Genomic DNA, 56,713 nt, shown 5'->3' with positions numbered 1-56,713 from the left:
GAAATTCAACCTGAGGTTTGGTGCGGATTCGTGTTATCCTGCGGCCATTCAAAGCCAAGGGATTATCCAGATGCGTATTGCAGCCTATAACGTCGAGAACCTGTTCGACCGCGCCCGTGTGTTCAACGACGACAGTGGCAGCCACCAGCAGGTTCTGGATGCCCATGCCGAGATCAACACGCTTTTCGAAAAGCCGGTCTATTCGGAGGCCGACAAGGCGCGGATGCTGGATCTGCTGAGCATGCTGGGGATGCTGAATGACAACGAGGGGCCCTTTGTGCGCCTGCGCAAGATCCGCGGCCAGCTGATCCGGCGTCCGCGCGACCGCAGCAAGCCGCGCGAGATCGTGGCGGCGGGGCGCGAGGACTGGATCGGCTGGGTGGAGCTGAAGACCGAAACCGTGGATGCCACCGCGATCCTGCTGACCGCCCGGGTGATCTTTGATGCCGGGGCGGATGTGCTGGCGATGATCGAGGCAGAGAGCCGCCCGGTGCTGAAGACCTTTCAGGAGATCATGGCCAGGAAGCTGAACCTGCCGGAGACCTATGCCCATGTGATGCTGATCGACGGCAATGACCAGCGCGGCATTGACGTGGGGCTTGCCACCCGCGCGGGTTTTCCGATCGGGCGGGTGCGCAGCCATGCGGATGACCGCAGGCCGGACGGCAATGCGATTTTCAGCCGCGATTGCCCGGAATACGAGGTCACGACCCCGTCGGGGGCGGTGATCATGGTGCTGGCCAACCATTTCAAGAGCAAGTTCGGCGGCAATGATCCCACCTCGCGGGCCAGGCGGCTGGGGCAGGCGCAGGCGGTGGCGGGTTATTACCGGCGGCTGCGCGACGAGGGGTTTGAACATATCGTGGTGCTGGGGGATCTGAACGACACGCCCGACAGCGCGGAGCTGGCGCCGCTACTGACCAGTGATCTGCGCGATGTGTCGGAACATCCGAATTTCACGGATTTCGAGTTCAATGCGAACAACGGGCAGCGCGGAATCGGGACCTATGCCCTGGGCAACGACGATGACAAGATCGACTATCTGCTGTTGTCGCCCGCACTGTTTGACCGGGTGACCGGCGGGGGAATTTTCCGCAAGGGCGCATGGCCCGGGTCGCGCCCGCCGCGCTGGGAGGTCTATGCGGAGCTGACGGCGCGGCATCACGCGGCGTCGGACCATCATCTGATCTGGGCCGACATCGACATTTGAGCCGCGGCGCCGAATTATTGGAATAATTCGGACCGGAGTTTTGCAAAACTCCGGCACCCCGAGGTGTCAGCGCGCGCAGGGGCGGCGGGATTGGATATTTGGGGCCAAAAAGAGCAGGGGCTCAGCGTTCCTTGACATAGGGTTCGCCCCCGGCGCGCGGCGGGATCGCCTTGCCCACGAAACCGGCGAGGATGACAACCGTCATGACATAGGGCAGCCCGCCCAGCAGGGGGCCGGGCACCTTGAGGCCGATCACCGCCTGGATCACGTCGGGGCGGGTTTCCAGCGCGCCGAAGAGCCCGAAGAGCAGGGTTGCCCAGAGCGCGTACCAGGGCCGCCATTTGGCAAAGATCAGCGCGGCCAGGGCGATGAAACCGCGGCCTGCGGACATGTCCTTGACGAAGCCCGCCTGCAGCGCGGTGCTGAGGTAGGCGCCCGCAATGCCGCAGAGCACGCCGCAGATCATCACGGCGGCATAGCGCAGCCCGACAACCGAGACACCGGCGGTATCGACGGCGGCAGGGTTTTCCCCCACCGCGCGCAGGCGCAACCCGAAGCGGGTGCGGAACAGCACCCACCAGGTCAGCGGCACGGCGAGGAAGGCGATATAGACCAGCACCGAATGGCCCGAGACCAGATCGGCATAAAGCGGGCCGATCACCGGCACATCGGCCAGGGCCTCGGCCCCGGGCAGGGTGATCCCCTCGAAGCGGGCATTGCCGGCCAGCGGCGGTGTGCGTCCGCCCTGGCGGAACCAGTCCTGGGCGATCAGCACTGTCATGCCGGCGGCCAGGGCATTGATCGCGACGCCGGAAATCAGCTGGTTGCCGCGAAAGGTGATGGAGGCGACCCCGTGGATGCCCGCCAGCACCAGCGAGGCCGCGATGCCGCCCATCAGGCCGATCCAGGCCGATCCGGTCAGCGAGGCGACGGCGGCGGTGAAGAAGGCGGCGGCCAGCATCTTGCCTTCCAGCCCGATGTCGAAGATGCCCGCGCGTTCGCTGAACAGGCCCGCAAGGCAGGCCAGCAGCAGCGGCGTGGCAAAGCGCACGGTGGAATCGAGCAGTTGGATGAGGGTGGTGTAATCCATTATTTCGCAGGCTCCGCCGGTTTGCGTTCGGGGCCGGGCGCGCGGCGCAGGCGGGCGGCGAGGAACATGCGTTCAAGCGGCATCCGCACCATATTGTCCAGCGCCCCGGTGAACAGGATCACCAGCGCCTGGATCACCACGATCAATTCGCGCGGGATGCTGGTCCAGAGCGCCAGTTCGGCACCGCCCTGGTAGAGAAAGCCAAAGAGGATCGCGGCGATCACCACGCCCACCGGGTGGCTGCGCCCCATCAGCGCCACGGCGATGCCGATGAAACCTGCCCCCTCGGTTGAGTTCAGCAGCAGTTTCTCGCTTTCGCCCATGACGGTGTTCACCCCCATCAGCCCGGCCAGCCCGCCCGAAATCAGCATGGTGATCACGGTAATGCGCACCGGGTTGATGCCCGCGTATTTCGCCGCCGATTCCGAATGGCCGAAGGCGCGGATCTCATAGCCCAGCCTGGTGCGCCACATCAGCACCCAGACTGCCACGGCACTGGCCAGGGCGATCAGGAAGGTGACGTTCACGCTGTCGTCCTTGGAGGCCTTGATGCCCATGCCGGTCAGCACGGAATTCAGCGTCGGCAGGTCAAGATGGTCGGCAAAGCGCGCGCTGGAAGGGTCGGCCTGGCCCACGGGCTTGAGGAATTCGTTCAGCAGATAGATCAGCAGGGCGGAGGCGATGAAGTTGAACATGATCGTGGTGATCACGATATGGCTGCCGCGTCTGGCCTGCAGGTAGGCCGGGATGAAGGCCCATGCGGCCCCAAAGACCGCAGCCCCCAGCGCGGCGGCAATCAGACCGATGGTCCAGTGCGGCCAGGGGATGAACAGCAGCGCCAGCGCCACGCCAAGACCGCCCAGCATCGCCTGACCCTCCCCGCCGATGTTGAACAGCCGCGCATGGAAGGCCACGGCAACCGCAAGCCCGGTAAAGATGAAATTCGTCGCGTAATAAAGCGTATAGCCCCAGCCGCGCACCGATCCGACGGCCCCTTCGACCATCAGCCTGGTCGCCGCCACCGGGTCTTCTCCGATGGCCAGGATCACCAGCGCCGAGATGATCGCCGCCAGCAGGAGCGAGATCAGCGGGACAAGGACCACTTCGGCCCATTTTGGCATCACGTCCATGTCAGTTTCCCTTTTCCGCAGCGTGGACATGGGCGAGATTGGCTTCGATCTCTTCCACGGAATGCGCGTGTTCTGTGTCGGTGATGCCGGCCATCAGCAGGCCCAGTTCCGCCTCATTGGTCTGGTCGGGCAGGCGTTCGCCCATGATGCGGCCGTCGAACATCACCGCGATGCGGTCGGACAGGGCCAGGATTTCCTCAAGCTCGACCGAGACCAGCAGGATCGCCTTGCCCTGATCGCGCAGGGCGACGACCTGTTGGTGGATGAATTCGATCGCGCCGATGTCCACGCCGCGCGTGGGCTGGCCGATCAGCAGCAGGTCGGGGTTCCGCTCGATCTCGCGGGCGAGCACGACCTTTTGCTGGTTGCCGCCGGAGAAATTCTTGGCCGCCAGCCGCGGGTTCGGGGGGCGCACGTCGAAACGTTCCATTTTTTCGGCGGTATCGGCGCGGATCGCGGCGTTGTTCATCAGGATGCCGCTGCGGTAGGCGGGATCGTCGTGATAGCCGAAGGCGGTGTTTTCCCAGGCCTGGAAATCCATGATCAGCCCTTCGCGTTGGCGGTCTTCGGGCACATGGGCGATGCCGTTCCTGCGCCGGGTCTTGCCATCGGACTGGCGGCCCGTCAGGTCCAGCGGCTGGCCGTTCAGCATGACCTTGCCCTGACCGGTCTGCATGCCGCCCAGCACTTCGAGCAGTTCCGACTGCCCGTTGCCCGCGACGCCCGCGATGCCGACGATCTCTCCGGCGCGGACTTGCAGGTCGATGCCGCGCAGGCGTTCCACCTTGTGTTCGTCGATGACCCGCAGGCCCTGCACATCCAGCACGACATCGCCCGGTGTGGCGGGGGTTTTATCCACCCGCAACAGGACCTTGCGGCCCACCATCAGTTCGGCGAGTTCAGCGGGGGAGGTCTCCGCGGTCTTGACCGTGGCGGTCATTTCGCCGCGCCGCATGACGCTGACGGTATCGGTGATCTCCATGATCTCGCGCAGCTTGTGGGTGATCAGGATGATCGTCTTGCCCTCTTCGCGCAGCCGGGCGAGGATGCGGAACAGCTGATCCGCCTCTGCCGGGGTCAGCACGCCGGTGGGTTCGTCCAGGATCAGGATATCGGCCTGCCGGTAGAGCGCCTTGAGGATTTCCACCCGCTGCTGCATGCCGACGCCGATGTCTTCGATGCGGGCGTCCGGGTCCACGTTCAGCCCGTAATCCGCGGCCAGTTCCACCAGCGCGCGGCGCGCCTTGGCCAGCGAGGGTTTGAGCATGCGCCCGTCTTCGGCCCCCAGAATGATGTTTTCGAGGACGGTAAAATTTTCAACCAGTTTGAAGTGCTGGAACACCATGCCGATGCCGCTGGCGATGGCCGCCTGGCTGTCGGTGATATTGGCCTTGCGGCCGGAGATGAAGATTTCGCCCCTGTCAGCCTTGTAGAAGCCGTAGAGGATCGACATCAGCGTGGATTTGCCCGCGCCGTTTTCGCCGATGATGCCGTGGATCGTGCCGGGCATCACGCGGATGGAAATGTCCTTGTTTGCCTGGACCGGGCCGAAAGCCTTGGAAATGCCCTTCAGCTCGATGGCCGGGGCAGCCGTCTCCGGCTGCCCCGTGTTCTTGTCCGCTTCCATGCGCTTAGAAGTCCAGCGCCGGGCAGGTGTCGTCGGACATGTAGTCGTGGACCTGAAGCGAGCCATCCGCAATTTGTGCCGCTGCTGCGTCCACGGCGGTCTGCATCTCTTCGGTCACCAGGTCGGCGTTGTTTTCGTCCATCGCATAGCCGATCCCGCCATTGGCAACGCCCATGACGTTAAAGCCCTTTTCCATGCCGGGGCCGTCGGTGAAGGCCTGGTAGACCGCGTTGTCGACGCGCTTGAGCATGGAGGTCAGGACCTTGCCGGGGTGCAGGTGGTTCTGGTTGCTGTCCACACCGATGGAGAGGATCCCCTCATCGGCGGCGGTCTGCAGAACGCCCACACCGGTGCCGCCGGCCGCGGCATAGACAACGTCGGCACCCTGGGAGATCTGCGCCTTGGTCAGTTCGGAGCCTTTCACCGGGTCGTTCCAGGCGGCGGGTGTGGTGCCGGTCATGTTGGCGACGACTGTTGCATCCGGATTGGCCGCCTTGACGCCCTGTGCATAGCCGCAGGCGAACTTGCGGATCAGCGGGATGTCCATGCCGCCGATGAAGCCGACGGTGTTCGATTCGGAGGCCATGGCCGCCATCATGCCGACCAGATAGGACCCTTCGTGTTCGTTGAACACGACGGAGCGGACGTTGGGCTGATCCACCACCATGTCGATGATCGCGAAATCGGTTTCGGGATAATCGGGCGCGACCTGGCTGAGCACGTCACCAAAGGCAAAGCCGGTCATCACGATGGGATTGTTGCCCGCTTCGGCGAAACGGCGCAGGGCTTGTTCGCGCTGCGCTTCGGATTGCAGTTCGATTTCGCGGAAGGTGCCGCCGGTTTCCTCGGCCCAACGCTGCGCACCGCCAAAAGCGGCTTCGTTGAAGCTTTTGTCGAATTTGCCGCCAAGGTCAAAGATCAGTGCGGGTTCGGCCAGTGCGGCACCGGCGCAAAGCGCGGTGGCGGCGACGGCACCCATGAATTTGGTCATAAGGGTCATATCAGTCTCCCAGTTTTTCATGTTGGGGCGGGGCGCCTGTGGCACCCTGCCCAAGATCAGATGATCAGGATCAATTTAGGGCGCAGGCAGGGGGGAGGGTCAACAGCTTTCTGTGACCATGGGGGCTTAATCGCGAGGCTTACCGTACGGAAGGTAGCGCTGCATGATCAGGGCGTCGGCATTCGGGCCGGGGGTGCGGCGGTAATAGCCCGGGCGCGTGCTGATCACCGCAAAGCCGTGGCGCTGATAGAGCGCGCGGGCCGGGGTGTTGTCGGCGGCAACCTCAAGAAAGGCAGTGGCGGCGCGGGTTTCAAGCCGGGCGAGCCAGCTTTGCATCAGGCTGTCCCCGATGCCCTGGCGCTGGTGTGCGGGGTCCACCGCCAGGGTCAGCAATTCGGCCTCGTCCAGGATCAGCCGGGTCAGGGCAAAACCATGCGGATGGGGCAGCAGGGTGACATGCGGGCTGTCCAGAAGGCTGGCCATTTCGGCGGCGGACCAGGGGCGCTCATGGGTAAAGGCCGCCGCGTGCAATTCTGCCAGCCGTGCCGGGGTCATGGCAGGATGGTCGGCGGGGCGTCGCGGGCCGGGGCGGCATCGGCAGGCCGCAGGTAGAGCGGGGCGGGCCGTTGCGTGGTGGTGGCATGGCGGAGGGCCGCAAGATGGGCGATGGCCTCGGCCACCGGGTGGATCGGGGGCTGGCCGCCCGCGCCGATCAGCGGGCCGTCGAATGCGGGCAATGCGGTGCTGTCGAACAGCGCCGGGGTCTGAGAAAGTGACGGGTTTTCAAAGATTTGAAGATAGACCTGCCCGCGCCGTGCATCGACGGCGCAGGCGCTGGGGCCACTTGTGCCATGGCGCAGGGCGTCAAAGTTCGACACGCCGACCGCCGGAATGCCCAGACCCAGCGCAAGGCCCCGCGCGGCGGAAACGCCGATCCGGATGCCGGTGAAATTGCCCGGCCCGATGCCCACGCCGATGGCGTCCAGATCGCTGTAGCCATAGCCTGCGCTTTCCAGCACCCCGGCGCAGAGGTCCATCAGGCGCTCTGCCTGGCCCTTGGCCATGTCTTCATGCACCGAGGCGAGGATCCGGTCACCCGACAGCAAAGCGGCCGCGCAATGCGCGGCCGATGTGTCGAATGCCAGTACCAAAGGCCCTGCGCCGTGGTTGTCAGGCAACCGGACGCACCTCTGTCACTTCGGGGATGTAATGGCGCAGCAGGTTCTCGATCCCCATCTTGAGGGTCAGGGTGGAGGAGGGGCAGCCCGCGCAGGCGCCTTGCATGTGCAGATAGACCACGCCCCGGTCGAAGCCGTGGAAGGTGATGTCGCCGCCGTCCTGCGCCACGGCAGGGCGCACGCGGCTGTCCAGCAACTCTTTGATCTGGCCGACGATTTCGCCGTCTTCGCCGGTGTGATCCGCATGGCCGGAGGTGGCCTTGTGATCCTCGGCCATGACGCTTTCACCGGATTGGTAATGTTCCATGATCGCGCCGAGCAGGGCGGGTTTCACATGATCCCATTCCACCGCGTCCGCCTTTGTCACCGTCACGAAGTCGGTGCCGAAAAAGACGCCGGTCACCCCGTCGACCGCAAAAAGCCGTGTTGCCAGCGGCGAGGTCTGCGCCGTATCCGCTGTCGGGAAATCGGCTGTGCCCATCTCAAGCACGGACTGGCCCGGCAGGAATTTCAGCGTCGCGGGGTTCGGCGTGGATTCGGTCTGGATAAACATGGTTTTCCCTATCTCTGGTTATCATAGATATGCGGGTTGAGGGCCGCCAAGTCAAGATGTCTGGAATGATTCTAAATCGGGCGCAGCGCCCCGGCGGGCTGCGCGATCAGGGGGCGGGCGGTGCCGAAATAGTGTTTTGAGTTCCCTCCGAACAGGCGTATTTCCATGCCCATCGGGACATGAGTCGCGGGCACGCCCGCACTGCACTGTCCCTTTTCATGGAGAAGGAAATGGACATTATTCTGGGCCTGAGCGCGGCAAGCGTGACGGTCTTGATGTTTTGCTGGGCCTACAGCGCGCATCGGCGTGCGCAACCGGCCCGCTGGACCCGTCTGCCGGGGCTCAGCATGTTGACCTGTGTGGTGCTGACCATGCTTGGCCCGCTCAGCCTGGGCCTGTTTGTCAGGGCAGTGCTTGCGCCGGGCAGGGCCGTGGAGAGCTTCAGCCTCGAAGCGGCGCTTGTCGCCTTGGCGCTGATGGTGCTGGCGGCGTTGATCGGGCCTGTGATGTTGCGCAGCGCAAGACGCCCCGCAGCACCAAGGGGCCAGAACCTCAATCGGGCCCCTGCCGCCACCAAGGCGCGTTCGGCGGCCTGATCGCGAAAAGGGGCGGCTCAGCTGATCGCTTCCAGCCGCTCCTTGCTCATGTCGCCGGGGACGATGGTGACCGGCACCGGCAGTGACCCCGCCGAGCGCGACATCTGGGTCACCAGCGGTCCGGGCCCCTTTTTCTTGTCCGCAGAGGCCCCGAGGACCAGGACGCCGATGTCGGAATCCTCGGCGATATGGGCGATGATCTCATCCGTCGGCTCGCCCTCGCGGATGACCAGATCAGGGTCCACGCCCTGCTTGTCGCGCATCCATTTGGCAAAGACCTCGAAATGGACCTCGATCCGCTCGCGGGCTTCCTGACGCATGATGTCACCCACGCCGATCCAATGGTTGAACTCGTCCGGCGGAATCACCGCCAGAACGGTCACACCGCCACCTGTGCGCGCGGCGCGCAACGCCGCGAAACGCATCGCGTTAAGGCATTCGGTGCTGTCGTCCAGCACCACGAGGAACTTGCGCATCTGGGTCTCCCTTACAGGCGCGATCATGACCCCTGGGACAGAACAGGGCAATCGCAAACTGTGGCATGTCGGATCGGGTCGTGCCTGTCGGCCTAGGCCTGCGACGCGGCCCAATCCCAATACAGGGCCCGCGCGCGCCGGGTGACCGGGTTGGCGTTGGGGCCGATTTCATAGGTGGTGTCATCAAAGGCGCTGACCGGCGTGACCTTCATCATGTTGCCCGAGAGGAACACCTCGTCGGCGGCATGGAAATCCTCGAACGACAGCACGGTTTCATGCACTTTCAGGCCATCGGCCCTGAGGTTGGAGATGTGCCGCGCGCGGGTGATCCCGGCCAGGAAGGTGCCGTTGGGGATGGGGGTGAAGACCTCGCCGTCCCTGACCATGAAGATATTGGCGGTCGCGGTCTCCGCGACATTGCCCATCGCATCCGCGACCAGCGCGTTGCCAAAGCCTTTTGAGCGCGCCTCGTTCAGCATCCGGGCATTGTTGGGGTAAAGACAGCCCGCCTTGGCGTTGACCACATTGTCCTCCAGCACGGGGCGGCGGAACCGGGTGCGGGTGAGGGTTGTGGCCGCTTCCGGCGGGGCCATCGGAATTTCCTCAAGCGAGATGGCAAAGCCGGTGGCACCGGCGCGCGGCACGACGCCCAGGTCGTCGCCTTCCAGCGCCCAGTACATCGGCCGGATATAGACCGACTGGTCCCTGCCATAGCTTTCCAGGCCTTCGCGGATCAGCGCGACCATCGTGTCGGGTTCCACCGTCGGGGTGATCATCAGCGCGGCGGCAGAGCGGTTGACGCGGGCGCAGTGCTTGTCGAGGTCGGGCGACATCCCGTCGAACAGCCGCGCGCCGTCGAATACGGTGGTGCCCAGCCAGGCGCCATGGTCCGCCGCGTTCATGATCATGCGGTCGCCGTCATGCCACTGGCCGTTGAAATAGGTCTTGATGTTGGTGCCGGTGGCCATGCTGTCTTCCTAGGGTTTCGGGGTGCTTCGGTAGATGCCTTCGGGCAGGTTCAGCGCGGCGGTGAGGTCGCGCAGCTGCTCGGGCGAAAGCGTGATTTTCGAGATCCGGTCGGTGCGCGGGTCCCATTGTTCGAATGTGATCTCGGAATCGAAGGCCTGTACGGTCACATCCTCGCGCAGGGGGGCGCTGCCTTCGTCGACCAGGGTGATCACACTGGCGTCGAATTCGTGTTCAATCGTAAACATGAGGCGAAACTGGTCCTTTCGGAGGCCCATTGCAAGAGGTCGCGTTAAAGTGGTGTGATCGGGGTGGCTCCTGTCGCGGGCTGTGCTAAAACGGGAGCGACCGAAAAGCCCAGAGGACCACCCCCCGATGATCAAGAAGACAGCCCTTGTTCTGGCCGCCGTTGCCATGCTGTCGGCCTGCGACGTGGTGCCGGTCGAGCCTGTTCCGGCGCCTTCCGGCACCGGCGCTGCCAGCGCGCCGCGGATCAGCAGCAGCCAGGCCGCGCGCAGCTTTGTCCAGGTGATCAAGACGGTGGAGCCGGTGGCGGAGCGTGAATGCCGGGCGCGCACCAGCGGCGTGAACTGCGATTTCAACATCGCGGTGGATGACCGGCCGGATCAGCCCGCCAACGCCTATCAGACGCTGGACAAACAGGGCCGCCCGGTGATCTTTTTCACCCTCGGCCTGATCGCGGATGCCCGCAATGCCGATGAGCTGGCCTTTGTCCTGGGGCATGAGGCGGCGCATCACATTGCGGGGCATATCAACCGCCAGCAGCAGAACGCGGTGGCGGGGGCGGTGATCTTTGCCGGGCTGGCGACGCTGAGCGGCGGCAGTGCCGAGGCGGTGCAGAACGCGCAGCGGCTGGGGGCCGAGGTGGGCGCGCGCCGCTATTCCAAGGATTTCGAGCTGGAGGCGGATGCGCTGGGCACGATCATCACCGCGCGGGCGGGCTATGATCCCTTGCGGGGGGCCGAGTTCTTTACCCGTATTCCCGATCCGGGTGACAAGTTCCTGGGCACGCATCCGCCGAACGCTGCGCGCATCGAGGTTGTGCGGCGGACCGTCGCGGGACTTTGACCGTCGGGCCGGGCATGACCCGAAAGCTGGGGATCATCGTGACGGACCGGGGGTCGAAATACGCGGTCTCCGGCGCGGCGGTGCGGGACCGCGCCGGGGTCGATGCCGTTCTGAAAGAGCTGAAGCGGGACAAGGCCTATGCCAAGGCGACGCATAACACCTGGGGTGTGCTGCTGTCGGAGGCAGGCCCGCTCAAGGGTGACGATGGCGAGGCGGGGGCCGGCATGGTGATCCTGCGGATGCTGGAACGGGCGGGGCTGGAGGACCATCTGATCATCGTGACCCGCTGGTATGGCGGCAAGCATCTGGGCGGAGACCGGTTTCGCCACGTCCAGACCTGTGTGTCAGCCTATCTGGAGGGCGATGGCCACGGCGGCAAAGAAACAGGTTGAGGCGCTGAGCACGAAACTGTGCCAGATCGCGTTCTGAAAGCGGAATGCCGGTTTGGCAAAGACCCAGGCCCCCACCGAATAGATGATGCCGCCCACGCTGACGAGGAACAGCGCCGCCGGGGGCAGCACCTGCCACATGGGCCAGAACAGCAGCACCGCCAGCCAGCCCATCAGGAGGTAGAGCGCCAGTGATCCGCGCCCGTCGGTGCCCCAGAACCACAGTTTTGCCACCGCGCCCACAAGCGCCAGCGCCCAGACGATGCCCAGCACCGCATAGGCAAAGCCGCTGCCGATCAGCGCGACGAAGGGCGTATAGGTGCCGGCGATCTTGAAATAGATCGCCGCATGGTCGATCCGGTTCAGCAGCGGGCGGGTCCGGTCGATGGGCGACAGGTGGTAGATGGCCGATGCCGCAAAGGCAAAGATCATGCAGCCCGCGTAAAGGGCGGCTGCGGTGGTCAGCCGCTGCGAACCCGCAGCCTCAACCAGCAGCAGGACAGAGGCGGGAATGGCCAGCACGAGGCCCGCGACATGCACCGCGCCGTCCGCCCAAGTTTCAGATCTGGAATATGGATAAGCCATGAGCGAAGGCTAGCATGCCGTCGTAAACTTTCCATGATGACCTGTCGTCAGCTTTGCTGACGCGGAGGGTGATATCAGCTTCGCTGACGCGGGGGGTGATTTCAGCCTGGCCGACGCCGAAGGCGTCAGCGCATATGCCGGTATCGGGCCTTGCCCTAGCGCGGCTTGTTGCTGTCGATCCAGCGCGACATCAGCGTCTTGTCCCGGAAACACTCCGGCGGGACGCTGCCGCGTTTCAGCCGTGCGATGCGTTCGGCAAAGGCGACCTGCTTGGAAGACGGGTAATTGGCGAACCTGCCCGCAGGTGGCGCAGCCTTATGCGCCTCGATCCAGCTTGAGAGTGCCGTGCGGTCGCGTTCGATCCCCTTGGGCAGGGCGACGCCGGATTTTGAGGACAGGATGCGCGCATAGCTCATCTGCTTTTCAGTGGCGGGCAGCGGCTGATCCAGCGGCAGGTCGGGCTGCGCCCTTTGGCTGTCGAAGAGATCGGCGGTGGCTGTGTGTAGGGACATTTCATGTACCTCGCGGGATGTATTGTTCAACATGTAGAACATAGGGGGAACATTTGCAAGTGTTCCTTTCTGCGATCCCCCATCTTGAGGCTAGATGTAGGTGCAAGGTCAGGGTTTTCAACTAGATGTGCGCCATTTCCCGCCGATGCGCAGGTGGCTGTTCCGCTCCGCCGGAGGGGCGCATTTCTATCTGTGGTAGAAAGAATCCTTGACCGGTGGCGGACACCTGATATGCAGGAGATGCACGTATTAAGTGCATTTTTTAAACAAACTACATTTTTAAAAGGAAATTGACATGACGACGTATCATGAGTTTGACCACGACCAGATCAATGCGGCCATTGAATCGGCCCGCGCACATTTCAGTGAAAACAACCTTGCCGAAATGTCCGCGACATCGGACATCACCGGCAACACCCACATGCAGTTGTCGGGTGGCTGTATCAAGGTGACGGTCGAGAACGGCAAGGTCTGCCTCAGCCTGCCGCTTGGCATCGGCAAGATCTGCCTGCCGATTCCCAGTGTGATCCCGAACGGCACGGCAGCCCAGGCCTGCCTGCACATCTGCACGACCTTCGGCATTCCCACCGGGGTCGAAGTCAACGTTTCCGTTGCCGGCGTGACGGTGGTCAAGCAATCCTTCGGGAAGTGCTGAGACCGCCGCACCGGCCTAGACAGCGGTGACAGAAGTCAGCTGCCGGCCCCGGGTGATCGGGGTCGGCATTTGTTTGTGACAGGCATCTTCTGTGTGACGGGTATCAGGCGGGAACGACCCGCCCCCAAAGATCGTATTCGCCCGCTTCCTCGACCTCGACGGTGACGATATCGCCCACGGACAGCTCGGAAAAATCCTCGTCGATGAAGAGGTTGCCGTCGATCTCGGGCGCATCGGCCCTGGTGCGGCAGGTGGCGGCGTCTTCGTCGATCTCGTCCACGATGACCTCCAGCCTGCGGCCCACCTTGGCGGCCAGCTTCGCCTCGGAAATCGCCTGCGCCTTTTCCATGAAACGGTCCCAGCGGTCCTGTTTGACCTCAGGTGCCACATGGTCCGGCAGGTCGTTGGACCGCGCGCCCGCGACATTCTCGTATTGAAAACAGCCGACGCGGTCGAGCTGCGCCTCGTCCAGCCAGTCCAGCAGGGTCTGGAACTCCGCTTCCGTCTCGCCGGGGTAGCCGACGATGAAGGTGGAGCGCAGGGTGATGTCCGGGCATTGCGCGCGCCAGGCGGCGATTTCGTCCAGGGTTTTCGCCGCAGCGGCGGGGCGGGCCATGCGTTTGAGCACATCCGGATGCGCGTGCTGGAACGGGATGTCGAGATAGGGCAGCACCAGCCCGCCCGATTCCGATACCACATCCATCAGCGGTATCAGGTTGCGCACATGCGGATAGGGATAGACGTAGTGCAGCCGTACCCAGGCCCCAAGCGACCCCAGATCACGCGCCAGATCGGTGATATGGGCGCGATGCCCCCGGTCTTCGGCATGTTTGATGTCAACGCCATAGGCGGAGGTATCCTGGCTGATCACCAGCAGTTCCTTCACGCCGTTTGCGACCAGTTTCTCGGCCTCGCGCAGCACCGCATGGGCCGGACGCGATTGCAGCCGCCCGCGCATGTCGGGGATGATGCAGAACTTGCACTTGTGGTTACAGCCCTCTGAAATCTTGAGATAGCTGTAGTGGCGCGGGGTCAGGGAGACCTGTTGCGCCGGCAGCAGGTCGACAAAGGGATCGGGCGAGGGCGGCACGGCGGCATGGACCGCATCCAGCACCTGTTCATATTGGTGCGGGCCTGTCACCGCGAGGATGCGGGGGTGGTGTTCGCGGATGTAATCCGGCTCTGCCCCCAGGCAGCCGGTGACGATCACGCGCCCGTTCTCTGCCAGCGCCTCGCCGATGGCCTCAAGGCTTTCCGCCTTGGCCGAATCGAGGAAGCCGCAGGTGTTCACGATCACCGCATCGGCCCCGGCATAATCGGGCGAAACGCCATAGCCTTCGGCGCGCAGGCGGGTCAGGATGCGTTCGGAATCCACCAGTGCCTTGGGACAGCCGAGGCTGACCATGCCGATGGACGGCTGGCCGGGGCGGCTGGGGTCGCTGATCCGGGCGCGCGGGGCCAGATCGGGGCGAAGATCAGGTGGGTTTGTGCTCATGATCTGCGCTATAGAGGATGCAAAGGGGCTGGGAAAGCCTCATGGTTTGAGGAGTGCGGTTATGAAATGGATTGTTCGGATCATCGGCGCATTGGTGCTGATCGTGGTTCTGGTGGTGGTGGGGCTGCTGATGCTGCCAGCCGACCGGATCGCGGGGATTGCGGCGGATCAGCTGCGCAAGGTGACGGGGCGCGATGTGACCATCAGCGGCGGGGTGTCGATGACCTTCTGGCCGGTGCTGGGGGTCAGGGCTGGCGAACTTGAGGTCGGCAATGCCGACTGGGCCAAGGAAGGTGCGATGCTGAGCACCACGAACGCGGCCATCGGCGTGGATGCCATGGCGCTGCTGCGGGGCGAGATCAGGATCACCAACATCGAGGCGGAAAGCCCCACCATCCGGCTGGAAAGCCGCAAGGACGGGCGGGCCAGCTGGCAGTTTACCGATGCCAGCGGGGATGCGCAGATCGAAACCGCAACCTCGCCGGAGCGCGCGGCGCGGCCGGTGACCATCGAAAAGCTGAACATCACCGATGCGACGCTGATCTATGATGCCGAAGGGGCGGACCTGGTGTCTTACTCCGGGGTGGATCTTTCGCTGGACTGGCCCGAGGCCAGCGGCCCGGCAGACCTGCGCGCGGTGCTGCGCCCGGCGGCGGCGCCAGTGACGGTGACGGCACGGATCGGCGCGTTCTCGCAATTCCTGGCCGGAGAGGTGCAGCCGGTGAAGGCGACACTGACCGCACAGGCGGGCAAGGCCAGCCTTGACGGGCGCGCGGCGTTGAACGGGGCGGTGGCGGGCAAGGTCACGCTTGAGACAGGCGATACCCAAGCCTTCCTGGCCGCCCTGGGTCAGCCGGGTATGGCGCTGCCGCAGGGGTTGGGCCAGCGCCTGAATGTCACGACAGCGCTGACGCTGACGCCGGAACGGCAGTTGTCCCTGCGTGAACTGGTCGCGGATCTGGGGGGCAACACCCTGCGCGGTGCGGCGGATGTGGGGCTGAACGGCACACCGCAGGTGAATGCGCAACTGACGGCCGGGGCGCTGGACCTCTCGGGGCTGACCGGCGGTACGGAGGGCGCCGGGTCCGGTGGTTCTGGTGACAGCGGCGCGGGCTGGTCGAAAGCACCGATTGATGCCTCCGGCCTTGCCGCCTTCAACGGGGCGATTGCGCTGAGTGCAGAGAGCATCAACCTGGGCGCGCTGAAGCTCGGGGCCTCGCGGACCCTGCTGACCAATGACCGCTCGCGCATGGTCTTCGAGATGCGCGAAGTGGCGGCCTATGGCGGGCGTCTGACCGGGCAATTCGTGGCCAACAACCGCTCCGGCCTGTCGGTGGGCGGCGCGGTGCAGGCGCTGGGCGTACAGATGAACCCGCTGCTGAGCGATCTGGCCGGGCTGACCCGGTTCAGCGGGCAGGGCGATGCCGAGGTGTCTTTCCTGGGTGTCGGGCAGAACGTGGATGCGATCATGCGGTCGCTGTCGGGCAAGGGCGCGGTCAAGGTCGGGCGCGGCACCATCGAGGGGATCGACCTGGATGCGCTGCTGGGGTCTTTCGACGTGAAGGGCGGCACCACGGTGTTCGATTCGCTGGGGGCGAAATTTACCATGGACGGGGGCGTGCTGCGCAATGACGACCTGTTGCTGCTCTTGCCGAATTTCAACGCGACCGGGGCGGGGCAGGTGAACCTTGGTGCGCAGACGCTGGATTATACCGTGACCCCCAAGGCGCTGCGGGTGAACGGCGACAGGGGTCTGGCGGTGCCGGTGCGCATCAGTGGCCCTTGGGCGGACCCGTCGATCCGGCCCGACCTGAAAGCGGCGGTCGATCTGAACTTTGCCGAGGAGAAGGCGAAGATCGAGGATCAGGTGAAGCAGAAGCTGGCGAAGGAACTGGACCTGAGCCCGCAGGGGGGCCAATCCATCGAGGATGCGGTGAAGGACAAGGTCGAGGACAAGCTGAAGAAGCGGCTGCTGAAGATCCTGGAATAGCGGTTTCAGGGTCCGGGGCCGGTTAACCCTTTGGCAAGCATGTCTTGGCAGGTTCTGGGCATGTCCTTCATGCCGCCGCATATGACGCCTGATCGCTGGCTGGGCCAGCTGTTCGCCTCCAGGGCGGCGCAGCGGGGCGGGGTCGTGCGCCGGTCGGCGCGGGATGTGGTGCGGATCGTCGGCTGTACACGTTTCGAGGAAGAAATACGCAGGCGCGGCTTTCGTGCGGTGCGCAACGGGAAAGACTATGTCGTCTTCTGCAATCGTGAGCCTCTGCATCTGATCGAGTGAGGCATTTCCCTGCAGGGAAATGGCCAAGACTTTTGCAAAAGTCTTGGGGTTCCGCCCGCCGCGCCGCTGCGCTACATCTGCTGCGCGCAGACGCAGGAGCATCCCATGGCAAACGACCTATTCAACAGCTTCATGAACGGCCCCGACGAAAAGGGCCGTTTCGGCGATTTCGGGGGGCGTTTCGTTTCTGAAACCCTGATGCCGCTGATCCTGGAGCTGGAAGAGCAATATGAGAACGCCAAGACCGATGAGAGCTTCTGGGCCGAGATGGATTTCCTTTGGAAACATTATGTAGGCCGCCCGAGCCCGCTCTATTTCGCCGAGCGGCTGACCGAGGAGCTGGGCGGCGCCAAGGTCTATATGAAGCGCGACGAGCTGAACCATACCGGCGCGCACAAGATCAACAATGTGCTGGGCCAGATCATCCTGGCCCGCCGCATGGGCAAGAAGCGCATCATCGCGGAAACCGGCGCGGGCCAGCACGGGGTGGCCACCGCCACCGTCTGCGCCAAGTTCGGGCTGCAATGTGTGGTCTACATGGGCGCCCATGACGTGGAGCGGCAGGCCCCCAACGTGTTCCGCATGAAGCTGCTGGGCGCCGAAGTGGTGCCGGTGACCTCGGGTCGCGGCACGCTGAAGGATGCGATGAACGACGCGCTGCGCGACTGGGTGACCAATGTGCGCGATACCTTCTATTGCATCGGCACCGTGGCCGGGCCGCACCCCTATCCGGCGATGGTGCGCGATTTCCAGGCCATCATCGGCAAGGAGGTGCGCGGCCAGATGGAAGAGGCCGAGGGCCGTCTGCCGGATACGCTGGTTGCCGCGATCGGCGGCGGGTCCAATGCGATGGGGCTGTTCTATCCCTTCCTTGACGACAAGGGGGTGAACATCATCGGGGTCGAGGCCGGCGGCAAGGGCGTGAACGAGAAGATGGAACATTGCGCCTCGCTGACCGGCGGCCGTCCCGGCGTGCTGCATGGCAACCGGACCTATCTGCTGCAGGATGAGGACGGTCAGATCCTGGAAGGATTCTCGATCTCTGCCGGGCTGGATTATCCCGGCATCGGGCCGGAACATGCCTGGCTGCATGAAATCGGACGGGCCACATATGTCGCGATCACCGACCGCGAGGCGCTGGCGGCCTTCCAGAAGTGCTGTGAGCTGGAGGGGATCATCCCGGCGCTGGAACCGAGCCATGCGCTGGCCCATGTGATGAAGATCGCGCCGGAGCTGCCGAAGGATCACATCATCTGCATGAACATGTGCGGGCGGGGCGACAAGGACATCTTTACCGTGGCCAAGGCGCTTGGCTTCGAGATGGGGGAATTCGCGTAGACGCGAATGCGAGAGCTCTGCTCTCGCGCACTCGGGATATTTTGGGCCAAAAAGAGACTATCTGGTCAGTTCGAGGATGTCGAAGTCACTTTCCACCGCGGGGGCGGGGAACATCAGCCTTGCGCGGCTGGGGCTGACGCGTTCGAAGACCGCGACATTGGTCTGCACGCGCCCGTCTGAGGTGAAATCGGCGGGCAGGTCGGCGTAATCGGCGGGGTCTTCGTCAGCGGTATAGCCGACGCCTGCATAGATCGCCCGCCCCTCGCGGAAGGTGATCGTGCCGCGGGTGCGTTGCGAGCCTGTCAGTTTCTCGAAACCGAAGCTGCCGTCCGGGCGGAGGGTGAAGCGGCATTTGAAATCGGTATAGACCAGCAGTGGCGACAGCCCGCCCAGTTTCATGGTCCGGCAGGACCAGTCGCCTGCCAGGGTTTCATCGAAGGCCACTTGCGCCGTTCCCGACAATGCCTTGGTCAGGGCCGCCACATCCTCCGGCGCGCTGCCGGAGAGCGCCCGCAACAGGGCGCTTCCGGCCGAGGCATCGAAGCGGTCGAGCCGCGCGGCATCGCCGGGCCGCAGATCGCCTTGTGCCAAGGCCGCGCCGCTGCAGACCAGCAGCGCCAGAAGAGCGGCGAGACGCCTCATGATTGTCTGACCCTGAACATGTCGAGGTGGCGCCGGATCGGCGGGAAGAAGAACAGCACCAGCCCGACGTTGAAATAGAGCCAGATCATCCCCGGCAGCCAGAGCAGGGCAATCACCAGCCCGACGGCACCCGATATCCTTGTGGCGGTGGCGGCGGGCAGGAAGCGGAGCAGGACAAGCTGGAACAGCTTGCCGCCGTCGAGCGGATGCACCGGCAGCAGGTTGAACAGGGCCAGGAACAGGTTCATCACCGCCAGCCAGTAGATCGCCCAGGCGGCCACCCCATAGGCGAAATAGGGCGCGATGAGCGCGGCCACCGCCCAGATCACCAGGTTGACGATGGGCCCCATCGCCACGATCAGCTCCTGTTCGCGGAAACTGGCAGAGCGGGATTGTTCGCAGAACCCGCCGCCGCCGTGGATCATGATGCGCCGCACCGGCACGCCCTGCACCCGGCAGCCCCAGGCGTGGCCCAGTTCGTGCAGCAGGATCGAGCCGATCAGCATCCCGACAAAGATCAGGTCATAAAGGATCGCGCCGGCGCTGAAGGAAACGAAGATCAGCGGCAGGATGATGATGGTGCCGCCGATCTGTACCGGGATGCCCCAGGGGCCGTTGAATTGCCAGATGGGCTTGTCATTGCCGAACATCGGCGGTCTCCTCAGTCAGTCTCGGTGGCATGGGCGCGCAACACCTCCAGCGGCACGATATCCAGCGCGCGGCGGTGGGTTGCGGCAAGGTGGACCTGCGGCGCGCAGCCTTCGTCGGCGGCCTGCATGAAGCGGCCCGCGCAGAGGCACCAGGGGTCACCGGGTTTGAGCCCGGCAAAGCCGTATTCGGGGCGGGGCGTGCTCAGGTCATTTCCGACGTATTTGGAATAGGCGAGAAATTCGGCGGTCATCACGGCACAGACCGTGTGGCTGCCCTGATCGGCGGCACAGGTGTTGCACCGGCCGTCGCGGAAAAAGCCGGTCACCGGGTCGGTGCCGCAAATGGCCAGGGGGCCGCCCGTCACGTTGATGCTGTCTTCTGGTTCCATCTGGCTTCACGTCTCCTGGGCGATGGCGCGGAACATGTCCACATTCTGCTGGTTTGCCCCCGGTTCGCGGAACTGGCGGTCTGCGGCGGTGGTGACGATGACAACCTGCCGCGCGGTGTCGATGTAGATATATTGCCCGTAGACGCCGCGGGCCATGTATTCGCCGGGGGCTGATCCGCCGGGTATCCACCATTGATAGCCATAGCCCGCCCCGCCCGGCGCGCTGGCCCTGGTCGAGGCGTCGACCCAGTCGGCGGGCACCACCTGTCGGCCCTGCCATGTGCCGCGCTGGGCGAACATCTGGCCAAAGCGGGCATAATCCCTTGTGGTGATGTTCAGCCCGCCCAGCACAAAGGCGGTGCCGACACCGTCACTCACGTAATAGGGGGCGTATTCCAGCCCCAGCGGCTGGATGATCTTTTCGCTGAGCAGGTCGGCCACCGTGCGGTTGGTCGCGCCGCGCACCACCATCCCCACCACATGGGTGTCGATGGAGACATATTGCCAGGTCTCTCCGGGCGGGGCGAATGTTTCGGTCAGACCGGCGGCGAAGTCATCCATCCTGCCGCCCAGGGCCAGCACCCGGCCCATGCGGTTGATGTCCGAATTGAAATCCAGATAATCCTCGTCAAAGGTCACGCCGCTGGCCATGTTCAGCACCTGCCGCAGCGTGGCCCCGTCATAGGCCCCGCCGGCCAGCCGTGGGGCGTATTTGGTGACCGGATCGTCGATGGAGTCAATCGCGCCCTCCGCCAGCAAGACCCCGACCAGCGCGGAAAGATAGCTTTTGGCCACCGACCAGCTGATCCGGCGGTCTTCTGCGCCGGTTCCCTTGTAATAGCTTTCATGCACGATCTGGCCGTCCTTGAGCACCAGCAGCGAGGTCAGGCTGCGTTCCTCTGTCCAGGCATCGGCGCCTTCGGGAAGCGCCTTGTCAGGGCCATAGGGCAGCGGGCTGGTCGGGCCATTCCCCCGCGGCACTTCCACAGTCAGGAAGGCCTGATCCATATGGCTGAAGTTGTTGACGATCTTTTCCTCGGAAAACAGGGAGTTGACGGCCATCAGCCGGGTAATCTCCTCGCGTTTCCAGAGGCCGACCGCGAGGATCACAACGCCCAGCAGCAAAAGGCCGCGGAAGGTCCATTTCAGAAATCTGCGCATGGGGTGGTTCCCTCTGTTTGCGGCTATCCAATCACAGGGCCGCGTGCGGCACCAGCGTCAGGCGCAATTTCAACCATGGGTCCATTTGATCCAGCGGCCATGGAAATCGGCGCGCCCCAGGTCCAGGGTGATGTCACCGGGCCAGAGCCGCAGGGACAGGGCCGCGCCGATCTTGCCGGTGGTGTCGCCGTCGCTTTCCATCGACAGCCAGGCCAGCGGGCGGTTGGCCGTGGCCTTGGCACCTGCGGCCTCGATCATCGCGCGGCCCCGGTCGCGGACGGGTTTCGGGAAATACTGCCAGGCGACGGTATGCTGGATCAGGTGCAGCCGGCCCTGCGGGGCGCTTGGCAGGCGTCGGGCCAGCCAGTCGATCGCGTCGCCCCTGGCCACCGGGGTCGTTGCCACGGAAGCCGCCGCACGCGTCAGCACCAGACGTTCGGGCTGGTCGGCCCAGAGATAGGCCGTCAGGCGCAAAAGATCTTCGCTGCGGCCGGGATCCAGCGGGTTCAGATCAACGCCGGCGCGGGATGCGACAAGGGGCCGGGCCGCGGGGGGCAGCGGCCCCGTCCATTCCGGCGTGAGGGTCAGCACCGGGGTCTGCGCGCCAAAGCGTGTGCCGTCGATTTCAAGGGCGAAGTGATCCCACATCAGGTTCAGACCGCCGCTGGCCCCCAGCTCGCTGAGGTGGATGGGCAGGTCGAAATGCTGCAGCGCCACATGCGCGCCTGCAATCAGGGCGGCGGAACGGCGGACCTCGTTGGTTTGCGGTGCGCTTTTGGTCCAGTCGAGCAGGAAGGTCTCATGTCTGGACAGGGCCGCCAGCACGGCGTCGCGCAGTGCCGCATCACTGGTGGCATGGGGCGGATAGAGTGCTGCCAGATCGGGGGCGGCGCGGTTCAGCACCAGCGCGTGCAACCCGCCCGCGATGCGCAGGGGCAGCGAATGGCCTGCCGGTCCGATGTCGCCCTCAAACGCCGCGAACTTGCGGCCCAATGCGCTGTCCGCAGGCCAGTCTGCCGCCAGGAGGGTCAGCAGTTTCCCCATGAAGGGCGAGCCCATGCGGCTGCAGGTGTCGGCTTGATATTCAAAGGCTTCCTGCAAGTTCATCGAAAGCGTTCCATCAGTTTTTGCAGCGGCGATTTCTGCGCTGTCTGCGGTTCGTCTGCCGGGGCGGATTCAGGTGCAGGCTCAGGCGCAGGTTTGGTGCCCTGCGGCCCCTTGCTGCCGGTGCCGGAGCGCGCGGGGCTGACCCGCATCGCTACCGTGTTCAGGAACTTTGCCGTGTCCCATGCCGCCAGCTCCGCAGCGCCATCGCTGATGCCGCGCAGGACATCGTCGAGCCACTCCTCATCCGCCTTGGGAAAATCGCGCAGGACATAGCCCGGCACGGCGTCCTTGTGGCCCGGATGGCCCACCCCCAGCCGGACGCGGTGGTACGCCGGCCCGATATGCTGGTGCAGCGAGCGCAGCCCGTTGTGGCCCGCGTGACCGCCGCCGGACTTGCATTTGACCTTGCCGGGGGCGAGGTCGATTTCATCGTGCAGAACAATGATATCCTGCGGTTCGATCTTGTAGAACTTGGCCGCTGCCTGCACCGACTGGCCGGAGTTGTTCATGAAAGTCTCGGGCTTGAGCAGCACGGCGCGCAGGCTGCCGAACCGGCCTTCGCTGATGGCGCCCTGATGCTTGCCCTTCCAGGCGGGAAACCCGTGGTCGGCGGCGATCCGGTCCAGCGCCATGAAGCCGATGTTGTGACGGTTCCGGGCGTATTTGGCACCGGGGTTGCCGAGGCCGACGATAAGTTTCATGCGTGTCTCCTGCGTGGTTCCGGTGCAGCTTATCAAAGGCAGGTTGGAAGTGGAACGCGCAACGGCAACCGGCAGGCCTGCGCCCGGGGCTGCGCCGACGGGGCGGCAGATGTGTGGGGACAATCGCTGGCAAAAGGGTGAAGACCCCGGCCTGGATCAGCTGGTGATGATGACCTGATCCGCCGTCATGCCGGTGGTCCCTTCAAGCCGGATCACGGCGATGCCGGGCACCGACCCGCCGCTGCGTGGCGTGAAGGTGATCCGCACGTCGGTATGGCTGCCATCGGGCGCTTCGATCAGTTCGACCGCATCCACCGCGTTGCCGGTCTGGAAGGTGCCGACCTGAAGCACATCTTCTGCCGGGTCGAAATCGGTCATGCGCAGGTAGAAATCATCGGCCTCTCCGCCACCGGCATTCCAGACGCGGGCGTCGATGGTATCGGCCCCGGCGCCACCGGTGATGACTGCCGCGCCGTCGCTGTCGCGGAACTGGTTCCACAGGGTAAAGTGGTCGTCGCCGTCACCGCCAAAGGCCGTGCCGCCCGACGCCACCTGCAATGTGTCGTTGCCGGCATCGCCATGGCCGGTTGTGCCATTGTTCACGTTCAGAAAATCGTCGCCCGCGCCGCCAAAGGCCTCTGACCCGATGCCGCTGACGTAAAGGCGGTCATCGCCGGCTTCGCCCCGCAGCAGGTTTGGTCCTTCGCCGTAGCCATTCAGCTGGTCGTTGCCGTCGCCGCCGTTGGCCGTGCCGCCGACAATTGTGAGAGAATCGTCACCCGCGCCGCCCTCGACCGTGGCAGAATTGGCCTGAACCATATCGTTGCCTTCCCCGCCATGAATAATGGCATCGTCGCCCCGTGCTTCGATGGTGTCATCGCCCAGCCCGCCGATCAGGGTCACATCGTCATTGTCTGTTTCAAGAATGTCGTCGCCATCCGCGCCATCGACGGTGATGCCATCGGCATCGGCAGAGAGCCAGTCGGTTTCTTCCGTCCCGGTTGTATCTTCAAACACCGGCAGTTCCGGCACGCCTTCGCGGGTGACCACGTAATCCTGCGGCAGGAAAGTGACCAGTTCGTCGCCGTCGGTATTGGCCTCAAGGTAGTATCCGGCAACAGGCGCATTGGCCGTGATCTCTCCGATGCGGTCGGAGGGGTCTTCGCTGACATGAGGGACCCCGAGCAGATCGACCACACCCAGCAGTTCGAGGCCGTTTTCTTCTTCGAAATCCGCAAGTTCGTACCCGCTCGGCGGTCCGCCGTAACTGTCCCCCCCGGGGATGTTGAATTGGGTTTCCCAGCTTGCCGATGACCAGTCGACCCCCTCCGGCACGAGGTAGAACCGCGCCTCGTCGACCTGCAGATAATCGTCGGGGTTCCCGGTATCTTCGGTGTCGGTGTAGTAGATGACGGCCAGCGAGCCGGTCTCATCCTCGCCCAGTTCGATCTGGACGCCCTGTTCGGTGGCGTCGAAGGTTGCGCCGGTGTCGGGTGGCGTTTCCGGTTCTTCAGGGTCGACGGGCGTGTCCGGATCATCGGGATCGACCGGGGTTTCCGGTTCTTCGGGGGTGTCGATGGGCGTGTCGTCGTCGTCCGAACTCAACGTGGCGGTGAGCAGCAAACCGGACAGCAAGGCCAGCAAGGCGATTGAACCCATGGTGTGCTCCCTATCGAAACGCGCGAATCATCAAGGATTATAGTAACATAGACTTCGTTAAAATGGACAGACACCCCTTTGTCGGCTGTCTGGCCGGACCTCGGGCGCCGGAAGCCGGGTGGCGTTTCGTGGCCAGGATTTTTCTTATTCTGCGCCCATTGCCGCCAGATTTGCACGGCAGGATGCGCCTGCGCGGAAAGCTCCGACAGGCGGGACCGCGGAAGCAACAGGGCAGTTGATCTGATGAAGCATGATATCGTCACGGCAGGCACGGCGCAGGGGGCTGACCTGCGGGTCGAAGTTGTCGACACCCAGCCGGGGTTCGCGGCCCTGAAAGAGGCCTGGCAGGCGCTGGAGCAGCGCGACCCGGAAGGCACGGTATTTCTGTCCTGGGACTGGCTGCGCGAGGCCTTTGCCGATCAGCTGTATCGCTGGAGCGTTCTGGTGGTCCGCGACGGCGGCGGCGCTGTGGTCTGTCTTGTGCCGCTGAAATACCGGGTGCATTGGAGCGGCAGCCGGCAGGAGTTCCAGACCCAGTTGCAGGCGGGGGGCCGTCTGCTGTGGAGCGAATATACCGGATTTCTCTGCGCACCCGAATGTGCGCAGGCGGGGCTGGAGGCCGCGGCACGCCATCTGGCCGCGATGCCCTGGATCTCGCTGTCGATGCGCTATGTCGCCCAGCAGGAGCGCTGCCGCATCTTTACCGATGCGCTGGAGGCGGCGGGGATCGCTGTGCGCTATCTGCCCTATATGATCAACCGGGGCGAGACGGATAATCTGAAATGCCCGCAGGTGGCGCTGCCGGCTGATTTTGACACCTATCTTGGCACAAGGGTCAGCCGGAACAAGCGCCAGCAATACAACCGCTTCCGCCGTAAACACCTGGAGACGGAGACCTACCGGATCACCCATGCCACCGAAGAGACGCTGGAGGCGGATCTGGATTGTCTGATGGGCTTCTGGGCCGACACATGGGGCGAAAAGAAGGGCCGCCAGACCGCCGGGATCGTGGCGCAATATCGCAGGATGCTGACAGCCGCCGCGCGCACTGGCAACCTGTTCCTGCCGCTGCTGTGGCAGGGGGACAGGCCGCTGGGCGGGCTGGGTCATGTGGTGGACCCGCGCCGGGGCATGGTGCATTTCATCCTGGTGGGCCGGGATCAATCGGCAGAGGAGCCTTTTGTCGGGGCGGCGCTGCATTATCATTCCATCGCCTGGGCGATTGAACAGGGGTTCGGCTGCTATGATTTCAGCCATGGCAACGAGGCCTACAAATACAGCTATGGGGCGGAGGACATCGAGGTGCTGTTCTTTGAGGCGCGCCGCCGGGAGCCGGGTGACGACAATGTGTTCGATTCACTCTGCCTGGGGGCCGCCTTGACGCGGTTGCAGGGGTTCATCGAAGAGGGCGATACCGGTCGTGCGGCCCGCGCCTGTGCCCAGTTGGCGCGGATCATGTCCTGAATCGCGGCGGGCCGGTAGGCCGAGATTCAACTGTCGGGTCGGCGATCTGCACGAAATGGGGCAACCTGTCGTCTCGTTGATGCGATGCCTTTTGCCAGAAGCACCCCGGCCCGGCCTGCGCCTCAGGTCACATTTTTTTCATCCGTATTGGGGAGTTTCCGCATCCCCTCAAACGCAAACGGGGCCGCCCATGGGCGACCCCGTTGTCCGTTCCGCTGAGGAATGGATCAATCTTCGCTGGCTTCGGCGTCACCCATTTCGGATGTCGGCACTTCGTCTGCTGCCACATCCTCTGCCTCGTCGTCATCCTGCGATGCAAGACCGGAGGGCGCGGAGACCTGAGCGATCACGAAGTCGCGGTCGATCACGGGCTTGGCGCCTTCGGGCAGCTTGACGTTTGCGATTGTCGCGCTGTCGCCGATTTCCAGGCCCGACACATCCACGGTGATGCTTTCGGGAATGTCGGCAGCTGTCACGACCAGTTCCACCTCGGGGCGCACCAATGTCAGCACGCCGCCCTTCTTGAGACCGGGAGACACGTCTTCACCCGCAACCTGAACGTTGATGAACAGGTTGATCTTGGTGGTGCGCTTGAGACGCATGAAGTCGACATGTGTCGGCAGGTCCTTGACCACGTGGCGCTGCACGTCGCGGCAGATGACGCGCACGTCGTCGTGGCCTTCCACCTTCATGTTGAACAGGGTCGCCTTGAAGCGGCCCTTGCGCAGCATGGTCAGCAGTTTGTTGAACGGGATGTTGATCGGCAGCGGGTCTGCGTCGCCACCAAAAACAATCCCCGGTACCATGCCATCACGGCGTGCCTGACGAGCGGCGCCCTTGCCTGTCCCCGTCCGTACCTGGGCTTCAAGATCTGGAATCTCTCCGGCCATTTTAATCTCCAATATGTTACGGGACGCCTCCAAGGCTGTCGTCCCCAAGAAACGGGACCCCTGAAGGGGGACACCCGCATGAAGCCGCGCGTATAGACGCGAAAAGCGCGTATGAAAAGGGCAAATTCGCATCCGGGGCCTTGGCAAGGCGGCGGGTGCATGGCAGGGGCGGGCATGGGTTTGAAACAGGATCTTTATCTGTCGCGCAGGCCGCTGGCCGGGTTTGTCGCCATTGGCGTGGCATGGGCCACCTATTTTGCGCAGATGCCCGTGATCAAGGCGCATGTCGGGGCCAGTGACGGCGCCTATGGTATGGCGATTCTGCTGGCGTCGTCGGGTGCGGTCGTTGCCATGTGGCTGGCACCGCTGTTCCAGCGGGCGTTCAGCCGGGTCGCTGTGCCGCTGGGCATCGTGATCCTTGCGCTGGGCATGCTGCTGTCGGGCATATCGACGACACTGATGCTGTTGGTGGTCGGCATTGCGCTGGCCTCCATCGGGTCGGGGATCGTGGACGTGCTGATCAATGCCCGTGTCTCGGAGATCGAGGCGCGGCAGGGGCGCAGCCTGATGAACCTCAACCATGCGCTCTACAGCTTTGCCTATGCCGGGGCGGCGCTGGCCACCGGCGCGCTGCGCGAGGCGCGCATCGCCACGGGGGCGGTGTTTCTGCTGCTGTTCGCCGTGCTGCTGATCCTGGCCTATGCCGCCCGCGACCGGGTGGCCGAGGCGGAAGAGACCGCGCTGCCCGATTTGCCCGGTCAGATCCCCTATGGCGTTGTCCTGCTGGTGGGTCTGGTGGTGCTGACGGCTTTTCTGGCCGAGGCCGCGTCGGAGGGCTGGTCGGCCCTGCATCTGGAGCGGACATTGGGCGGCACCGCGGGCGAGGGGGCGCTGGGCCCCGCCGCGCTGGGGCTGACCATGGGGATCGGCAGGCTCTTTGGCCACGGCCTGTCGCGGTTCATCCGCGACACCCGGCTGATGCTGCTGGCAACGCTGCTTTCGGCCGCCGGGATCGGGCTGGCCGGGCTGGCGCCAAGCGTGCCGGTCGCGCTGTTGGGTTTTGCCATCGGGGGCCTGGGCATTTCCGTGGTGGCCCCGCTGGCACTGGGGCTGCTGGGCCGCCTGGTGCCACCCGACATGCGGCTGGCCGCGATCAGCCGCGCCTCGGTCCTGGGGTATGGCGCGTTTTTCTTTGGTCCGCCGCTGATGGGGCTGGTGGCCGAAGGCTTCGGCCTGCGCGCGGCCTTTGTGGTGGTGGCGGGGATCCTGTGCCTGACGGCCCTGGCCGTGCTGCCCGCGCTGGCGCGGCGCAGCATGACGCAAACAATTGCTAGCCCTGCGGCGTGATCAGATGCCCCTGTTCGGCCAGGATGCGGTCGTAAAGCGCGAATTCGGGCGCGCGGGCGGCGCGCAGCAGGGCCAGTGTTTCCGCGCTTAGCCCGGTATCCGCGCCGGGGGAGACGTTCTTTGGCTTCAGCGTCACGTCGGTTTTCAGCCTGTCGGCCATGAACTGCCGGAAACCGGACTGGTTTTCATAGGCAAAGACATGTTTTGCCATCACCCTGCCGTCACCATCGGTCAGGAAATTGAACTGGCTGCCGATCTGGGCGCGCGGCGGGGGGGCGTCGCTGATCACTTCGCGCACGTAGGTGTCAAAGCTGATGCCCCGCGTGCTGAGATCCGTGCCCGTCAGCCGGTCAGCCCCGCGATAGCGGAACCAGCTTGCAATCTGGTCGGTGGGGTTGCGCATGATGGCCACGGCGTCGGGGCGCACGCCAAAGGTGTCTTCCAGAAACGGCGCGATCTTGCGGGAAAAGCGCAGGGCGGTGACATGTTTGCGGTTCTTGCCGAAGATGATCTCGGCGCGGGGCCGCAGGGCCATTTCCACAGCGGTGGTTCCGGTCTTGGGCGTGGCCAGAAAGGCAAGGCGGTGGCGCAGGAAGATCAGCATGGGCCAGACTTAGCAGGTGGCCCTCACTCTTGCCAGAGGCCGCCGAAATCCCGGGGGATCAGCAGGTTGTGGCGGCCAAGGTCGGTTACTTTCGTCTCACCGCAGAGCGCCATGGTGATGTCCAGCTCGCGGTGGATGACCTCAAGCGCTGTTGTCACACCTTTCTGGCCCATCGCGCCCAGCCCATAGATGAACGCCCGCCCGATGAAGGTGCCCTTGGCCCCCATCGCCAGCGCCTTGAGCACGTCCTGACCCGACCGGATGCCGGAATCGAGGTGGACTTCGACCTGATCGCCCACCGCGTCCAGGATCGCGGGCAGCATGGCGATGGAACTGAGCGCCCCGTCAAGCTGGCGGCCGCCGTGGTTCGACACCACAATGGCATCCGCCCCGACCTTGAGCGCCATTTTCGCGTCTTCTGCATCCAGGATGCCCTTGAGGATCACCTTGCCGCCCCATTGCTCCTTGAGCCGCGCGATCTTGTTCCAGTCCAGCGTCTGGTCGAATTGTTCGGCGGTCCAGGTGCCAAGGCTGGAAGCATCCGATATGCCCTTCACATGGCCCACGATATTGCCGAATTCGCGCCGCTTGGCACGCAGCATCTCGATGCCCCAGGCCCATTTGGTGGCCAGGTTGGCAATTGTTCTTGGCGTCAGTTTGGGCGGGGCGGACAGGCCGTTCTTGAGGTCCTTGTGGCGCTGGCCGAGGATCTGCAGGTCAAGGGTGATCACCAGGGCGGAGCAATTTGCGTCTTTCGCCCGCTGGATCAGGCGGCTGACGTAATCCGTGTCGCGCATGGTATAAAGCTGGAACCAGAAGGGCGCGCCGGTTGCCTCGGCCACATCCTCGATCGAGTTGATCGACATGGTGGACAGGGTGAAAGGCACCCCGAAATCACGCGCCGCCGTCGCCGCCTTGATCTCGCCATCCGCGTGCTGCATGCCGGTCAGCCCGACCGGGGCCAGGGCCACGGGCATCGACACCTCCTGTCCGATCATCTGGCTGGCGGTGCTGCGCCCGGACATGTCCACCGCGACGCGCTGGCGCAGGCGCAGCTTGTCGAAATCTGAGGTGTTCTCGCGGAAGGTCTGCTCGGTCCAGCTGCCCGATTCGCAGTAGTCGTAGAACATCCGGGGCACCCGGCGTTCGTAGATCCGTTTGAGATCCTGGATGTTGGTGATGACGGCCATGCGCAAACTCCAATATTGGTCTGCTTTCTTTACCAATCCGGCGATTTGAGATCAATCGAAAGCTTTGGGGCGATTGGTGCACTATCGACCAAATGGAGGGACCGCATGAATCTGTCGCGCCGCAAGGCCATAACCCTGATCGGAGGCGGCACCGTTCTGGAGAGCCTGATGGCCCTGGGCGTGCCGAGCCGCGAGGCACAGGCGGATCCCGCCAGCACAGGCTTCAGACAGGGGCTGGATATCTATCGCAGGATGCGCTGCAGCCGGTGCTGGTACGCCTGCGCGAGGTCATGGTCGCCGCGCGGGACTGACGTCAGAACCGGTGATTTACCGTCATATGCCGCGCCCGTGGCTTCTGTCGTGCAGGGATATTTATCTGCCAAAAAGAAAGGAACGGGGTGTCCGCCAAATCGGGCCATCAGGCGCTGTGGGCACCGTCGGAGAGGGTTTTCACAAAGGCCAGGACATCTGCCGTGCTGTCGCCCCGGGCGATGCGTGATACGATGGCTGAGCCGACCACGACCCCATCCGCAACCCCGGCGATGGCGCGGGATTTCTCCGGCGTGTTGACGCCGAAGCCCACGATGACCGGCAGGCCGCTGGCCTTCTGGATGCGGGTGACCTCGGGGCCGACGTCGGTTGCCTCAGCCTCTGCCGAGCCGGTGATGCCGGTGATCGAGACATAATAGACAAAGCCCGAGGTGTTCCGGGCAACGCGGGGCAGGCGCTTGTCATCTGTTGTCGGCGTGGCCAGGCGGATGAAGTTCAGACCTGCGGCCTGGGCGGGCAGGCACAGCTCTTCGTCCTCTTCGGGAGGCAGGTCGACGACGATCAGCCCGTCGATGCCTGCGGTCCTGGCGGCCTCCAGGAAGGCTGCGACGCCCATGGAATAAATCGGGTTGTAATACCCCATCAGCACGATTGGCGTGGTGTCATCCGCTTCGCGGAAGGCCGCTGCCATCTGCAGGGTCCGGCGCAGGGTCATGCCGCCATCCAGCGCGCGCTGACCGGCAAGCTGGATCGTCGGCCCGTCGGCCATCGGGTCGGTGAAGGGCAGGCCCAGTTCGATCACATCCACCCCCGCGGCAGGCAACCCGCGCATCACCTCAAGGGATTTGTCGTAATCCGGATCGCCCGCCATGATGTAGGAGACAAAGGCCTTGCGGCCTTGAGATTTGAGCGCGGCGAATTTGGCGTCGATGCGGGTCATGGGCGGGCCTTTCGGAATGCTGGTACCGCTGCATGCCCAAACTTGCGGCAAAACGCAATCGGCAGCTTGGCAGACAGGGGGATTTCATCGGCATGACAGGGGCTCTGTCCCGCCTCAGGTGCCATATCTGGCCAGGGATCACCCCGGTGCCCTGAGGGGCGGCACCACTTCAACTGTCGGAAAACGCCCCTATATGGATGTCATGAATTACCTGCTTGCCATCCTTTTGCCGCCGCTTTCGATCTTTCTGACGGGGCATCCGATCCTGGGGATCGTGATCTTTCTGATCTGGATTCCCGCGCTGCTGTTCAGCGGCGGGCTGACCCATCCGATGTTCATCCTGCTGGCCTGGTTCCTGATCTTCTCCTCGCGCGAACGCGCGGCCCGTGCGCAGGACTTGCGCGCGCGTCGCTGACCCCCTAGGAGGGCTCAAACGCAAGAGCAAGGGGCCGCATCATGGGTTTCAAAATGGGTATCGTGGGTCTGCCGAATGTGGGCAAATCGACGCTGTTTAACGCGCTGACCCGCACGGCGGCGGCGCAGGCGGCGAACTTTCCCTTCTGCACGATCGAGCCCAATGTGGGCGAGGTTGCAGTGCCCGACGCGCGGCTGGACCAGCTGGCGGCGATTGCCAATTCCAAGTCGATCATCCCCACGCGCATGACATTTGTCGACATCGCGGGCCTGGTGAAAGGCGCGTCCAAGGGTGAAGGTCTGGGCAACCAGTTTCTCGCCAACATCCGCGAGACCGATGCCATCGCCCATGTGCTGCGCTGTTTCGAGGATGGTGACGTGACCCATGTCGAGGGGCGCGTGGACCCGGTGGCAGATGCCGAGACCATCGAGACCGAGCTGATGCTGGCCGATATCGAGAGCATCGAGAAGCGGTTGCAGAACATCGTGCGCAAGGTGCGCGGCGGCGACAAGGAGGCGGTGCAGCAGGAACGGCTGATGCGCGCCGCGCTGGAGGTTCTGGAAGCGGGCAAGCCCGCCCGCGTCGTCGAGGTGGACGAGGAAGACCGCAAGGCCTGGCGCATGTTGCAGCTGCTGACCACCAAGCCTGTGCTTTATGTCTGCAACGTGGGTGAGGCAGAGGCGGCCCAGGGCAATGCGCTCTCTGCGAAAGTGGCCGAAATGGCCGCGGCCCAGGGCAATGCCCATGTGATCATCTCTGCCCAGATCGAGGAAGAGATCAGCCAGCTTGACCGCGAGGAAGCCGAAATGTTCCTTGAGGAAATGGGTCTGGCCGAAGCGGGGCTCGACCGGCTGATCCGTGCCGGATACGAATTGCTGCACCTTGAGACTTATTTCACTGTCGGCCCGAAAGAGGCGCGCGCCTGGACCATCAAATCCGGCACCTCGGCCCCCAAGGCCGCCGGGGTGATCCACGGCGATTTCGAAAAGGGCTTCATCCGCGCGGAGACCATCGCCTTTGACGATTTCGTGGCACTGGGCGGTGAGGGCCCGGCGAAAGAAGCTGGCAAGATGCGCGCCGAAGGCAAGGCCTATGTGGTCAAGGACGGCGACGTGCTGCACTTCCTGTTCAATACCTGAGCTTTTGAACGCGCGGCCGGCCTCGAACCGGCTTGCGCCCTGCTGGCGTCCTGACCACCGGTCACGGCCTCGCCCGGCTCTGCGGGGCAGGGCCGGGGCTGTCCTGCGCTTGCGGGACTGCGTTTTGCGGGGGATTTTCCCACCACCATCAGGATTTCGCAGCCGTGGCAATTTCGCCTTGTAATCCCCATGGACGCTTGGCTATACGCGTCGGTGGAGACGTGGCCGAGTGGTCGAAGGCGCTCCCCTGCTAAGGGAGTAGGCCCGGAAGGGTCTCGTGGGTTCGAATCCCATCGTCTCCGCCACCTGACCTGTAGGCCACGGGTCAACCTGCAGTTTCCCAACAACGAAACCGGCGAATCCGGCGCCTGCTGCAAAACGCTGCTACAGCGGGAGCGTCGGGACGGGCATTGCTTCGCATCTCGTGCCTGGCGGCAGGACATATTGTTTACGCATGGCAATGCCGCCCACCCGTCAAAACGATGGGTCGGGCCGGGGCCGCGACATCTTTGCGAACTGTTGACCGAAAAGAAGCCAGGTTAACGCGTCGTCGAAGAGTGCCTTCGGGCAACGCCGGATACGCATTCTGCGCTCGCTTGCAGTCGCTGTCGTCTTGCTCTTTCGCAGACCAGGGTCGCAACTGAATTGCGAAGTGCTTTCGGTAAATCTTTGATTTTTCTGCGCCCTTCCTTGCGCCCTGGGCGTCGCGCATATCCGCTGTGCGTTTTTCAGCACTGGTGGGGCAGGGCGGGCCGTCCCACCTTTGATCCGAAAGGAGAATACCGATGCTCGATACCTACACCATTCGTCAGACCGAGATGCCTCAGGAAATGCGGTTTCTCTTCGATCAATATCCGCGTGACAGCTGGGAGGCTCATCCCGGTTTCAAGGAAAAGACCAGACACTGGCTTGGCGCGCATCAGATGTTCCGCCGGGTGGCGGAGCGTGTCCGGCTGGATACGGAAACCCTGCTGGACCGCGCTATGGGGCTGGAGGATTACGCCGGGCGTCTGTCCTACTACGGCGGCAATCTGGTCGGGAACCTGCATGGCCACCACGGCTGGGAAGACCGCAGCTACTTTCCCGAACTCTCGGCGGCGGACCCGCGATTTGAGGCGGGGCTTGAGGTGCTGGAACAGGATCACGCCGATCTGGACAGGGTGCTGGACGATTTCACCCGCACGGCCAACCGGCTGATCAAGCTCTCTGCGCTGGATGAGGCGCAGGCCCATGAGGAAGCCGGACAGGTGCATGCCACGGCCGCGACGATCGAGGCGTTCCTGAAGCGGCATCTGACCGACGAAGAAGAGCTGGCAGTGCCGATCATCTTGCATCACCGGCTCAGAGGGTGAAACTGGCACCATGAGTGACAGATCAACCGAAGAAGACCAGACCGCCATCAGGCAGCGCCGCGCGCGGGGAGAATTCGTGCGCGGCGTCAGCGGTTTTCGCCATGCCATCGGCGATCCCGAATTTCCGGCGGAACCGGGGCGCTATCACCTCTTCGTCGCGCTCAATTGCCCCTGGTGTCACCGCGTCACCCTGGCCCGTTCCGTGCTGGGGCTGCAGGACAGCATCACGATGGACGTGGCCTTTCCCAATCGCACCGGAGACGACGATCCGGAAGGGCCGAACCTGTGGGAATTCGCACCGGACCGGATTGCGAGCCTGACGGGGGCAGTGCTGCCCGAATGCACGGCTGAGACCGGCACCGGCAAGGCGTTGCGTCTGGCCAGGCAGATCTACCGTGCCGAAGGCTCCGACGAGCAATCTGTCCCGATCCTCTATGACAAGATCGCGGGCCGCATCGTGAACAACGAAAGCGCCGAGATCATCCGCATGCTGGATGCGCAGGCGGAGCCGCTTGGCAGCAATATCGCGACGGAGGATCGGTTGCGGCTTTTCCCGGAGGTCGAGGCGCTGCGCCAGGACATCCGTAAGCTGAACGACCTGATCTATACCACGATCAACAACGAGGCCTACAAGGCCGGGTTTTCATCGGATCAGAAGGTCTATGAGGCTGCCTTTGACGCCTATTTCGCGACCTTCGAAAAGCTGGAGGAGCATCTGTCGGATGGACGCCCCTTTCTGACGGGCGACAGGTTCACCGAAGCCGATTTGCGCCTGTTCCCGACGCTTTATCGCCACGACCCGGTCTATTATGTGCGCATGAAACTCAATGGCGCACGGGTGCTCGACTATCCGCATCTGTGGCGATGGCTCTGCCGCGTCTATGCGCTGCCCGGCGTGGCGGAGGCGGGATCGCTGGTGCATTGCCGTCAGGGATATTTCGGGCGCAGCTGGAACCAAGTGGTGCCACGCGGGCCGATCAGACCGATGAGCTATCCCGAAGCCTATCTTCATGCCGAGCTTGCAGTGAAGTAGCGGGGAAGACCCTGCGAAGGCTTGTGTGCGTATTGATTGGTCCCGGGCCTTCGTATCTCCAGTTTGCCATATTGTCCCCGTCAGCGGCCTTGGCCGGGGTCGCTGACAGGGCGGCGTAAGCCCCGGTGTCAGACGTAGCCCGCGACGACCTGCAGGATCTTGTAGGCGGTGCCTGCGTCGTTCTCGACCACGGCGAGGAATTCCTCCGCGCCGATGCGCAGGCAGGAGAGGTCGGAGGCGGCGCGCATGTCCAGGGCGCGGGGGACGTTGCGGATCAGGCCCAGCTCGCCCACCAATGCCCCCGGGCCGGAGGTGGTGATCAGCCGGTCTTCGGCCCCTTCCTGCGGCAGCAGCAGATCGGCCTCGCCGGACAGGATGAGATAGGCACCGTCGCCCGGATCATCGTCCTTGCGGAACACGTAATCCCCCGCCTTGGCATCGTACCAGCGCGCGCCGAAGGCCAGCAGGCGCAACTGCTTGCGCTCAAGCCCGGCAAAAAGATCGGTGCGTTCAAGGGCGCGCAGCTTGCGTGCCAGATCGGCGCTGACCGTCTGATCGGCGGTGTCCTCGACCTGGCCTGCCAGCGACGACAGCCGGCCCTGTTGCACGACAAAGCGCCGGTCGAACGCCTCGCTGTCCTCAAAGGCCGCGGAGAGGCAGATGATTGTCGTATCGGGCAGCAGGTCGCGCAGGCGGTCTTGCAGACCCTGCCGCTGTTCCGCGCCATAGCTGGCCAGCACATTGTCCAGCACAAGCACATCGGGCCGTTTGATCGCGGCGCGGCTGAGGGCCAGCGGTTCGCTGAGCTGTGCGGGCAGGTTCGCGCCGCCGATGCTGAGCGGCAGGTCAAAGAGCAGATGCAGCACCGCGCTTTCCAGCCCGGCCTCGCGCAGCTGGGTTGTCACCAGGGCCTGTACGACATCGCTTTCGGCGCCGTCGCGGATCTTGCCGAACAGGACGTTCTCCAGCACGGTCATCCCTTCGATGGGGGCTGTCACGTCCAGCGGCTGAAACACCCCGGCCATGCTGTCGCGCAGGGCGGCACCATGCCGGTCGCGCATCTGCAGCACGCGGTTGATGATGTCCTGCGGGAAGGCGGTGCCGATCTTTTCCGCCGGGATCACGAAAGGCACGGCCAGAAGCTGTGCCTTCTGCGCGATGGTCAGCGGTTCGGCGCGTCTGTGGCGCGGCAGCAGGTCCAGCGCGGCGCCATATGTTTCCGGGTCCAGCCCCAGCTTGCGGAACAGCGGGTGATCGGTGCCGTCATGGCCGAAAATCTGGCGCAACAATTCGACAAGATCCGCGGCAAGGTGCAAAAGGTCCTGTTCCAGATCCAGTTGCTGCAACAGGTCCATGAAGTCGGTTTGCTGCGCCAGCAGCGCCGCCGTGACCGGAACGCAGGGGGTGGCAAACAGCAGGTTCTCCGCCACCGCGAGCGTGGTGGTATACTCCTGCGGGTCGAAAAAGCTGATATGGCCCGGCAGGTCCGCTTCCGCGATGGACTTTGCCAGAGGCGCGCGCAAATCGACAAGGGCGGCGGCAAGGTCAGGGTGCGCCGCGCTGTCGAGCCTTTGTTCCATCGCGCGACGGAACAGCGTGTCTTCGATCCCCATGCCGCGCACCAGGCGCATCCACCAGGCACTGAGTTCGGCAAAATCTCTGGCCCCGCCGACCGACATGTCCAGCCATTCTGCCGCAATCGGGTCGGTGCTGTTGCCCGTGCGCAGGCTTTCAAAGGCACGGTTGTCCTCGATCTGCGCAAGGGGCGCGCGGCGCAGGGCCATGTTGATGTTTTCGCCCAGATTCCCCTGAAACAGCACCGGGTTGGAGGAGGCATAGCCGATCCGGGCCGCAATCGTGGCCTGATGCAGCTGGTCGAAAGCATGACCGGCAATCGTGACGCTGCCGCTGACCGGCATCACCTCGCGGGTCAGCAGGGCCGCCAGTGCCCGGCGGTCCTCTTCGCTGGCGGCGCTGATGGCCACGGTGCTGCCCTTGGGGAAAGTGGCGGTGATGCTGTCTAGCACGGCATTGCCTTCCGCATCCTCGACGGAGACGGCGTTGAGTTCCAGATCGCCGGAAAGTGACGGCAGATCCTCGGGGAAGCCATCGAACAACCGGTCGTCGATCATGTCGGCGGGGGCGAACCTTTCGGTGATCGTCTCCCAGCGCACGGCCATGTCCTGTGACTGGTTGTAATAGGCCAGCAGTTCCTTCCAGGGGCTTGCCAGATCCTTGTAGGCCGCAAGGGCGGCAACCAGGGCACCCACGGTGATGTCGCCGGTGATCGCGAGGTATCCGCCGATGCTGTAAAAGAAAAAAGGCGTCAGTTGGCCGATGAAGTTGTTGAGGAACTTCATGAAGAACTTCTTCTGGAAGATCTCGAAGCGGATCACATAGAGCTGGCCGAGCCGGTCCGAGATCAGCGCCAGCCGGTAGCGCCAGCCGCCATTGGTGCGCAGCGTCGCGGCCCCTGCGGCGCTTTCGCCGATTTCGGCGGCCAGCGCCCGCACCTGGATCACACGGCTTTTGTTCAGCAGGTTGATGCGCCGCTGCAGGCGCGGGATCAGCCAGGCCTGAAGCGGGATCAGCGCGCAGGCGGCCAGCCCGAAGGCCACGCTTTGCAGGAACAGGAAGGCCAGGATGGTCAGCATCTGCCCGGCCTGCAACACCGGCTGCGCCACCGCATCGCCCATCAGGCCGCCCATCGGTTCGGCCTCTGACGTGACCATGGAAACCAGCTCACCCTGGCTGGTGCGTTCGAAATAGGGGGCCGGAAAACGCAGGATGCGTGCAATCAGCGTATAGCGCAGCCGTCTGAGCAGACGTTCCGACAGCACGCCTTTCATCGTGTTGATGCGCATCTTCATGATCCCGTGCAGCAGCACGGAGACAAGGAACAATCCGCACAGGATCATCAGGAAGGAGACCTGACCGATGTCATATCCCAGCACCTCCACCCGTTCGGAAGAAGCGCCGATGGCATCGTTGATGATGCGCTTGGGCAGTTCAAGGGTCAGGTAGAGCAGTGGAAACAGGGTCAGCGTGACCAGCAGCAGGATAAGCTGATCGCGTTTTGAATACTTCCATATGAAGGAAAACAGGGAGCGTTCGATGGGAAATTTCCACTTTGGTTTGCAGGCGGGCCGGTTTCTTGCAGGGCAGATCCCGCTCAAAGGGTAGCAAGACCGCCTGCATCAGATCAAATCATTTGCGGTGGCGGGGCAGCACGTTAAGCTGTTACCACTTCGGAGGGAAATCTGTGACGCATGAAATGCAAATGGTGTTGATTCTGCTGACCCTTCTACAGGTAAAGCACCTGTTTGCGGATTACTTTCTGCAGACCCCGCGCATGTTGTCGGACCGAGCGCGCTATGCGCATCTGGGCCGGGTCCAGCATGCGGGCGTCCATGCGGGGCTGTCGCTTGTGGCTCTGTTGCTGGTCGGGGTGGGGCCATTGTTTGCGCTGGTGATCTGCCTCGTGGAAGGGGTGGCGCATTTCCACATCGACTGGATCAAGGGCCGCCATGCGGAAAGCTCGGGCAAGGGGCCGGACCAGGCGGGATACTGGCATGCCTTCGGCGTGGATCAACTGATGCATCAGCTGACCTATGTTGCCATGCTCTGGGCAGTGGTGGCCTGCGGTTAGGGCGCTGATCCGAAGGGGGCAGTACATCAGCCGATTGCGGCCAGGTCATCCCTGATGCGGTTTTCCATCAGCGACCAGCGGATCTGGCCGACGGCATGCCGCGCCTCCTCAAGGGCAGCTCTGGCGGCGTCCTTCTTGCGTTTGGACAGCAGCGCCATGCCCTTGCCATGCAGCGCCTGGGCGACCACGCCGGTCATGCCGACGTCGCGGCCCATCTCCAGCGCCTGATCGAAATGCGCCAGGGCGCGGCTTTTGGCAAAAGGGGCCTCGCGCAGCAGGAACATCGCGTTCCGCGCCAGCATGCCGAGGCCGGGTTTTTCGTCACCCCGCGCCAGCATCAGATAGATCGTCCCGAGCGAGATATGCGACATCGCAGCGCCATGGCTGTTGCCCACCTCCAGCGCGCGGTTGATGGCACCCCGCAGCCATGCCACTCCGCCACCCAGATCGCCGCGCAGGGCCTTGGCCAGTCCGATGGGACCATCGACAATATTGGCAACGCCACGATATTCCAGCTGCAAACCGTCCTCATAGACCGCGTTCAGCAGCTTCTCGCCGCCCTCGGGATCGCCCCGCATGACCATGGACAGCCCCTTGAGCCCCAGGCTGACCATCTGGTCGACCTTGCCGCCGGCCGCTTCGGCTCCCTCGCTGGCATGGCGGATCGCGGCGTCGAAATTCTCCGAATAGGCCTCGTTGAAGGCCATGCAGATCGCGCCATAACCAACCGCGCCGGGGAAATTCTCTGCCTTGCCAAAGTCATAGAGCTGCTGACCCTCTTCCAGCGCCTGATCAATGTCGCCCCTGATCGAATGGCTCCAGGTTTCGTAGAATTCCAGGTAGGTGCGATAATAGGGCTGCGCGTTCTCCCCCCAGAGGTCGTTGATCCGCGTGCTCAACGCGCGCACCTTGTCCCAATAGCCCGGACCGGGGGCAGAGCAATGCATGACCATCAGGCCAAGGCAGCCATGGGTGATCGCATCGTCGTCACCGCTGCGCTCGCCGATCTCGATGGCCTGCTCGAACAGTTTTTCGGCGGATTTGAAGTGCTTGTTCTGGCAATAGGCGGTGCCGGCCAGCGCCAGGATGCGCGGATAGGTCGGATGCCCCTCGATCCGGTCGACACGGGCGCGCTGAGTCTCGAACAGGGTCACGATCCGCCCGAATTCGGCACGCCACTGCTGGACCTCGAACCATCCTGAAAAAAGCTCTCCCATCAGCGCCGGGTCCGGGTCCAGCTTGAATTCCTCGGTCAGTTCAAAGGCGCGGGCAAAGGAGGTGCCCGCCACCTCCAGCGAGAACAGGTTGAGGTTGCGGCTGCCGGCGGCGATCAGATGGGGCACCGCCTTGGCCGGCATTTCAGCCTCGTCGAAATGATAGGCCAGCGCCTCCGCCGTCTCTTCGGCACGGTTGGAGAACCGATGTTCCAGCGCCTGCGCGATCCTGGCGTGAAGGTCGCGCCGCTGGCCGCGCAGCAACGTGTCATAGATCGCGTCCTGCACCAGCGCGTGTTTGAACTGGTATCCCGATCTGGTGGGCAGAATGACTTCGGCCGCGACCGCTTCCTCCAGCAGGGCAGGATTGAACGGCGCCGCCCCGGCCACGATGCCATGCGCCATCTCGGCGTCAAAGCGCCGCCCGATGGCAGAGGCCGCCTGCAACAGCTTGCGGCAGGCGGGGCCGAGCTTGTCAAAGCGGGCCATCACCATGTTTTGCAGGTTGGTGGGCAGCACGATGTCCCCCGACAGGGGCGCGCCTGCGTCGATGCTTGCCTGACGTTGCAGCAGGAACTTGGCGATTTCCTCGGCGTAGAGCGGGTTGCCTTCGGCCTTTTCGATGGCGAGGGCAGCGAGTTGATCGGCCTGGTCCGATCCGGCCAGCACCGTCTTGATCAGGCCCGACACCGCCGCCTCGCTGATCGGTTTGGGCAGGATGCGGGTGGCGCGGGCATGCATCAGCCAGGCCTTCTGAAAGCCGGGCCTGCAGGTGCCCAGGATCATCAGCGGCACATCGCTCTCAAGCGACAGCAGCCGTTCGATGATCTGCAGGGTGCCGGGATCGGCCCAATGCAGGTCCTCCACGATCAGGACCAGGGGGCGTTCCCGGCTGGCATTCAGGATCAGGTCGATGATCACCTGGCGGATGCGCGCCCCGATCATATCGGCGCTTTCGCCACGCATCGGCGCGCCCTCACCGGATTTGCCCAGCAGGGCCATCAGGTAGGACCGGGTGGTGTCAGGCTCCAGCTGCAGCCGCGCGATCAGGGCATCCACCGCCGTTTCGGTCTCGGCCGCGGTGGATTGCGCCTCAAGGTTCAGGGCCGTGCGAAGGATATCGGCAAAGGGCAGAAAGGGCACCGTGGTGCCATCCGCGCGGCAATCGCCCTTGAGCACCCGCACCTTGTCCTCCGGCAGGGTCTGCTGGAATTCGTGCACAAGCCGTGATTTGCCTATCCCCGGCTCGCCCTGGATGCCCGCCAGGGTGATCTGACCGGCAAGCGTGCGCTGGAACACGTCCTCAAGCTGGGCCAGTTCGAGATCGCGGTCCACAAGCCGCGACAACCCGCGCGAGCGGGAGGCCTCGAACCGCGATACCCGGTGGCGCACCTCCGTCAGGGCATAGATCCGCACCGGCTGTGCCTTGCCCCGGACCTCATGCGGGCCGAGATCCTGCACGCTCACCTGCCCCTCGACCAGCAAAAAGAGGTCGCGGGTGATCAGCACCTGTCCCGGCTCGGCCAGCCCTTCGAGCCGCGAGGCGACATTGGCGGTATCCCCGATGATGGTAACATGCGCCTTGTTCCGGTGGCCCACGTCGCCCACCACCAGCGGGCCGCAATGCACCCCGACACGGACCTGAGGTGCCGCACCATAGGCGCGGGTCATGTCGGCCTGGGTTCCGGCAATCACCTTCTGGATGTCCAGCGCCGCCTGACAGGCGCGCAACGGGCCGTCCTCAAGCCCTTCGGTCACGCTGAACAATGCCATGATCCCATCGCCGCGGAATTCGCCGATGGTGCCTTCCTGCGCGTGGATGGCCGCCTGCATCTTGGCGGTGACATCCTGGATCATCTCGAAGGCCATCTCTTCGCCGATCTTCTCGGCAAAGGACGTAAATCCCACGACATCGGCAAAGAGCACCGTGCCACTGCGCTTCTGGCTGTTGACGGTATCGACTGACATGTAACCTGTTCCCCGCGCCAGTGTTGCGCGGCGCGCCTCTCAGTGCAAGGCATCAGCGCGGATTGGCGCAACCTTTGTCAGGCAGGCGCAGGGTTTTCAGCCGCATGGTTCAATCGGTCCTCTGCCTACTCCGGAGGGGCGGCGCGGCCCGCGGCGGCTTTTCTGCGGGCGTCCTGCGCGGCGGCATAGATCGCCACCCGCGCCCGGTTGATCGCGCCCATCGGGTAATGTTCCTCCGATGCATGACCGGGCGAGAAGGCAAGGTCGTTTTCCATCTCTGCGGGTGCCTCGACCGGTTGGCCGGAGGGAATGCTGATCTCTGCCAGCGGCACAAAGCGGGCGCCCTGTTCCTCCCAGTCCACGCGCGGATTGTCGATGGGCTGGGTCTTTGGCGTATTGCGCAGGATCACCCCGAAGGAAAACAGCCCCGGCCCCCAGGCCAGCTGCGTCTTGAGCGCGTGGCGCCTGCCGTCCTTGCCGCGAATGCGCGGGGCAGGGCGGTTCGGGCCGATCGGCATGACCTTGTATTTCACCACCTGTTCAGGGCCCAGCCGGTAGGGTGTCGTGCTCCAGTAGCTTACGCTGAGCGGGGCATTGGCCCGGCGCAGGGCCAGCCGCAGCAGGACAGGCAGCAGATGCAGGTTGCGCAGCACCAGAAGCCCCATCCTGAGTTTGCCCATCAGGTTCAGTTTGGCTTCCATGAAGGCCGCATCAAAGGGGATATAGGTGCGCAGGTCGCCGATCACGAAGACCGGGCTGTCGATAAAGATGAAGTCCTGCACCGGCACGCCCGCGTCATCGCGTGGCGCGCTCGGCATCGGGACATCCAGCACCTTGACGGCCATGCCATGGGTGTCGCGCTTGTCATCGCGCTGCATGGCACTGTTGGAGAAGCGGATGATCGCGTCAAACCGGCCCGGTTTGGCGAACAGACCAATGCGGCATTCCTCGGGCAGGTGGTCCAGCACGGTAAAGGTGGCGCGCAGGTCCGCGACCCCCTTGCCATGTTCGGAACGCTGTGCGGGGGTTGGGCTTTCCCTGGCAAAGGCAAGGTTGATATCGACCAGCGCCTTGATCTGCTCGGGTTCGGAGATGTTCGGGGGCAGGTCGGTCATGTGGGGTCCACCACGCCAAGGGCAATCATGTTGAGGGTGTTGAGGCTGGGGACAAAGAAATATTCGCCGCCCCGTGTTTCGATGAACTGGGGCAGTTCGTTCATCACCCAGGGGGTGTCCTCCCCCTCCGGATCGGCCTGGATCATGAATTTCGAGCCCGGCTGGTGGTAGCCCAGCAGCGGGCAGGTGTCATTGCCCGCGTTCAGGTCGAGCCCATAGTTCATCCATTGTTGCAGGACGAATTCGAACTGGCGGAACAGATTTGCGCAGATGGCGATGAAGATCACGCCGCGTTCGGTCCTGTCGTCGGTATTGTCCGGCTCGAATGCGCCATAGGGCAGGCCGCGCCGCAGGATGCGGCGGCGGTTGGTCAGCGCCGATCCGGTCCAGTCGCGCGGATTGGCCGAAGCGATGCGCGGATCCAGCATGTCGCGCATGTTGCCGCGCCGGATATGCGCCGAAATCGGACAGCTGACGCCGACCTGATCGTCGCGGTACTTGAAGTTGATCATCTGTTCGTTCCAGGCATCCAGCCGCGCCTGCTCGGCGGTGGTGCGGGCGCCGGATTTGTTCCGGATCGCGGGAATGTCGGACCATGCCGCGTCAAAGCGCTGCATGTCGGCATAGGTGGGGGCCGCCATCAGCGGCACGCCATTGGGCCAGCGCCCGACCATCTTTGCCTTCAGCGTCAGGCGCGCCTCCTCCTGCGGGACGCCGTGCACATCGGCATAGATGGCGGCTTGCTTGTCGACATAATCGTGAAACAGGCCGACGTTTTCATGCAGCTTGCGGAACGCCAGGAAGGTGCCGTTGAACATGAACCTGGGCGGCCGGGTCGAAAAGGGGATCTGCTGGGATTCATCCACATGGCCAATCAGGAATTCGCCCGTTGCCAGCGGTGCCCATGTCTGGTCCGGCATGATCTTGCCCCGGCCCTTGACACGGCGGGCTTCGACCTGCGGAGGATACTGGCCGGCAAAGACCGGGTTGCCGATCCCGTCCTCGAAGCCGAAATGTTCCTGGGCGTCGATCATCATGGTGCCGTCGCCGCGTGGCACCAGCCTTGCGCCCCCCTGCTGATAATCGCCCGAGCCATCCTTGTTGTGCCCCGTGAGCAGCGTCATGCCGTCGCCTGCGCCGAGATCGCGCAGCCAGCCGGTCATCTCTTCCAGCTCGGGCACCGGCGTGCCGTCGGGCAGCATCCTGGCGTTGAGCGTGACCAGAACGTGAATGTCGCGGCCGGGCTCCTTCTCGATCGGTGCGCGCCAGACCGGGTCCCAGTGGCGGTGCCCGCTTGGGCCGGTGTCGGTCAGGATATGTTTGCGCGGGGCCATGCCGTCGATGAATTCACGCGGGAATTGCGACAATGTCTCGGTGGGCAGGTCCAGCACCCGCAGCCCTTGCCAGGTCAGCGCGATGTTCAGCGTCACGGGCGGCGGCGCAGGCAGGTTGCCGTGGTCGTCTTCCCAGGCATGGCGCCAGCGTTCCGACGTGGTAACCCGGGGGTGCAGGGCGGCCAGAAACCTGCGCCCGGCCACAGCCTCGTGGATGTGAAACAGAAAGTAGCGCGCATGGGGAAAGCCGTAGCGGCCATAGGCGCGGACGATGTTGCCCTGGATGTCGCGCAGGTCCAGCGTCTTGCTCATTTGTTGCCGCCATCCGACCAGAGCACACCCGGCTTCTGGCGCGGCCCGTCGACATCAAGCGGCCTGTTGGTCTCGCAATAGGCATCAAAGGCCCTGCGCAGCTCCGCTCCGCCCTTGCCCAGGTTGTCGATCCCGAATTGCAGGAAGCTCTGCTGCACATGAAGTGCCTTGAGGATCGAAGGCAGATCGCTGTCGGGTGCTGCCGGAAATGGCGTCAGGCCGAACCTGGCCACGATGGCGATGTTTACGGCCACCAAAGCGAACGATGTGGTGAAAAACAGGCTCCAGCCGCCGCCGGGCCAGATGCCCCAGTGCAGCGCCATCACGGCCAGCGCGACCATCAGCGCAGAGGCTGCGGCCGTCCAGCGGGTCGGGCTGGGCATCCTGGGTTCATAGGTCCAGTAATCGTTGAAGGGCAGGTTGGTATGCACCTGGCCCTGCTTCACGAAAGCAAAGAATGTCGCGGCATCGCGCACATCGCCAAAGCCGTCGCAATGTCGGTAGAGCATCCGCAGCTCCGCCGCCATATGCACCCAAAGTCCGTCGGTATAGGCCCTGAGCGCGTCATCGCTGCCATCGGGCGCGTCGAAATCGGCGGCAAGCACAAGGTAGGCATGGGGCAGGGCGTCCACCTCCTCGGGAATGGTCAGCTGAACATTTTCCAGCAGGTCGATGATCGGGTTGGAGGGGCGGCGCCCGTTGTAATGCAGCGTGTCGATCATGAAGAGATGCGCGAAATGGGTGCCCGGCACCCGCGCAAAAGGGCTCAACAACCCGCTCTCGGCGCTGAAATGATCCTGTTGGGCTGTCGGCAAAGTCGCCAGCATGTGCCGCACATGGTCAATGACCGAACGCCTAACGCCATCCACCATGACAAAGGCGTCGCGCTGGAGCGGGGCCATCACGGTGAGGAAATAATGGCCTGCATCATAATTCGCCATCAGATGCCGCCCCTCTGGTCGTCTTCATAAGGGGTAATGCCCGGTGGCAACCCCCGCCATTCCGCGTTGATGCCCTGCTGGCGCAATTCCTGCGCCCGTTCGGTCGGCAGGCTGGAGACCACGCCGGGGCCCGGTGCGCCAAGGTCGTTCTGGATGGCGGTGAACATGCGGTTGTATTCCTGCTCGAAGGCGATGGGATCGAGGTAGGGCCGGATCTGCGCAAGCGCCCGCACCGCGCGCCAGACGCGCAGGGCCGCGACGACATCGCGTTTCGCGGCACCGGGGGTCGCGTTGTAGTAATAATCCGTGTTGATCTGGTTGTCCCTGATGTAGCGCTGGAACGGCTGCAGCGGGATCGAACCGGGATAGCGGTAGTCGCGGAACCACGCCAGATCCAGCATATAGGGGATGCCGTCGGAAAAGGCGTCGATGTACTGGTCCCAGGTTCCGTTGAAGTTGCTGCAAAACAGCGTGTAATCATAATGCAGCCTGGGAGCCGCGCGCCCGAAACGCGGCCAATCCTGCCGTTTGATGATGACCCAGCGGGCAAAGTGGATCACCGACAGGCCGCGCAGACCCGCCATCAGCACCGGAAAGGCGCGCACCACGATAAAGATCAGCGATTTGACCCAGCCATTCAGCCGGGTTGTCGGGGTTACGACGTTCAGGCAATAGGCTTTGCCAGCCACATTCGACATGAAACGACTTCCCTCAATAGTAGTATAAAAGCCCGAGTATTGGCGCGGCGTCAGCCATGCGTCAATGACCTTGGTCCATGCCCGCCGCATTGATCGCTTGATTTATTATGTTGTCTCTTTATCGTCATGGTTGAATTTTACCGATGCAACGGAGGTGTGGATGACGCGGGTGATACACAGCAAGGCGTTGGCATCGGGTGGCATTTTCATGTGCATTTCCGCCGCTTTGCATGTCTTTGCGATCCTTGTCGCCGGGTTCTACGTCTCTGCGATCCTGCTGTTGCTGGTGGGGCTGCCCTATGCCGCGATTGCGCGCAGCCTGATGTCCGGCTCGGAGCTTTGGGCCAAGGCCAGCTTGTTCATCATGGCGGCTGGGATCCCGGCGGCATTGCTGATGATCTGGCTGCATGCCGCGGTGCCGCGCTGGTGGCTCTGGCCGATTGTCTGGGCCGATGTCGGTGTTTTCCTGTCACTTGGTTTGTATGTCTGGCGGCGCTGACGCCGGTTTGTTTTGTTTTTGATTTAAGAAATTACGGACCGTTTGCGCGGTCAGGGAGAAGCAATGTTCAAATATGTTGTCGCCGGTCTGGGTGTCTTCTGCGTGGCCTTCGTGGCGATCTGGATTGCGGTTGATCCCGGCATCCGCAGTTGCATCACCATGGCAGAGCGCGGCATCCCGCCCGTGGCCGCCACGCGGGAGGAACGGTTTCTGGGCAAGGTACTGTATGACACGGCCAATTGCCGGGGCGGCAGCATGGCGACCGCATCGCGCGGCACGCCCTGGGTGGATTGGTCGAACTACTGGGGCACAGGTGACGATGCATCGCGGTCCAGCAATTACAACCCGGTCACCTTTATCGCCAGGCATCTCAGCGGCACCGGGCGGGGCATCGACGGCGCACTGCTGGATCTGGAACGCCAGCGGGTGGAGCTGATCAAGTTCAACCTTTTCGACAATGGCACCTATCCCGATTACGTGCTGGGGCGCGATGGCAGGGACGGGCGGACGCTGAAAAGCTGGCCGGAACTGCGGCTGCCGCCCGGACACCCCGATTATGCGCGTGTCGGTGGCCCCGGTGCACAGGTCTGCCGGGGCGAGATGCTGCGCTTTCGCAACCTGCAGGGCACCTGCAACGATCTGCGCAATCCCGGCATGGGAGCGACCGGCGCGGTCTATCCCCGCAATGTCGAGTTCGAATCGACCTTTCCCATCGTCGCCGCGTCGCAGGGCAACAGCATTGCCGCCGCGCGCCATGCGGGCCGGATCGACATGATGACCCCCGATCCCCAGGTGATCAGCCGCGCGCTTTTCACCCGCGATCAATCCGCGCCGGAGCTGTGCAATGCGGGCTATGGCCTGCCCGGCAACGATGTCACAGCCCGGTGCGATTACCAGAAAGCCCCGTTTTTCAACGTCTTGGCGGCCTATTGGATCCAATTCATGACCCACGACTGGTTCAGCCATCTGGACGAGGGCCGAAATGATGAAAACCGTCGCATCTCGATGGGGTGCCAAAGCACTGGGGTGGGGGAGGCAAAGCGCCCGCTGACGCCCGCGGGAGTGGCCGAACTGGGTTGCAATCCGGCAGCGGAGGAATTTGGCGCAAGGTTCCACCAGACGTCGCCGCCCGGCAGTTTCGACGGCGGATCGCGCCTGCGGCGCGCCTACAAGACCACGTCGAACACGGTGACGGCATGGTGGGATGCCTCGCAGATCTACGGCTATGACGCGGTGTCGCGCGCAAGGGTCAGGCGTGACCCCGAAGACCCCGCAAAACTGATGATGCGCAGCGTTGCCCTGCGCAGCGATCAGGGCGATGCCGCCGGATATCTGCCGGTGATGGTTGCCGAATGTGCCGCCGCTGACACCACATGCACGCCCGCGCCGATGAACCCCAAGTGGAGCGGGCAGGAAGCCACCGCATTTCCTGAAAACTGGTCCATCGGGATGAGCTTTTACCACAACCTCTTTGCGCGTGAGCACAACAGTTTCGTCACCGCCTTCCGCAACGAGGCGCGCCGCCATCCACGCCGGGATTCCGGCCTGCGCCGCCCGGATGCCCCGCTGGCCCCGGTGGCCTACCGCGACGTGACGGATGAGGAAGTGTTCGAGATCGGCCGCCTGGTCGTTGCCGCGATGATTGCCAAGATCCACACCATCGAATGGACCCCCCAGCTGCTCTATGACGAGCCGCTTTATACGGCGATGAATTCCAACTGGTACGGGTTGTTCCATGATTTTCCCGGCATCGACCGCATCCTCAGCCGCGTGGTGACGGACCTTGGCAGCTCTGGCGACGGGGAAAAGGAAACCACCTGGTATTCGGTGTTTTCATCCGGGGCCGGGATCGTCGGCACCGGCACGCTGAACAGGAACGGGTCGATCGCGGATCTGGATTACGACAATGACGGGGTAAACCATTTCGGCTCGCCCTTCAATTTTCCCGAGGAATTCGTGAGCGTCTACCGCCTGCACCCGCTGCTGCCCGACCTGATCGAGATGCGCGATGCCCAGGCGGCCCCCAACCGGATCGTGGCCAAATTGCCCATCGTGACCACCTTTCGCCACAAGGCGACGGATGTGATGCATGAAACCGGGCTTGAGAACATGGCGCTCTCCATGGGCCGGCAAAGGCTGGGGGCGCTGGGGTTGAAGAACCAGCCGCAATTCCTGCAGAACCTGTCGATGCCGTCACGCCCCGAAGGGCCGACCAAGGTGGTTGACGTGATGGCGCTGGACATCATGCGCGACCGCGAACGCGGCATCCCGCGTTTCAATGAATTCCGCCGCCAGATCGGGTTGCGGCAGATGACCAGCTTCAGCGATTTCGTGGACCAGCGGCTGGCGCAGAAAGAGGACAGGACCGACGAGGAGGACCAGACACTGACCCAGCAGCGGGCGCTGGCGCAGAAACTGCGTGAGGTCTATGGCCAGCACGTCTGTGATGCCTCCAGGATCATCAGCACCACGCAATTGTCCCCCGACGGGGCGGCAGGCGGCACCGGGCAATCGCTTTTTCCCGATGATTGCCTGGGACACCCCGATGGATCGCTGGTGGACAACGTGGAAGATGTGGACACGGTGGTGGGGTATCTGGCGGAAAGCACAAGGCCCCATGGTTTCGCGATATCCGAAACGCAGTTCCAGATATTCATCGTCAATGCCTCGCGCCGTCTGTTTTCCGACCGGTTCTTCACCTCTTCCTTCCGGCCGGAATTCTATTCCACCTTTGGCCTCGACTGGGTGATCAACAACGGCCCCGACAAGCAGATGGAGCGGGGGCGCCCCAATGGTCACAAGCAGGAGGTCATGCCCCTGAAACGGGTGCTGATGCGTAACCTGCCGGGGTTGCACGACCAGCTTGACCCGGTGATCAACGCCTTTGACCCCTGGGCGCGGGACAGGGGGGATTATTACAGCCTGGATTGGGTGCCGATCAAATCGGCGCGCAGCGACCCTGCCTTTGACACCGAGGAGCCCGCGAAATGAGCCAGCGCCCCCCTTTGACCTGGATCATCCGCCGCACGGTGTGGAATTCCATCTCCCTGCTGATCTTCCGCTTCAAGAAGGCCAGGAAGATCCCGCTGCCGCCGCGCAATCCGCAACCGCTCAGGCTGGTGCCCGTGGCCGAGCGGATACCCGGTGTGGAGGTCACCGATATCTACATGGCCGACCGGATACCGCCGGGCGAATCCGACAGGATCATGCAGGCGTCGTTCTCCTTCCGCATCTGGCTGAGCCAGGTTCTGCCCCCGGTCCGGCCCGGCCTGCCGCAGATCGACGCCGATATCAACAAGGCCATGGAGGCGGCCTGCCGTCCGGCCTATCGCAGGCTTTACCCTCCGCCCGCGCTGCCCGATGCCTTCCGCCACGCGGGCCTTCCCGACCTGGGCGAGATGGCAACCGCCAGCCCCTATGCCTGCTTTCTTGAAAAGAACGCGGCGGGCGAACTGGTCTGGGATTTTACCGATCTGGATCAGCACGAGATCTATCCGGGTCTGCGGCCGCTGGGCTGCCGTGTATATTTCCAGGTAAAGAAAGCTTCGGGCAGGCTGACAGCCACCCGGATCACCTGCGTGCTGGGCGATATCAAATCCGATGACGGCCGCTGGAACGAGGCGGTACGCACGGCGATGTGCGCGGCTTCGACCAGGATTTCGCTGGTGAACCATTTCGGCTGGGTGCATCTGGCCTGTGGCGGGCCGCTGTCGGTCGCCACACGCAATCACCTCTACCGCGATCATCCGATATGCCGCCTGATGTGGCCGCATATGTTCGGCACGCAGAATTCCAACTACCTGGTGGCCAAGGGCCAGATGCTGCGCGGCGGTGACTTCGAGACCGTGTTTTCCTTCACCCACGAGGGCATGACCGACCTGTTCCAGCGGACGTTCAACAGCTACCGCGCCTCGGTCATGGTGCCCGCGCTCGACTGGCGCGACAGGGGGCTGCCCGAGGGGGAATTTGACACCCCGGTGCAGGATAACCTGCGCGACCTTTATAACGTGATGCATGCCCATACGACCCGCTATATCAACGCCTATTACGACAGCGACAAAGCGGTGCAATGGGACGAAACAATCATGGCCTGGCTGCGCGCCCTGAATGACCATATCCCCAACGGGATTGATGGCGTCACCGGCGGCGTGGTGACGCGCGAAAGCCTTGCCACGCTTTGTGCCGGCTTCATCTACATGGCCTCTGTCCAGCACGAGGCGCTGGGCAGTTGCATGTGGAACTACCAGATGTGGGTCGACAAGAATCCGGTGCGGATCCTGACCAATGGCAAAAGGGTGCCTGTGGACGTGTTCCAGCGCCTGCTGAATGCCAATTTCAACCTGAATGTGGACCGTGCGAAACTGATGCAGGACCTGTCCTATTTCGCGGTTGATGAACGCGGTGCCGAGGTGTTTCGCCTGTTCCTGAGCGATCTCAAGGCGCTGGAGCGGAAGCTGGCGGACGAACCCTATGCCACCTGGCGCGTGACACCCAAAATGCTTGAGGCGAACATCAACGCATGAAGGCGCCAACCGGTGCTGCAGGCGTTGTTTCCAGCGGTTTTTTGCCGTGATATGTCCTATGCCATAGCTGGTGCAAAATCACCACGTTACACCCGTTTTGGGGCCCGTTGAAGTTTGACAGAGTCCAGTAAGCAACCCATAGTGGTATTTGTCGAGGGAAGAGGTCTGTTTGGTTGTCATCATAATTCGCGCGCACCAGCAAGTTTGGTTTGCGGCAAGGTTGGTTAAGCGATGAAAAGACTGGAGTTGATGCTGGTGGCAGTCTGCCTGCTGGTCACGGCGGCTCTTTTCGCTGTCAGCGTCAGCCAGACCCAGCAGAAAGCGAAATCGGAGTTTGAGCATCTGAGCGAAGAGGGTGTCGATGCCCTGCGCTACCGGATGCAGACCTATCTGCAAGCCCTGAACGGTCTCGCCGCGTTTATCAGTGCCTCCGAGAACGTGAGCGAGACAGAATTCGAGACCTACGCCGAGACTCTGGATCTGGACGATCTGCTGATCGGGATCGACGGTGTCGGATTTATCGAACCGGTCCGTTCGGAAAACATGGATTACTTCCTGGGCCGGACCCGCGTTCATACCCGTTCCGACTTTGCGGTACATCCGCAGACCGAGGGGCCGGACCATTTCATCGTCTCGCGTGTCGCGCCGCTGGACCGGAATATCGGGACGCTGGGGCTGGACATCACTTTTGAAGAGATGCGCAAAGAAACCGCCCTGCGCGCCCGCGAAACCGGGATGCCGCAGCTTACGCCGCGCATCCTGCTGTTGCAGGACGAGACCAGGCAACCGGGCTTCCTGCTGTTCCGCCCCCTGTGGAAGAATGAGTTTGTCCCCGAACGGGGCGGCATGGTGCGTGGCGCGTTCCACGGCTGGGTCTATGCGCCCTTCGTCGGTTACAGGTTCTTGGCAGGATTGTCGCCCAACCAGGGGCGCAGCTATCATATTTCCGTATTCGACGGGCTGGTTGCCGATCCCGACAACCTCATTTTCGACAGCGCCAAACAAGCAGGCGCGGTCAACACCACGGCCGGAAAGCAGGTGGTTTCCTACACGATCACGAACTATGGCAGGCCCTGGACGGTGGTTTACACAAGCACACCGGTCTTCGACGCCTATTTCCCTTATCATGCTGCCATCGGTGTCCTGGTGGCGGGCCTCCTGCTGACTGGCATGCTGCTGTTCCTGATCCGCTCCGTGCGCGTGCGCGGTGACGCCCTGACCGAAGTGGCCGAACTGCGCGCCCGTCAGGTCGACGCACAGGAAAAGGCAAATCGCGCCGTCGTCGACAATGCGGTGATCCCGGTTTTCATCATGGATGGCGATGGCCGCATCCTTTTTGCCAATCAGGCGGCGCACGATTGTTTCGGCTATCCGCCGCAAGCGATGGTCGACCTCTATTTTGACGAGATGGTCAGTGACCTGACCAACCTGTCCGGGGGGCAGATATTCAACGCCACCGGCACCCGGCGCGACGGTCAGGGGCTGATCCTGGATTTGCAGCGGAACAATTGGCTGACGCATGAAAACGCGGCGCGGACGACGGCCATCGTGCGCGACATGACCCGGGAATACCGCGCTATCGAAGAGACGAACGAGCTGAAGGCCCGGTACGACAAGGCGCTTCAGGGCGCGCAGATCGGCGTGTTCGACATCGACCTGAACACCGGAAAATCCGAAGTCAGCGACACCTGGCGCAAGATCATGTCGATTCCCGACGAAGAGAAGCTGGATGATCCCCAGCAGATATTCCTGGACCGGATTCACCCCGAAGATCTGCCTGCCCTCAAACAGGCGGACCGCGATTGCATCAACCAGAAAACCCCGCGGTCGATTTCGGAATACCGGGTCCGTTTCGGCGATGCCATCTGGCGCTGGATGCGGTCGGATGCCGTTGTCGTGGAACGCGACGAGAACGGCAGGGCGCTGCGCATGATCGGTACGCAGACGGATGTGACCAACCTGCGCCACGCGCGCAACGCGCTTGAAGCCAGCGAACACCAGTTCCGGCAGGTCCTGGAAGCAGCGCCCATCGGCATGGTGGTGCTGGGCGAGGACGGCGTTTTCGAAAGCGTCAACCCGGCGTTCTGCGCGATCAGCGGCTATGAGCAGCAAAACCTGACGTCCGGCATGCGGATGTCGGATATTCTGCCCAAGGAAGAGGTGAAGGCAATCGCCACACGCGTGTCGGAAATGCTCGAAACCCGCAGTTCGCAGATCTACAGCGGCCAGCACCGGTTCATGCACAGCAGCGGCGAAGAAAGATGGTGCCTGCTGCATATCTCCTGGTTCTTCGACAAGAACGCCGGCAGCAACTCCTTCATCGGTCAGGTGAGCGATATCACCGAACTGAAGAAGGTCGAGCAGATGAAGAACGAATTCGTGGCAACGGTCAGCCATGAACTGCGCACGCCCTTGACGTCGATCAAGGGGGCCTTGGGGCTGATCGGCGCGATGAAGGACGTCGAACTGGCTCCCAAGGTTGAGCGTTTGCTGGAAATCGCCCGCAACAATGCCGACAACCTGGCCGATATCGTGAACGACATTCTGGATCTGGAAAAGATCTCTTCCGGCGAAATTGCCTTTGATTTTCAGCGCGTCACGATGAACGAGATCATTCGCGCGGCTGTCGAGGAACTGGCCCCCTATGCGCTGGCACACAAGAATACGCTGACGGTGGATCTGCCTGCAGCGCCACTCTATGTGTCCGCGGACGTCGGGCGCACCCGGCAGCTTCTTGCCAATCTGATTTCCAACGCCTGCAAATATTCCAACGCCGGGACGCCGGTGCTGGTCAAGGCCGAGCTCGTCTCCGATCAGGTCATCGTCTATGTCCAGAACACCGGACAGGCAATTCCCGAGAGCTTCCGTCACCGGATATTCGACGCCTTTACGCAAGCGGATAGTTCGGACACCAGGACCAAGGGGGGCACCGGGCTGGGGCTGAACATCGCAAAACGGATTGTCCGGCGGCATGAGGGCGAGATCGGCTTTGAAAGCACAGGGCACGGTGTGACGGTTTTCTGGTTCACCTACCCGCTGGACCGGCAGGCGCAGACGGAAATCCCCCCGGTCCGGAAGGCCACTAGCAGGCGGCGCTCGGAAAAGCTGAACGTTCTGCATGTGGAGGATGACCAGGACTTCGCCGAGATCCTGCAATCGGGCCTTTGCGACATTGCCGATGTCCGGCACGTAAACAGCATCGCGCAGGCACGCGCGGTGATGGAGGGGCGGGAGCAGCTGGACGTCATCATCCTTGACTGGTCACTTCCCGACGGGGATGCGGTCTGCCTTTTGGATGAAATCGAAGACCTTCCCTATCCCGTGCGCATCCTGGGCTTGTCGTCGGATGGTCAGCGCGCGCAGGACGGCAGGGTCAGCGCAAATCTGGTGAAATCGCGGGCTGAGCTGGATACGATCGCGGAGCACGTGGCGGGGCATCGGACGCAGGCCTCGTGACATGGTAAATATGGTGAGGACAATCTTGTTCCAATTTGCCATATTTCTGACAGTTTATTACGGCATGACTTTCTAACGGTTGATGCCGTCCTGTCGCGAGACGGCTAAATTGGAAGAAAATTCGAGGCAAAATTATGCGTTCGCCTGAAATAAAATTGAATACATTCAAGAGCTTATCGCTTGGTGGCGCTGCGGCGGTCAGTTGGTACTTTGCCTCCAATGCCTTGCTTACGGGTCCGTTGTCCAATGTTGTCCCGGTGGTGGGTGCAGTGGCCATTGCGGCCCTTTTGCCGTCGTATTTGGGTGTCCGCCGTGCGCGATATATCACCGATAACCAATCACTGGCGCTGGGCCAGCGCATCGACGTCTTGAATGAACATGCCATTGTGAACGTCGTCGACAGAAGCACCAACCTGACGGAAGTGAATGATCGATTCCTTGAGGCAACCGGCTACAGCAGGGAAGAACTGATCGGAACGTCAGTGCACAATCTGTACTGCGACGAAAATCAGAAACTGGCGCCGACGATCCATTTGCTGCTGAGCATGGGCAAATCCTGGAGTGGCGAGACCCCGATCCGCCGCAAGGACGGCTCTGTCTTCTATACCCATACGACCGTCCGTCCGATCTATGATCTGAAAGGCAAATGGATCGGCTCGATCTCTGCCCGCACGGATGTCACGCAAACCCATGAATTGCTGGCCGCGCGCGACATCGCGCAGGTGACGGACGAAATGAAGGACGATATCTGGATCGTCGATTGCGACATGATGGCCGCGACCTACATGAACAAGGTGGCTCTGGGCCGTCTGGGCCTGCGCCGTGCGGCCGAACAGCTTATTCCCCTGTCCCAGCTTAAAGGCGTGGACGGTGTCGGCAGCATCCTGGCGACCTGCCGCGACATGCGCAGTACCGGTGCGGACAACGCCCAGTTCGAGACAGAATATTGCGGCAAGCCGTTTCATATCGGCGTTACGCGTCTGAAGGCCGGTACGCTCAAGGGGCGCTTCATGATCGTGATGGCGGACATGACAAAACGCGTATCCGAAGAGCAGCGCAAATCGGATTTCATTTCCACGGTAAGCCACGAGCTGCGCTCTCCCTTGACCTCGATCAAGGGGGCGATGGGCCTGTTGTTGTCCCGCGCTGCCGGGGAATTGCCGGACAAGGCGGTCAGCATGCTGGAAATCGCGCACCGCAACGCCGACCGGCTGGTGCTGATCATCAATGATATTCTCGATCTGGAAAAGATCGCCGCCGGGCGGATGGAGTTTGACCGGCAGGTTGTGAATATTTCCGACCTGATCACGGAAACCAAAAACGCGAACGCCACGATGCAGCAGCGTTTTGCCGTGAAAGTCGAAAGCAATAGCGACGATACGCCGATCTGGATAAATACGGACCCGAACAGGATTATTCAGGTCCTCAACAACTTCCTTTCCAACGCCTGCAAATTTTCCAAGCCAGGCAGCACGGTTCGGATCGTGATCGAGGATCAGGGCGATTCGGTGCGGGTCGCGGTGAAGGATCAGGGCACCGGAATTCCCATCAAGGACCAGCACAAGGTCTTTGAACGGTTTGCGGATATGGAAAATTCGAACCGATCTGCAAAAGGTGGCACCGGTTTGGGCCTGAGCATCTGTAAAGCTATTGTAGAGGGGTTGGGTGGCAATATAGGCTTTGAGACGACAGAAGGAATAGGAGCGACATTCTATTTCGTCCTGCCCAAAACCGAAGCCAATATGGAAAGCACACCTGCGGATAATGTCGTAAAGATGCGCAGCGCCTCCTGACAGAGAGTCCCTAGGGTCAGGACTCATAGCCAGTAGATAACGACTGCCGCGAGAGCGATGGCGGACAAAAAGACCTTTGGACATCTGT

50 protein-coding genes and 1 tRNA gene are annotated in these 56,713 nt (G+C 63.2%); 21 read left to right on the top strand and 30 right to left on the bottom strand.

Annotation, left to right across the window (positions count from 1 at the left end; all coding sequences use genetic code 11):
* Positions 1–70 precede the first annotated feature (70 nt).
* Complete coding sequence (locus O4H53_RS06080) at positions 71–1,210, top strand: endonuclease/exonuclease/phosphatase family protein (protein WP_269362167.1); 1,140 nt, start codon at positions 71–73, stop codon at positions 1,208–1,210.
* A 121-nt stretch (positions 1,211–1,331) separates the two neighbouring features.
* On the opposite strand, the gene O4H53_RS06075 is transcribed toward O4H53_RS06080, so the two are convergent.
* From O4H53_RS06075 to O4H53_RS06045, 7 genes are all read right to left on the bottom strand, one after another.
* Positions 1,332–2,300 (bottom strand): ABC transporter permease, encoded by a 969-nt coding sequence (locus O4H53_RS06075; protein ID WP_269362166.1) that lies wholly within the window; start codon positions 2,298–2,300, stop codon positions 1,332–1,334.
* Positions 2,300–3,430, bottom strand: coding sequence for an ABC transporter permease (locus tag O4H53_RS06070; protein WP_269362164.1), 1,131 nt, complete (start codon positions 3,428–3,430; stop codon positions 2,300–2,302). The genes O4H53_RS06075 and O4H53_RS06070 overlap by 1 nt, the downstream gene beginning before the upstream one ends.
* A gap of 1 nt (position 3,431) precedes the next feature.
* On the bottom strand, positions 3,432–5,057 hold the full coding sequence (locus tag O4H53_RS06065) for an ABC transporter ATP-binding protein (protein WP_269362162.1): 1,626 nt from the start codon (positions 5,055–5,057) through the stop codon (positions 3,432–3,434).
* 4 nt (positions 5,058–5,061) lie between these two features.
* Entirely contained in the window at positions 5,062–6,057 is a 996-nt protein-coding gene (locus O4H53_RS06060) for a BMP family lipoprotein (RefSeq protein WP_114274729.1), read from the bottom strand.
* Between the two features lie 126 nt (positions 6,058–6,183).
* Positions 6,184–6,612: a ribosomal protein S18-alanine N-acetyltransferase gene (gene rimI / locus O4H53_RS06055; RefSeq protein ID WP_269362160.1), complete on the bottom strand. Its 429-nt coding sequence runs from the start codon at positions 6,610–6,612 to the stop codon at positions 6,184–6,186.
* Positions 6,609–7,235, bottom strand: coding sequence for a tRNA (adenosine(37)-N6)-threonylcarbamoyltransferase complex dimerization subunit type 1 TsaB (gene tsaB, locus O4H53_RS06050; protein ID WP_269362159.1), 627 nt, complete (start codon positions 7,233–7,235; stop codon positions 6,609–6,611). The genes rimI and tsaB overlap by 4 nt, the downstream gene beginning before the upstream one ends.
* A complete protein-coding gene (locus O4H53_RS06045; protein WP_114274726.1) occupies positions 7,228–7,788 on the bottom strand; it encodes a NifU family protein in 561 nt (186 codons plus the stop codon). Before O4H53_RS06045 ends, tsaB begins: the two co-directional genes overlap by 8 nt.
* Positions 7,789–8,018: 230 nt before the next feature.
* On the opposite strand from O4H53_RS06045, the gene O4H53_RS06040 reads away from it, so the two are divergent.
* The gene (locus O4H53_RS06040; RefSeq protein WP_269362157.1) at positions 8,019–8,384 is read left to right on the top strand and encodes a hypothetical protein; all 366 of its coding nucleotides are present in this window, start codon (positions 8,019–8,021) and stop codon (positions 8,382–8,384) included.
* A gap of 17 nt (positions 8,385–8,401) precedes the next feature.
* On the opposite strand, the gene O4H53_RS06035 is transcribed toward O4H53_RS06040, so the two are convergent.
* The 3 genes from O4H53_RS06035 to O4H53_RS06025 form a co-directional block, all read right to left on the bottom strand.
* Positions 8,402–8,860, bottom strand: a complete 459-nt coding sequence (locus O4H53_RS06035; RefSeq protein WP_067296911.1) for a universal stress protein — start codon at positions 8,858–8,860, stop codon at positions 8,402–8,404.
* A gap of 92 nt (positions 8,861–8,952) precedes the next feature.
* Positions 8,953–9,828 carry a branched-chain amino acid aminotransferase gene (locus tag O4H53_RS06030; protein ID WP_269362155.1) on the bottom strand — a complete coding sequence of 292 codons (876 nt, stop codon included), beginning with the start codon at positions 9,826–9,828 and terminating at the stop codon, positions 8,953–8,955.
* Positions 9,829–9,837: 9 nt separating this feature from the next.
* The gene (locus tag O4H53_RS06025; protein ID WP_114274702.1) at positions 9,838–10,074 is read right to left on the bottom strand and encodes a hypothetical protein; all 237 of its coding nucleotides are present in this window, start codon (positions 10,072–10,074) and stop codon (positions 9,838–9,840) included.
* 127 nt (positions 10,075–10,201) lie between these two features.
* On the opposite strand from O4H53_RS06025, the gene O4H53_RS06020 reads away from it, so the two are divergent.
* Together O4H53_RS06020 and O4H53_RS06015 are read left to right on the top strand one after the other, a co-directional pair.
* Positions 10,202–10,915, top strand: coding sequence for a M48 family metallopeptidase (locus O4H53_RS06020; protein WP_269362153.1), 714 nt, complete (start codon positions 10,202–10,204; stop codon positions 10,913–10,915).
* Positions 10,916–10,929: 14 nt separating this feature from the next.
* Positions 10,930–11,307, top strand: a complete 378-nt coding sequence (locus O4H53_RS06015; protein WP_269362151.1) for a YigZ family protein — start codon at positions 10,930–10,932, stop codon at positions 11,305–11,307.
* On the opposite strand, the gene trhA is transcribed toward O4H53_RS06015, so the two are convergent.
* Complete coding sequence (gene trhA, locus O4H53_RS06010) at positions 11,260–11,889, bottom strand: PAQR family membrane homeostasis protein TrhA (RefSeq protein ID WP_114274699.1); 630 nt, start codon at positions 11,887–11,889, stop codon at positions 11,260–11,262. The two genes, O4H53_RS06015 and trhA, sit on opposite strands and share 48 nt — an antisense overlap.
* Before the next feature lie 155 nt (positions 11,890–12,044).
* Complete coding sequence (locus O4H53_RS06005; RefSeq protein ID WP_269362148.1) at positions 12,045–12,401, bottom strand: hypothetical protein; 357 nt, start codon at positions 12,399–12,401, stop codon at positions 12,045–12,047.
* A gap of 295 nt (positions 12,402–12,696) precedes the next feature.
* Here O4H53_RS06005 and O4H53_RS06000 point away from each other — a divergent pair, with 295 nt between their 5' ends.
* Complete coding sequence (locus O4H53_RS06000) at positions 12,697–13,056, top strand: hypothetical protein (protein ID WP_269362146.1); 360 nt, start codon at positions 12,697–12,699, stop codon at positions 13,054–13,056.
* A 103-nt stretch (positions 13,057–13,159) separates the two neighbouring features.
* On the opposite strand, the gene rimO is transcribed toward O4H53_RS06000, so the two are convergent.
* Complete coding sequence (gene rimO, locus O4H53_RS05995) at positions 13,160–14,551, bottom strand: 30S ribosomal protein S12 methylthiotransferase RimO (RefSeq protein WP_269362144.1); 1,392 nt, start codon at positions 14,549–14,551, stop codon at positions 13,160–13,162.
* A gap of 61 nt (positions 14,552–14,612) precedes the next feature.
* On the opposite strand from rimO, the gene O4H53_RS05990 reads away from it, so the two are divergent.
* The 3 genes from O4H53_RS05990 to trpB all read left to right on the top strand — a co-directional run bounded on the left by O4H53_RS05990 (position 14,613) and on the right by trpB (position 18,170).
* Complete coding sequence (locus O4H53_RS05990) at positions 14,613–16,541, top strand: AsmA family protein (protein WP_269362142.1); 1,929 nt, start codon at positions 14,613–14,615, stop codon at positions 16,539–16,541.
* Between the two features lie 39 nt (positions 16,542–16,580).
* Positions 16,581–16,832 carry an N-(5'-phosphoribosyl)anthranilate isomerase gene (locus O4H53_RS05985; RefSeq protein ID WP_269362141.1) on the top strand — a complete coding sequence of 84 codons (252 nt, stop codon included), beginning with the start codon at positions 16,581–16,583 and terminating at the stop codon, positions 16,830–16,832.
* Positions 16,833–16,937: 105 nt separating this feature from the next.
* Positions 16,938–18,170 (top strand): tryptophan synthase subunit beta, encoded by a 1,233-nt coding sequence (trpB, locus tag O4H53_RS05980; RefSeq protein ID WP_269362140.1) that lies wholly within the window; start codon positions 16,938–16,940, stop codon positions 18,168–18,170.
* Positions 18,171–18,227: 57 nt separating this feature from the next.
* On the opposite strand, the gene O4H53_RS05975 is transcribed toward trpB, so the two are convergent.
* The 7 genes from O4H53_RS05975 to O4H53_RS05945 all read right to left on the bottom strand — a co-directional run bounded on the left by O4H53_RS05975 (position 18,228) and on the right by O4H53_RS05945 (position 24,479).
* On the bottom strand, positions 18,228–18,812 hold the full coding sequence (locus O4H53_RS05975; protein ID WP_269362138.1) for a DUF4893 domain-containing protein: 585 nt from the start codon (positions 18,810–18,812) through the stop codon (positions 18,228–18,230).
* Positions 18,809–19,462 (bottom strand): site-2 protease family protein, encoded by a 654-nt coding sequence (locus tag O4H53_RS05970; protein WP_269362136.1) that lies wholly within the window; start codon positions 19,460–19,462, stop codon positions 18,809–18,811. Before O4H53_RS05970 ends, O4H53_RS05975 begins: the two co-directional genes overlap by 4 nt.
* An 11-nt stretch (positions 19,463–19,473) precedes the next feature.
* Positions 19,474–19,851 (bottom strand): DUF2237 family protein, encoded by a 378-nt coding sequence (locus O4H53_RS05965; RefSeq protein ID WP_269362134.1) that lies wholly within the window; start codon positions 19,849–19,851, stop codon positions 19,474–19,476.
* Positions 19,852–19,857: 6 nt separating this feature from the next.
* Positions 19,858–21,012: a serine hydrolase domain-containing protein gene (locus O4H53_RS05960; RefSeq protein ID WP_269362133.1), complete on the bottom strand. Its 1,155-nt coding sequence runs from the start codon at positions 21,010–21,012 to the stop codon at positions 19,858–19,860.
* 69 nt (positions 21,013–21,081) lie between these two features.
* Complete coding sequence (locus tag O4H53_RS05955) at positions 21,082–22,119, bottom strand: DUF2332 domain-containing protein (RefSeq protein ID WP_269362131.1); 1,038 nt, start codon at positions 22,117–22,119, stop codon at positions 21,082–21,084.
* Positions 22,116–22,820 (bottom strand): aminoacyl-tRNA hydrolase, encoded by a 705-nt coding sequence (gene pth, locus O4H53_RS05950; RefSeq protein WP_269362129.1) that lies wholly within the window; start codon positions 22,818–22,820, stop codon positions 22,116–22,118. Before pth ends, O4H53_RS05955 begins: the two co-directional genes overlap by 4 nt.
* A gap of 156 nt (positions 22,821–22,976) precedes the next feature.
* Entirely contained in the window at positions 22,977–24,479 is a 1,503-nt protein-coding gene (locus tag O4H53_RS05945; protein ID WP_269362127.1) for a calcium-binding protein, read from the bottom strand.
* A 243-nt stretch (positions 24,480–24,722) separates the two neighbouring features.
* On the opposite strand from O4H53_RS05945, the gene O4H53_RS05940 reads away from it, so the two are divergent.
* Positions 24,723–25,943 (top strand): GNAT family N-acetyltransferase, encoded by a 1,221-nt coding sequence (locus O4H53_RS05940; RefSeq protein WP_269362126.1) that lies wholly within the window; start codon positions 24,723–24,725, stop codon positions 25,941–25,943.
* A 227-nt stretch (positions 25,944–26,170) separates the two neighbouring features.
* Here O4H53_RS05940 and O4H53_RS05935 read toward each other — a convergent pair whose 3' ends face one another.
* On the bottom strand, positions 26,171–26,833 hold the full coding sequence (locus tag O4H53_RS05935; protein ID WP_269362125.1) for a 50S ribosomal protein L25/general stress protein Ctc: 663 nt from the start codon (positions 26,831–26,833) through the stop codon (positions 26,171–26,173).
* 174 nt (positions 26,834–27,007) lie between these two features.
* Here O4H53_RS05935 and O4H53_RS05930 point away from each other — a divergent pair, with 174 nt between their 5' ends.
* Positions 27,008–28,180, top strand: a complete 1,173-nt coding sequence (locus O4H53_RS05930; RefSeq protein WP_269362122.1) for an MFS transporter — start codon at positions 27,008–27,010, stop codon at positions 28,178–28,180.
* Here O4H53_RS05930 and O4H53_RS05925 read toward each other — a convergent pair.
* The 3 genes from O4H53_RS05925 to trpA form a co-directional block, all read right to left on the bottom strand.
* Entirely contained in the window at positions 28,164–28,784 is a 621-nt protein-coding gene (locus O4H53_RS05925; protein WP_269362120.1) for a hypothetical protein, read from the bottom strand. The two genes, O4H53_RS05930 and O4H53_RS05925, sit on opposite strands and share 17 nt — an antisense overlap.
* A 23-nt stretch (positions 28,785–28,807) precedes the next feature.
* Entirely contained in the window at positions 28,808–29,974 is a 1,167-nt protein-coding gene (locus tag O4H53_RS05920) for an alpha-hydroxy acid oxidase (RefSeq protein WP_269362118.1), read from the bottom strand.
* A 418-nt stretch (positions 29,975–30,392) separates the two neighbouring features.
* The gene (gene trpA / locus O4H53_RS05915) at positions 30,393–31,184 is read right to left on the bottom strand and encodes a tryptophan synthase subunit alpha (protein ID WP_269362116.1); all 792 of its coding nucleotides are present in this window, start codon (positions 31,182–31,184) and stop codon (positions 30,393–30,395) included.
* A gap of 202 nt (positions 31,185–31,386) precedes the next feature.
* On the opposite strand from trpA, the gene O4H53_RS05910 reads away from it, so the two are divergent.
* The 5 genes from O4H53_RS05910 (at position 31,387) to O4H53_RS05890 (ending at position 35,123) form a co-directional block, all read left to right on the top strand.
* On the top strand, positions 31,387–31,599 hold the full coding sequence (locus O4H53_RS05910; protein ID WP_114275026.1) for a hypothetical protein: 213 nt from the start codon (positions 31,387–31,389) through the stop codon (positions 31,597–31,599).
* Between the two features lie 41 nt (positions 31,600–31,640).
* Positions 31,641–32,738 carry a redox-regulated ATPase YchF gene (ychF, locus tag O4H53_RS05905; protein ID WP_114274680.1) on the top strand — a complete coding sequence of 366 codons (1,098 nt, stop codon included), beginning with the start codon at positions 31,641–31,643 and terminating at the stop codon, positions 32,736–32,738.
* A 215-nt stretch (positions 32,739–32,953) separates the two neighbouring features.
* Positions 32,954–33,043: transfer RNA gene (locus tag O4H53_RS05900), tRNA-Ser, on the top strand.
* Positions 33,044–33,523: 480 nt separating this feature from the next.
* Positions 33,524–34,090, top strand: coding sequence for a hemerythrin domain-containing protein (locus O4H53_RS05895; protein WP_269362115.1), 567 nt, complete (start codon positions 33,524–33,526; stop codon positions 34,088–34,090).
* Between the two features lie 10 nt (positions 34,091–34,100).
* A complete protein-coding gene (locus O4H53_RS05890) occupies positions 34,101–35,123 on the top strand; it encodes a glutathione S-transferase C-terminal domain-containing protein (RefSeq protein ID WP_269362113.1) in 1,023 nt (340 codons plus the stop codon).
* 128 nt (positions 35,124–35,251) lie between these two features.
* On the opposite strand, the gene O4H53_RS05885 is transcribed toward O4H53_RS05890, so the two are convergent.
* Positions 35,252–38,299, bottom strand: a complete 3,048-nt coding sequence (locus tag O4H53_RS05885) for an ABC transporter transmembrane domain-containing protein (RefSeq protein WP_269362111.1) — start codon at positions 38,297–38,299, stop codon at positions 35,252–35,254.
* A gap of 104 nt (positions 38,300–38,403) precedes the next feature.
* Here O4H53_RS05885 and O4H53_RS05880 point away from each other — a divergent pair, with 104 nt between their 5' ends.
* Positions 38,404–38,772: a DUF3307 domain-containing protein gene (locus O4H53_RS05880; RefSeq protein ID WP_269362110.1), complete on the top strand. Its 369-nt coding sequence runs from the start codon at positions 38,404–38,406 to the stop codon at positions 38,770–38,772.
* 26 nt (positions 38,773–38,798) lie between these two features.
* Here O4H53_RS05880 and O4H53_RS05875 read toward each other — a convergent pair whose 3' ends face one another.
* The 5 genes from O4H53_RS05875 to O4H53_RS05855 form a co-directional block, all read right to left on the bottom strand.
* Positions 38,799–41,954, bottom strand: coding sequence for an ATP-binding protein (locus O4H53_RS05875; RefSeq protein ID WP_269362109.1), 3,156 nt, complete (start codon positions 41,952–41,954; stop codon positions 38,799–38,801).
* A gap of 125 nt (positions 41,955–42,079) precedes the next feature.
* A complete protein-coding gene (locus O4H53_RS05870; protein ID WP_269362107.1) occupies positions 42,080–43,069 on the bottom strand; it encodes a hypothetical protein in 990 nt (329 codons plus the stop codon).
* On the bottom strand, positions 43,066–44,715 hold the full coding sequence (locus tag O4H53_RS05865; RefSeq protein ID WP_269362105.1) for a Dyp-type peroxidase: 1,650 nt from the start codon (positions 44,713–44,715) through the stop codon (positions 43,066–43,068). Before O4H53_RS05865 ends, O4H53_RS05870 begins: the two co-directional genes overlap by 4 nt.
* Complete coding sequence (locus O4H53_RS05860; protein ID WP_269362103.1) at positions 44,712–45,656, bottom strand: hypothetical protein; 945 nt, start codon at positions 45,654–45,656, stop codon at positions 44,712–44,714. Before O4H53_RS05860 ends, O4H53_RS05865 begins: the two co-directional genes overlap by 4 nt.
* Positions 45,656–46,354 (bottom strand): hypothetical protein, encoded by a 699-nt coding sequence (locus O4H53_RS05855; RefSeq protein WP_269362101.1) that lies wholly within the window; start codon positions 46,352–46,354, stop codon positions 45,656–45,658. The genes O4H53_RS05860 and O4H53_RS05855 overlap by 1 nt, the downstream gene beginning before the upstream one ends.
* Before the next feature lie 160 nt (positions 46,355–46,514).
* On the opposite strand from O4H53_RS05855, the gene O4H53_RS05850 reads away from it, so the two are divergent.
* The 5 genes from O4H53_RS05850 (at position 46,515) to O4H53_RS05830 (ending at position 56,625) form a co-directional block, all read left to right on the top strand.
* A complete protein-coding gene (locus O4H53_RS05850) occupies positions 46,515–46,853 on the top strand; it encodes a hypothetical protein (RefSeq protein WP_269362099.1) in 339 nt (112 codons plus the stop codon).
* Between the two features lie 63 nt (positions 46,854–46,916).
* On the top strand, positions 46,917–49,844 hold the full coding sequence (locus O4H53_RS05845) for a peroxidase family protein (RefSeq protein WP_269362098.1): 2,928 nt from the start codon (positions 46,917–46,919) through the stop codon (positions 49,842–49,844).
* Positions 49,841–51,376 (top strand): lipoxygenase family protein, encoded by a 1,536-nt coding sequence (locus O4H53_RS05840; RefSeq protein WP_269362096.1) that lies wholly within the window; start codon positions 49,841–49,843, stop codon positions 51,374–51,376. The genes O4H53_RS05845 and O4H53_RS05840 overlap by 4 nt, the downstream gene beginning before the upstream one ends.
* 231 nt (positions 51,377–51,607) lie before the next feature.
* Complete coding sequence (locus O4H53_RS05835) at positions 51,608–54,832, top strand: CHASE domain-containing protein (RefSeq protein ID WP_269362093.1); 3,225 nt, start codon at positions 51,608–51,610, stop codon at positions 54,830–54,832.
* Between the two features lie 239 nt (positions 54,833–55,071).
* Complete coding sequence (locus O4H53_RS05830; protein ID WP_269362091.1) at positions 55,072–56,625, top strand: PAS domain-containing sensor histidine kinase; 1,554 nt, start codon at positions 55,072–55,074, stop codon at positions 56,623–56,625.
* The last annotated feature ends 88 nt before the right edge of the window (positions 56,626–56,713 follow it).

Origin of the sequence: Sulfitobacter sp. G21635-S1 (assembly GCF_027213915.1) — a bacterium.
GTDB lineage: Bacteria > Pseudomonadota > Alphaproteobacteria > Rhodobacterales > Rhodobacteraceae > Sulfitobacter.
The sequence above is the reverse complement of the archived record's forward strand: the minus strand, read 5'-3'. Positions and strand labels throughout refer to the sequence as shown.

What these genes read in the sequence shown, in the direction of transcription:
- O4H53_RS06080 (WP_269362167.1), top strand. Translation starts at nt 71, where the DNA reads ATGCGTATTGCAGCCTATAACGTCGAGAACCTGTTCGACCGCGCCCGT.
- O4H53_RS06075 (WP_269362166.1), bottom strand. Translation starts at nt 2,300, where the DNA reads ATGGATTACACCACCCTCATCCAACTGCTCGATTCCACCGTGCGCTTT.
- O4H53_RS06070 (WP_269362164.1), bottom strand. Translation starts at nt 3,430, where the DNA reads ATGGACGTGATGCCAAAATGGGCCGAAGTGGTCCTTGTCCCGCTGATC.
- O4H53_RS06065 (WP_269362162.1), bottom strand. Translation starts at nt 5,057, where the DNA reads ATGGAAGCGGACAAGAACACGGGGCAGCCGGAGACGGCTGCCCCGGCC.
- O4H53_RS06060 (WP_114274729.1), bottom strand. Translation starts at nt 6,057, where the DNA reads ATGACCCTTATGACCAAATTCATGGGTGCCGTCGCCGCCACCGCGCTT.
- rimI (WP_269362160.1), bottom strand. Translation starts at nt 6,612, where the DNA reads ATGACCCCGGCACGGCTGGCAGAATTGCACGCGGCGGCCTTTACCCAT.
- O4H53_RS06045 (WP_114274726.1), bottom strand. Translation starts at nt 7,788, where the DNA reads ATGTTTATCCAGACCGAATCCACGCCGAACCCCGCGACGCTGAAATTC.
- O4H53_RS06040 (WP_269362157.1), top strand. Translation starts at nt 8,019, where the DNA reads ATGGACATTATTCTGGGCCTGAGCGCGGCAAGCGTGACGGTCTTGATG.
- O4H53_RS06035 (WP_067296911.1), bottom strand. Translation starts at nt 8,860, where the DNA reads ATGCGCAAGTTCCTCGTGGTGCTGGACGACAGCACCGAATGCCTTAAC.
- O4H53_RS06030 (WP_269362155.1), bottom strand. Translation starts at nt 9,828, where the DNA reads ATGGCCACCGGCACCAACATCAAGACCTATTTCAACGGCCAGTGGCAT.
- O4H53_RS06025 (WP_114274702.1), bottom strand. Translation starts at nt 10,074, where the DNA reads ATGTTTACGATTGAACACGAATTCGACGCCAGTGTGATCACCCTGGTC.
- O4H53_RS06020 (WP_269362153.1), top strand. Translation starts at nt 10,202, where the DNA reads ATGATCAAGAAGACAGCCCTTGTTCTGGCCGCCGTTGCCATGCTGTCG.
- O4H53_RS06015 (WP_269362151.1), top strand. Translation starts at nt 10,930, where the DNA reads ATGACCCGAAAGCTGGGGATCATCGTGACGGACCGGGGGTCGAAATAC.
- trhA (WP_114274699.1), bottom strand. Translation starts at nt 11,889, where the DNA reads ATGGCTTATCCATATTCCAGATCTGAAACTTGGGCGGACGGCGCGGTG.
- O4H53_RS06005 (WP_269362148.1), bottom strand. Translation starts at nt 12,401, where the DNA reads ATGTCCCTACACACAGCCACCGCCGATCTCTTCGACAGCCAAAGGGCG.
- O4H53_RS06000 (WP_269362146.1), top strand. Translation starts at nt 12,697, where the DNA reads ATGACGACGTATCATGAGTTTGACCACGACCAGATCAATGCGGCCATT.
- rimO (WP_269362144.1), bottom strand. Translation starts at nt 14,551, where the DNA reads ATGAGCACAAACCCACCTGATCTTCGCCCCGATCTGGCCCCGCGCGCC.
- O4H53_RS05990 (WP_269362142.1), top strand. Translation starts at nt 14,613, where the DNA reads ATGAAATGGATTGTTCGGATCATCGGCGCATTGGTGCTGATCGTGGTT.
- O4H53_RS05985 (WP_269362141.1), top strand. Translation starts at nt 16,581, where the DNA reads ATGTCTTGGCAGGTTCTGGGCATGTCCTTCATGCCGCCGCATATGACG.
- trpB (WP_269362140.1), top strand. Translation starts at nt 16,938, where the DNA reads ATGGCAAACGACCTATTCAACAGCTTCATGAACGGCCCCGACGAAAAG.
- O4H53_RS05975 (WP_269362138.1), bottom strand. Translation starts at nt 18,812, where the DNA reads ATGAGGCGTCTCGCCGCTCTTCTGGCGCTGCTGGTCTGCAGCGGCGCG.
- O4H53_RS05970 (WP_269362136.1), bottom strand. Translation starts at nt 19,462, where the DNA reads ATGTTCGGCAATGACAAGCCCATCTGGCAATTCAACGGCCCCTGGGGC.
- O4H53_RS05965 (WP_269362134.1), bottom strand. Translation starts at nt 19,851, where the DNA reads ATGGAACCAGAAGACAGCATCAACGTGACGGGCGGCCCCCTGGCCATT.
- O4H53_RS05960 (WP_269362133.1), bottom strand. Translation starts at nt 21,012, where the DNA reads ATGCGCAGATTTCTGAAATGGACCTTCCGCGGCCTTTTGCTGCTGGGC.
- O4H53_RS05955 (WP_269362131.1), bottom strand. Translation starts at nt 22,119, where the DNA reads ATGAACTTGCAGGAAGCCTTTGAATATCAAGCCGACACCTGCAGCCGC.
- pth (WP_269362129.1), bottom strand. Translation starts at nt 22,820, where the DNA reads ATGAAACTTATCGTCGGCCTCGGCAACCCCGGTGCCAAATACGCCCGG.
- O4H53_RS05945 (WP_269362127.1), bottom strand. Translation starts at nt 24,479, where the DNA reads ATGGGTTCAATCGCCTTGCTGGCCTTGCTGTCCGGTTTGCTGCTCACC.
- O4H53_RS05940 (WP_269362126.1), top strand. Translation starts at nt 24,723, where the DNA reads ATGAAGCATGATATCGTCACGGCAGGCACGGCGCAGGGGGCTGACCTG.
- O4H53_RS05935 (WP_269362125.1), bottom strand. Translation starts at nt 26,833, where the DNA reads ATGGCCGGAGAGATTCCAGATCTTGAAGCCCAGGTACGGACGGGGACA.
- O4H53_RS05930 (WP_269362122.1), top strand. Translation starts at nt 27,008, where the DNA reads ATGGGTTTGAAACAGGATCTTTATCTGTCGCGCAGGCCGCTGGCCGGG.
- O4H53_RS05925 (WP_269362120.1), bottom strand. Translation starts at nt 28,784, where the DNA reads ATGCTGATCTTCCTGCGCCACCGCCTTGCCTTTCTGGCCACGCCCAAG.
- O4H53_RS05920 (WP_269362118.1), bottom strand. Translation starts at nt 29,974, where the DNA reads ATGGCCGTCATCACCAACATCCAGGATCTCAAACGGATCTACGAACGC.
- trpA (WP_269362116.1), bottom strand. Translation starts at nt 31,184, where the DNA reads ATGACCCGCATCGACGCCAAATTCGCCGCGCTCAAATCTCAAGGCCGC.
- O4H53_RS05910 (WP_114275026.1), top strand. Translation starts at nt 31,387, where the DNA reads ATGAATTACCTGCTTGCCATCCTTTTGCCGCCGCTTTCGATCTTTCTG.
- ychF (WP_114274680.1), top strand. Translation starts at nt 31,641, where the DNA reads ATGGGTTTCAAAATGGGTATCGTGGGTCTGCCGAATGTGGGCAAATCG.
- O4H53_RS05895 (WP_269362115.1), top strand. Translation starts at nt 33,524, where the DNA reads ATGCTCGATACCTACACCATTCGTCAGACCGAGATGCCTCAGGAAATG.
- O4H53_RS05890 (WP_269362113.1), top strand. Translation starts at nt 34,101, where the DNA reads ATGAGTGACAGATCAACCGAAGAAGACCAGACCGCCATCAGGCAGCGC.
- O4H53_RS05880 (WP_269362110.1), top strand. Translation starts at nt 38,404, where the DNA reads ATGGTGTTGATTCTGCTGACCCTTCTACAGGTAAAGCACCTGTTTGCG.
- O4H53_RS05875 (WP_269362109.1), bottom strand. Translation starts at nt 41,954, where the DNA reads ATGTCAGTCGATACCGTCAACAGCCAGAAGCGCAGTGGCACGGTGCTC.
- O4H53_RS05870 (WP_269362107.1), bottom strand. Translation starts at nt 43,069, where the DNA reads ATGACCGACCTGCCCCCGAACATCTCCGAACCCGAGCAGATCAAGGCG.
- O4H53_RS05865 (WP_269362105.1), bottom strand. Translation starts at nt 44,715, where the DNA reads ATGAGCAAGACGCTGGACCTGCGCGACATCCAGGGCAACATCGTCCGC.
- O4H53_RS05860 (WP_269362103.1), bottom strand. Translation starts at nt 45,656, where the DNA reads ATGGCGAATTATGATGCAGGCCATTATTTCCTCACCGTGATGGCCCCG.
- O4H53_RS05855 (WP_269362101.1), bottom strand. Translation starts at nt 46,354, where the DNA reads ATGTCGAATGTGGCTGGCAAAGCCTATTGCCTGAACGTCGTAACCCCG.
- O4H53_RS05850 (WP_269362099.1), top strand. Translation starts at nt 46,515, where the DNA reads ATGACGCGGGTGATACACAGCAAGGCGTTGGCATCGGGTGGCATTTTC.
- O4H53_RS05845 (WP_269362098.1), top strand. Translation starts at nt 46,917, where the DNA reads ATGTTCAAATATGTTGTCGCCGGTCTGGGTGTCTTCTGCGTGGCCTTC.
- O4H53_RS05840 (WP_269362096.1), top strand. Translation starts at nt 49,841, where the DNA reads ATGAGCCAGCGCCCCCCTTTGACCTGGATCATCCGCCGCACGGTGTGG.
- O4H53_RS05835 (WP_269362093.1), top strand. Translation starts at nt 51,608, where the DNA reads ATGAAAAGACTGGAGTTGATGCTGGTGGCAGTCTGCCTGCTGGTCACG.